The sequence below is a fragment of the Ruegeria sp. H8 genome, from assembly GCF_056532905.1.
Window position 1 is genome coordinate 1 of sequence record NZ_JBQFNY010000016.1, and the last position, 50,789, is coordinate 50,789.

Here is a 50,789-nt window from a genome sequence, read left to right on the forward strand (position 1 = left end):
CCGCAGGCGCGCTGCCGGGCCCAAAGCTGCAAGGGTGCTCGGCGCAGCCGGGCAACCGCAGGTGCGGGAGCTCCTCATCGCGCCACTTTGGATCAGGTCAGGTCTTTGTAGCTGATTTCGCGGGCATCCGCGCCCGGGCCGGTCTTTTCCCGGCGCACGATCAGGCGGTTCAGCGCGTGGATATAGGCTTTGGCCGAAGCCACGACGGTATCCGTGTTCGCCGACTGACCCGTGGCGATCATGCCATCTTCTTCCAGCCTGACCGAAACCGTGGCCTGCGCATCTGTGCCTTCGGTCACCGCATGAACCTGATACAGCTGCAAACGGGCCGTGTTGGGGTGAATCGCTCGGATCGCCTTGAAGGTCGCGTCTACCGGCCCGTCGCCATGTTCAGTTGCGATGACATCCTTGCCGTCGACTTCCAACTCGACCGTCGATTCCGCCTGCCCGCCGGTGCCGCAGGTGACTTTCATCGACACCAATTGCAGATAGTCGTCCGCCTCGTCCAACGTCATCAGCGCAATGAGATCGTCGTCGAACACTTCTTTCTTGCGATCCGCCAGATCCTTGAACCGCACGAAGATGTCTTTGAGTTGATTGTCGCCAACTTCAAAGCCCAGCGTTTCCAGTTTGTCGCGCAGAGCCGCGCGGCCCGAGTGCTTGCCCAGAGGCAGGGATGTGCCCGACAGGCCGATATCCTCGGGGCGCATGATCTCGAAATTGTCGCGGTTCTTGAGCATGCCGTCCTGATGGATGCCGCTTTCGTGGGCAAACGCGTTCTTGCCGACGATGGCCTTGTTGAACTGAACGTTGAAGCCCGACACGGTCGCGACCCGGCGCGAGATATGCATGATCTTGGTCGTGTCGATCCCGGTGTGGAAGGGCATGATGTCATTGCGCGTGCGCATGGCCATCACGACCTCTTCCAGGGCGGTGTTGCCGGCGCGTTCGCCCAGGCCGTTGATGGTGCATTCGATCTGGCGCGCGCCGCCGATGACCGCCGCCAGCGAATTCGCCGTCGCCATGCCGAGGTCGTTGTGACAATGGGTGGCGAAGATCACCTCATCTGCGCCCGGAACCGTTTCGATCAGGCGTTTAATCAGGTCTGCGGATTCCAGAGGCGCAGTATATCCCACGGTGTCGGGGATGTTGATGGTGGTTGCCCCGGCCTTGATCGCGATTTCGATGACGCGGCACAGGTAATCCCATTCGGTCCGAGTCGCGTCCATCGGCGACCACTGCACGTTTTCGCACAGGTTGCGCGCGTGACTGACCGTTTCGTGGATTTTGTCAGCCATCTCGTCCTGTGTCAGGTTCGGAATGGCGCGGTGCAGCGGAGAGGTGCCGATGAAGGTGTGAATGCGGTTCTGTTCCGCGTGTTTGACCGCCTCCCAGCAGCGGTCGATATCAGCGAAATTGGCGCGGGCCAGACCGCAGATACGGGCGTTCTTGGCGTTCTTGGCGATCTCGGACACCGCTTTGAAGTCACCTTCGGATGCGATCGGAAAACCGGCTTCGATGATGTCGACGCCCATGTCATCCAACAGTTCGGCAATCTCGAGCTTTTCGTCATGGGTCATGGTCGCGCCGGGGCTCTGCTCGCCGTCGCGCAAAGTGGTATCAAAGATCAAGACGCGGTCTTGGTCGGTCACGTTGGTCATGGGAATCTCTTTCTTGTCTGTCCTAAAGCCTGTTGGCGCGCTGGCGTCCTCCTCTGAGCGGGCGCGCCGGATGGCACGCTCAGAGGCGGATTAGGATCAGTAGGCCACGCAGAACCGCGCCGCGAAGGGCGGCTTTGGCAAAAGGGATATCTGCGCAGTTGATCATGTGTTTGAGGTTATACAGACGCCGCCGGGAATGAAAAGAACCAATTTTCGACAAGTTGCGGTGTAGGGGGTTGGAAATTCCCTGTCCCTTGATTGATCCGTCCTTGCCGCTAGCTGGTCACAGATGGATACTGCTTTGATCATTGGTGCGTCCGGCGGGATTGGTGCGGCCGTACGCGAGCAATTGGAGGCACGGGGCGTTGCGGTGACGTGCCTCTCGCGCTCTGTCGAGGGGTTCGATCTGATGGAACCAGATCGAGCAAGCCGGATGCTTGATCGCCTATCGGGCCCGTTCGATCTTGTTCTTGTCGCTTCCGGGGCGCTGGAGATTTCAGGCAATGCGCCCGAAAAGACCATTCGATCTGTTTCGGCAAGGGCAATGATGGACCAGTTTGCTCTGAATGCCGTTGGTCCGGCGTTGGTGCTAAGCCGGGCCCATCAGTTGTTGCCGCGGCAGCGGCGTTCGGTATTTGCTGTATTGTCCGCGCGGGTCGGGTCCATTGGCGACAATCGGATGGGCGGCTGGATCAGCTACCGCGCGGCCAAGGCCGCGGTCAATCAAATCGTCCACACTTCGGCAATAGAATTGGCCCGGACACACAAACAGGCGATATGTGTTGCGCTGCATCCCGGTACGGTCAAAACAGAGTTTACTCGGAAATATCTGGGACGGCATCCCGCCGTTGAACCCGGTGAAGCCGCGCGCAACCTGTTGTCCGTGATCGGCGGGTTGCGCCCGGCGGATACCGGTGGGTTCTTTGACTGGGCCGGAAAACCTGTTCCCTGGTGAGCGATCATTCGCCAGACGGATCTGGTTGTGCCGTCTCTGAATCCGGGTCTGTCTGCTGTGCCGGAGCGTCTGCGCCGCCCTGCCGGTCCGGGGTTTGATTTGGCAAAACACCGTTTTCCCAGATACCGGTTTCTTCTTGCCCGTTGGCATAGCGCATGGTTCCGCTGCCCTGCCTCTTGTTGTCGACAAAGTTGCCCTCATAGACGTCGCCGTTCGAATAGGTCGCAATGCCTTCGCCGTTGATTTTGCCCTCGGACCAGTCGCCGACATATTTGAACCCAGCAGGGGTCACGATTTCTCCTTTGCCGTGACGCTTTCCGTTCACGAAGTCCCCGGTGTATACCGTGCCGTCAGAGTATGTCGCCTTGCCTTTTCCCTGACGAACCCCGTTGACCCAGTCTCCGTCATAGATCGAACCATCCGCGCGGGTCATCACACCCTTGCCGTGGCTTTGTGCGTTTTTGAACTGACCCTTGTAGATCATGCCGGTGGCATAGGTCGCCGTACCCTGGCCTTCGATGACGCCGGCGATCCACTCACCCTCGTAAGTGGAGCCGTCGGGATAGGTGATGCGGCCGTTTCCTTCCGCCAGATCGGCCACGAAATCGCCCACGTAAACCGAACCGTCGGGATAGGTCAGCTCACCCAGGCCTTCTATCTGACCCTGGTTCCAGTCGCCGGTGTACACAAAACCATCGGTTCCGGTGAACGTGCCTGTGCCATGGCGGCGATCATCGACAAAGTCGCCCTCATAGACGTCCCCTGACGCGTGAGTTACTTTGCCTTTGCCCTGACGGCGCCCCTGCACAAGCTCGCCTTCATAAACATCGCCATTGGCATAGGTCAGGCGACCTGTCCCGGTGATCTGGTCCTGCGTCCATTCGCCTTCGTATACCATTCCGTCAGGCATTGTCTGGGTGCCCGTTCCATCGCGCAAGCCGACGTTGACATCGCCTTCGTAAACGCTGCCATCGGCATAGGTGATCGTGGCCTTGCCTTGCCGCTGACCGTCCACCCAGTCGCCATCGTATACATATCCGTCGGGAAAGGTCAGTTTGCCCTTGCCGTGCCTTTGTGCGTTCCTGAACTCACCTTCATAGCGCGAGCCATTGGCAAATTCAGCGATGCCCGTGCCGTTGATGGATCCGTTGGACCATTCACCGTCATAGCTGCTGCCATTGGCGTAAACGATCTTGCCGCGCCCGTCCGGCTGACCTTTGACGAACGCGCCTTCATAAACCGATCCATCCGGGTACTTGGTGACGCCCTGGCCCTGAATTTCGCCTTCCACCCACTGGCCGGTATATTCGAACCCGTTGGGCAGCCGATACGTACCCGTCCCGTGGCGCAGGCCATTCTCATAAGTGCCCTCGTAGACGCCGCCCACTTCGTCATCCTTGACGATAATCGTGCCGTCCTGCGCAAAAGCGGTCGCAGCTGCCAAGCTCATGGCCACAGCCCCAATTGAGTTTCGGATCACATTCATTTTGGTCCTGCCTGCCGGATCATCGTTGGTTGCATCCCTGGGCGCAAAACTAGGATACCGTCGAGGGCAGGGCAACGGGTTTTGCGGCATTGGCCTTTTACTCGCGCGATGATCTGCTAAATGGCAATAGGACTGACGAGGCAAGAGGGCAGCATGGCCGACCGTTTCCGCATCACTCTGGCGCAACTGAACCCGACCGTAGGGGATATCGACGGCAACGCGGCCAAGGTCGTTGCCGCGTGGGAACAGGGCAAGGCGGCGGGGGCCGATCTGGTGGCGTTCCCCGAGATGTTCATCACCGGATACAACACGCAGGATCTGGTGCTGAAGCCGGTGTTTCATCGCGCGGCCATGGATGCGGTCGAGACTCTGGCCGGGAAATGCGCCGATGGGCCCGCGATTGCCTTGGGTGGTCCGTGGGTCGATGATGGCAAGTTGTACAATGCCTATCTGATCCTGAAGGGGGGGAGGATCACCAGCAAGGTTCTGAAGCACCACCTGCCGAATGAGACTGTTTTCGACGAAGTGCGCCTGTATGATGCGGGTCCTCTGGGCGGTCCGTATTCGGTTGGCAACTTCCGGATCGGCAGTCCCATCTGCGAGGATGGCTGGCACCCGGATGTGGCGGAAACGCTTGAGGAAACCGGGGCCGAGTTTCTACTGATCCCCAATGGGTCGCCCTATTTCCGGAACAAATACGATGTACGTCTGAACCATATGGTCGCGCGCGTGGTCGAAACGGGCCTGCCGCTGATCTACCTGAACATGGTCGGCGGGCAGGACGATCAGGTCTTTGACGGCGCCAGCTTCGGTCTCAACCCGGGCGGAGAGCTGGCCTTCCGGATGCCGGTATTCGACGAAGTGGTTTCTCAGGTGGATCTTGAGCGCGGCGATGATGGCTGGCGCATTGTGCCGGCAGAAATCGTGCCCCAGCCGGATGTGTGGGAGCAGGATTATCGCGCGATGGTGCAGTCCCTGCGGGACTATATTGGCAAGACCGGTTTCAAAAAGGCAGTTCTGGGACTGTCCGGAGGGATCGATTCCGCCTTGGTGGCGACCATCGCGGTGGATGCCATCGGGGCCGACAATGTTCGCTGTGTGATGTTGCCGTCGGAATATACCAGCCAAGCGTCATTGGACGATGCCGAGGCCGTCGCCAAGGCGCTGGGTGTGCACTATGACCATGTGCCGATTTCGGAAAGCCGGGCTGCCGTCACCAACACGCTCGCTCCGCTATTTGCGGGGTTCGACGAAGGCTTGACCGAGGAGAACATTCAGTCGCGCCTGCGCGGGCTCTTGCTGATGGCGATCTCGAACAAATTCGGCGAAATGCTGTTGACCACCGGCAACAAGTCCGAGGTCGCGGTGGGCTATGCCACGATCTATGGCGACATGAATGGCGGCTACAACCCGATCAAGGATCTGTACAAGACCCGCGTGTTCGAAACCTGCCGCTGGCGCAACGCCAACCATCGAGACTGGATGATGGGGCCTGACGGAGAGGTCATTCGCCCGTCCGTCATCGACAAACCCCCAAGCGCCGAACTGCGCGAAGATCAGAAGGACAGTGACAGTCTGCCGGACTATCCCGTACTGGACGCGATACTTGACATTCTGGTCGATCAGGACGGCTCCATCGCGGATTGCGTCGCCGCCGGATTTGACGAGGCGGACGCGCGAAAGGTCGAGCACCTGATCTATATCAGCGAGTACAAACGGTTCCAGTCCGCTCCGGGCACGCGCTTGAGCAAGCGGGCATTCTGGCTGGACCGGCGGTACCCGATCGTAAATCGCTGGCGTGATCGTCGCTGAAATCGAAGCCAAACCCGTCAGATCGGAAACAGTGAAGTTTCTGTGTTGTGCATTGTTCCTTGATCGAGGGGCAAAGCCCGTGCAACCGTGCGAAAAAGGCCATCCCTGGCTTGCTTGGGTGACATTTTTCTGACACATTTTTGCTTGGAAGTTGCCCAATGTGGGGCGGATGCGACGCATTGCCGTTGATGGCGAAGGCTGAATGTGGCGAACGCAGCGTATCCGGGGTTGGATGTCTGAGTGAATGGTTTGGTGTTAAAATGTACGAGGATTATGAAAGATCGCTTCATGCGCCTTTGGAATGGCGCACAATGGAATCTCCGCCGCAAGTATTGGATGAAGAAAAGCTGGATGCAGCAATTGCCGATCTGTTGAATGAGCAGCGGAAGTCGGAAGATCAGAAAGCGGCCATGCTGCGGCCAGAGTTTCCGCAATTGCTTCCTCAGGAAGACGTGTCCGCGCAAGCGGCGCTGAAGGAAAACCGGTTGTCCGCGATCTTGCGCCAGAAATGGGCGGAACTGTCCGGCGCAGCGTAACCTTCGGCCCGCGCTTTTAACCTCAGGCGTCTGGGTCACAGATGCCGAAAATCGTATGTTGCGGTGGCAGTTTGTATTGCCCATGCTTTGTCTTTTGGTCTCCATAGCGGTCCAAGCGACAGAGTAAGGCCTATTGATGACCGCGCCCAAACCGACTCCTGTAGAACCTGATCTTGCCCTGCCCAAAACCATTGATGTCGTGGTCATCGGCGGCGGAATCATCGGCGTTTCAACCGCGTTGGAACTGGCAGAGCGGGGCGCTTCGGTTCTTGTGTGCGAAAAAGGGCAGATTGCAGCCGAACAAAGTTCACGCAATTGGGGTTGGGTCCGTCTTGGGATGCGGGACCCAAGAGAGATACCCCTGATGCAGGAATCGTTGCGCATCTGGCAGACGCTCGATGACCGGCTGGACCGCAAGACAGGTTACACCCGATCCGGTATCCTTTTTGGCGCATCCGGTAGGCGGGATGCCTGCAACATGGAACGTTGGCTGCACCATGTCGAAGGATTGCAGACCGGCGCGCGGATGGTTTCTGGCGGTGAGTTGGCAGACCTTTTGCACGACAACCAATCGGGCTTTGAAACCGCTTTGTACATGCCGCAGGACGGTCGTGCCGAACCGCAATGGACAGCCCCCGCCATTGCCGAAGCTGCGCGGGCTCGGGGCGCGGTGATCATGACGAATTGCGCAGTACGCAGTGTGGACATTCAGGCTGGACGTATCGTTGGCGTTTTCACCGAGCGCGGCAAAGTTGCCAGCGGCCGCGTCGTTCTGGCCGGGGGCGCGTGGTCGCGTTTGTTTGCAGGCAATGCGGGGATCGAACTGCCGCAGCTGAAGGTTCTGAATACGGTCCTGCGCACATCCCCCATCGCAGAGGGGCCCGAGACGTCGTTGTGGTCGGATGACTTTGCGATCCGAAAACGGGCCGATGGCGGTTACACAATTGCGTCTGGTTACGAAAATACTGTGGACATCGTGCCGGACAGTTTTCGATTGGCGATGCAGTTCCTGCCGGCTTTTGTGCAGGAGTGGAAATCTCTGCGCTTTCGCCTGTCCAAACGCTGGACGATCGAAGCAAAACAGGACCGGAGATGGCTGCCAACCGATGTGACGCCGTTCGAAAAGTGCCGGATCCTGGACCCTGAGCCGTCTCAAAAAACGTTGCGACGCGCCTGGGCCAGTGCATGCAAGGGATATCCCGCTGTGCAAACGGGCGAGATCGTACAAAGCTGGGCAGGTATGATCGATGTGACGCCGGATGCCATTCCCGTAATCTCGGGCGTGGATGATCTGCCGGGAATGTACATTGCCACGGGGTTTTCAGGCCATGGCTTTGGAATCGGCCCCGGGGCGGGGCGGCTGATGGCTGATCTGGTTACCGAAACAACGCCTTGCGTGGACCCGGCCGCCTTTCGCTTGTCGCGGTTCAGTGACGGTTCAAAAGTGCGGCCGGATCCGGGGTACTGAACGCTCAGCCCATCATCTGGTAGCTAACCGGGACAAAGCGAAAGCCTTCTCCACGGGTCTCAACATACCCGGCGCCGGGGAAGGGCATGTGATAGCCGACCATAGGCACCTTGTCGGCAGCCAGCATGCCAAGAACATCGCGGCGTGCGGCAGTGGCTGCGGCCTTGTCCATGTCAAACCGGACTTCCCATTCTGGATGGGCGAAAGACCAGACATAGTGGTTGGCCAGATCCGCCGTCAGCACCAGACGTTGCCCGTTGCTTTCCAAATGGTAGACCGTGTGGCCCGGTGTGTGGCCATAAGCGGCCACTGCGGTAATGCCCGAGGCAACCTCGCCCCCGTCTTCGACAAAGGTCATTTTCTCGGCCAACGGTGTGACTTTTTCAGCGACCAGATCGCCCACACGATTGCCTGCGTCCTGCGCAGCCCAGAAATCATATTCCGGAGAAGCCGTCACGTAGCGCGCATTGGCGAAGGTGGGCGCGCCTTCGGTGGTCATGCCACCGATATGGTCAGGGTGCATATGCGTTATCACGACCACATCGATCTGATCCGGGGTCACGCCCGCATCTGCCAGCGCGGCCTGTATGCCACCTTGCCCCAGACCGGTATCAAACAGAACCAGCTCTGATCCCGTGTTGACCAGTGAGGGGGTAAAGAAAAACTGTGCGACGTCTGCCGGAATGAAGTTTTCAGCCGAAACCTTGGCAAATTCTTCGTCCGTCGCTCCGCCCCCAAAAATCTCTTTGGCTCCGTCGCGTGGAAAGCTGCCATCCAGCAGGGTCGTGACCGTGAAATCGCCAATATGAAATGACCTGGCGATGGTCGAGTTTGCTTTGGTTTCCGGGCTGGCGGCCAGAACCGGTGCGGCCGCAGCTGCAAACGGCAAGGCGGCGGCACTTCCCAAAGCGGCGCGGCGTGTAAGTTTTATTGTCATCTTCGTTCTCCCTGTCAGGACATCTTTGTTGCAGTTAGGGCGTCGAGAGTCTCTTGCCAGTTTATACGCCATTCAGATGGGGTGCATGGATGAATAATACGTGTTAATTTTTGTTCATGGCGCGATCAGACAACAAGACAGTTCCGACAGATCAAAGCGTCGAGAATTTCCTGAGAACGGTTCAACCGGCGCGCCGTGCTGAAGACGCGCACCAGCTTGACAAATTGTTTCGCGCCACCACCGGGTTTAGCCCGGTCATGTGGGGCCCGTCGATCGTCGGGTATGGCCGCTACCACTATCGCTACAAATCGGGTCGTGAAGGGGTCTTTCTGGCAACCGGTTTTTCGCCGCGCAAATCAGCTTTGGTGATTTACATCATGCCGGGTTACGCAGATTTTGCGGATCTCATGGCCAGATTGGGAAAGCACAAGCTGGGCAAGTCCTGTCTTTACGTCAACAAACTGGCGGATATCGACACGGGCGTTTTGCGCGAACTCATTCGCGCCGGACTGGACGACCTCGACAGGGTGTGGCCGGTGAAACCTTTCTGAATCACCTGATGGATCAAGCGGCGGCTGGACAAAAACGCCCCCATGTGACAAGAGCCGCGCCAACAGGAGACACCCATGACAACCACCCGTTTCGCCCCGTCGCCCACCGGCTACATCCATGTGGGCAACCTGCGCACCGCCCTGATGAACTATCTGATTGCCCGCAAGGCAGGCGGTACGTTCATCCTGCGCATCGATGATACCGACCCCGAGCGGTCGAAAGAAGAGTATGTCGATGCCATCAAGCAGGACCTGGAATGGCTGGGTTTGCATTGGGACCGGGTCGAGCGTCAGTCGGACCGTCTGGACCGCTATGCCGAAGCGGCCGACAAGCTGCGCGCGATGGGTCGTTTGTACGAAGCGTTCGAAACGCCGACCGAGCTGGATCTGAAACGCAAGAAGCAACTGAACATGGGCAAGCCGCCGGTCTATGACCGCGCTGCGCTGAACCTGTCCGAGGCCGAGAAAGAGAAGCTGCGCGCCGAACGTGGCAACGGCGTCTGGCGCTTCAAGCTGGATCATGAACGTATCGAATGGAATGACGGCATTCTTGGCGACATCTCGATTGATGCGGCTTCGGTTTCCGATCCGGTTCTGATCCGTGGCGATGGCCAGGTTCTCTATACGATTGCGTCGGTTGTGGATGATACTGAAATGGGCGTGACGGATGTCGTACGGGGTTCGGACCATGTGACCAACACGGCGACGCAGATCCAGATCATCGAGGCGCTGGGCGGGCGTTGTCCGCGTTTTGCCCACCATTCTCTGCTGACTGGTCCGCAGGGTGAGGCATTGTCGAAACGGCTAGGCACGCTGGCCTTGCGCGATCTTCGCGAACAGGGTGTGCAACCGATGGCATTGCTGAGCCTTATGGCGCGTCTGGGCTCGTCTGATCCGGTTGAGCTGCGCTCGGAAATGGCCGAGCTGATCGAAGGGTTCGATGTAAACCGGTTTGGCGCCGCGCCGACCAAGTTCGATGTACAGGACCTGTTTCCGCTGACCGCCAGGCATTTGCAATCGCTGCCGCTGTCCGATGTGGCCAGTGCCGTTGCGGATGCAGGTGTTCCAGATGAATTGGCAGAACCTTTCTGGGCCATGGCCCGCGAAAACATCACCACCCTGGCCGATCTCAAGGGCTGGTGGGAGCTGTGCCGTGATGGGGCCGATCCCCTGATCGCTGATGAAGATCGGGAATTCATTGCCCAGGCGATGGCTTTGCTGCCCGAAGGTCCGTTCGATGGTGATACGTGGGGCACCTGGACCAAAGCCGTGAAAGAGGCAACCGGTCGCAAGGGCAAAGGCCTGTTCATGCCTCTGCGCAAAGCGTTGACCGGCATGGAGCGCGGCCCGGAAATGGCTGCGCTGATGCCGTTGCTACAGGTGATCCGCGCGCGCGGCTAACGTGGTGGCACACCAATTTTCTGGGCCACGTCATCGGCGTGGCCCATTTTTGTTACGCCGGCTGTACGAACCGCACCGATAAACTTGTCAGGCGGTCATCGATAAAATCACGTTCGACAGGTTTGAGTTGCTGATGGCGTGGATAACGCGGTTCGGCGCGATCATTCAGGATCGGGGCATCCCAGCCTGTTGTCGTCTCAAAGAAACGATCCGCGCCGTCTTCGCCGAACGCCCGCAAGTAACCCTGCACGACAACATCGATATAGCTGAGCAGCAACGGGTGGTGATTGCTGGGCTGGCTGTGCCGATCCTGCGGGACGGCGTAGACAGCTATTTCGACATCGTGCGTCAAGGGATGTGAAACCGACTGCGTTGCGGGAATTCGGTCATACGCCCATTCCCGTTCATCCAGCGCGGCCCAGTCATTATTGGGAACATGCGCAATCATGCCTTCGATCTCTGACTTCGGGTCGGGCACGGCAGTCAGAAACGCCACGGGTCGCAGATCGGTATGCCGCCATGCCCGCCGCCAACCCTTCAGTCGCGCGGGGCGTGGATCGGGGAAATCATGCGTCGCGAGGTTCACGAGGCTGCCATAGCCAAAGAAATATGGGTCGGCCATCCAAGAAGTGTCCTTTGGGTCGATTGATGTATGTCAAACCGCTTTTTTCCCGGACATGCAATAAGGTTGCATCTTGAATTTAGGGAGGCCCTCATGCGGATTACCAAAAGGACGAATATCGCTGTGCGCCTGTTGATGTATTGCGCAGCTCACCCGGACAGGCTGGTCACGAAATCCGAAATTGCCGAAGTGTGCAACATTTCGGAAAACCATCTGGCGCAGGTGATCAATCAGCTGAGCCAGCTGAACTATCTGAGCACGCAGCGCGGTCGTAACGGTGGCATGTCGCTGGCGCGCCCGGCGGATCAGATACGCATCGGTGCGGTGTTCCGGCATGTTGAAGGGGCTTTGCCCATTGCCGAGTGTTTCGCCGACGCTGACAACACGTGCCCTCTTACGGATGCCTGTCGGCTGAGGCTTGCGCTTCAGGACGCGGCAGAGGTGTTCTATGCGTCCCTGGACGATGTTACCCTGGATGCTTTGGTATGTGACAATGATCCGCTGCTGAGGCTCTTGCAGCCCGTGGCCTGCGTGCGCTGATTTCAATCGCTCGCGCGCAATATGCGCGCCGGACGCACCGAAAGTGGACGCAGGGCAAATGCCAGCCCAGCACATAACGTGACGCCTATCCCGGCCAGAACGATGCCGAAGGCCGATGACCAGATGACCGTGAACTCTGTGTCGAAGATGTAGGTGGCAACGGCCCAGCCGCCCAGAATGCCAACGAACAGCGCGACGCATCCCGCAGCGGCCCCAAGCAGAACAGATCGCAGGCCAAAGCTGCGCAGGATACTGCCACGATCTGCACCCAATGTCCTGAGGATCGCTGCTTCGTATCTGCGGGCAGGTTCGCCCGCCGCCGCTGCGCCGATCAGAACCAGAAATCCGGTCAGCAGCGATACTCCTGCACCGTACGAGGTCGCTGCGGCGATGCCTGCCAGCAGGCCCGAGACACGATCAATGGCGTCGCGCACCCGGATGGCCGTGATATTGGGGAACTGGCCCGCAAGATCCCGCAGGATGGCCGCCTCGGCCTGTTCTTCGGCATAGACCGTCGCGATAAAGCTGTGCGGCGCACCGGCCAGCGCAGAGGGGTTCATCGACATGACAAAGCCCATTCCCGCGGTAGAGAAATCCACCTCGCGCAGGGACGTCAGTTCTGCCGTGATGTCTCGCCCCAGGATATTGACGGTCAGTTGGTCGCCCAAGTTCAGGCCCATCTCTTCGGCTTCTTCGGCGGCAAAGCTGACCTGCGGCGCGCCTGCGTAATTTTCGTCCCACCATTCCCCTGCGGTCAAGCGTGTGTTCGGCGGCGGTTGAACCGAATAGGTCACGCCGCGATCCCCTTCCAGCACCCAGTGATCTCCGGCCACGTCCCGAGCGGGCCGGCCGTTGATCTGCGTGATGATCCCGCGCAACATTGGCGCGCTTTCAATGCGGCTGACCGCGGGGTCGCTTTGCAGGCGTTCGGTGAAGCCGGGCATTTGATCTTTCTGGATGTCCACAAAGAAGTACGACGGCGCAACATCCGGCAGGTTGCCCGAAATGGCGTTGCGCAGGGTCCCGTCGATCTGCCCGACCGCAGCCAGCACCGACAGGCCCAGCCCCAGTGACAGAACTACAGATCCTGCACCTTCGCGTGGGTCCGAGATGGCCGACAACGCCCATCTGACTATGGGCCGCCCGCGGGCCAACGAAGTCCCAGCCCGGGCCAGTTTGCGAATGGCATAAGCGGCGAGGGCCAACAGCGCCAGTGCACCGACAAGCCCGCCGCCGGTCCAGACAGTAAGCCGCGTCGAGCCGCTGAACCATGATGCCAGGGCGATCAGCAACAACAGCCCGGCACCCGTTGCCACGACGTAAATCAGACGTGGAAAGGGGCGGGCCGAGCTCAGCGCGTCGCGAAACAACGTCGCGGCGCGCACATCTTCGGTGCGGGCCAGTGGCCAAAGGGTGAACAGGAACGCTGTGAGCAGACCGTATATTGCTGCCTCGATCAGCGGCTGTGGATAAAGGGAAAACACTGCGGGAACCGGCAATTGGCTTTCCAGCAGCGGGGCCAGAACAAGCGGCGCCAATCCACCCAGCGTCAGGCCGATCGCGATCCCGAAGACGGACAGAACGCCAATTTGAATCATGTAGGTTTGAAAAATGGTGGCGCGATCGGCCCCCAAGGTGCGCAGAGTCGCAACCGTTTCCGTCTTCTGCCCCAGATAAGCACGCACGGCGGCAGAAACGCCGATGCCTCCGACGGCAAGCCCGGACAGCCCGACAAGGACAAGAAATGCACTCAGGCGATTGACGAACTCGGATATCCCGGGGGCACCGTTGCGTGCATCCGTCCAGCGCATTCCAGTGCCTTCGAATGCCGCGTCAGCCCTTGCGGATACATCCGAAAGATCTGCGTTCCGGGGCAGGATCATCCTGTACTTTGTTGAAAACAGTGTTCCGGGTTCCAGCAGACCGGACGCCTGCAACGCCTCGGTTCGTACCAGAGTACGCGGCCCAAGGCCAAACCCATCCGCCGCGCTGTCGGGCTCGTCCAGCAAGGCAGCCGTCAGGATGAACTCTTGCGTCCCAAGTGAAAACCGATCACCGACGGACAACCCAAGCCGGTCCATCAGCACAGGTTCCATCACGGCCCCGGGCAAGCCGAAACTGCCGTTCAGGGCATCTTCCAGCGGGATCTCGGGTTCCAGCCGTACCGAGCCGACAAGTGGGTACGCGTTGTCGACCGACTTGACCTGAGTCAGCGCTCGTTCCGGACCTGTCGCGCCGGGCACAACGGCCATCGAGCGGAAATCGACAACCTCGGACATCTGGACGGATGTCTGTTGCATCCAGGCGCGCTCTGCCTCATCGGCAAAACGATAGGTGAATTCAAGTTCGGCATCGCCCCCCAACAGCGAGGCCCCTTCTTGCGCAAGCCCAGCCTGTATGGCTTGCCGCACCGACCCGACGGCTGCGATGGCGGCGACCCCCAACGCCAAACAAGCCAGAAAGATCCGAAAACCACTCAGGCCTCCGCGTAGCTCGCGGCGGGCGAGCCGCCCGGCCATCCGCAGGCTCATTCCGCGGCCTCCTGCCGGGTCTCTTCGGTGATCCTGCCGTCACGCAACCGAACGACCCGATCACATCTTTCGGCCAATGAATGGCTGTGGGTCACCAGAACCAGGGTTGCATCGTATTTCCGGCGCAGACCAAACAGCAAATCAACAATTGCGGCCCCGTTGGTTTCGTCCAGGTTCCCGGTCGGTTCATCAGCCAACAGGATTTTGGGGCGCGGCGCAGATGCTCGTGCCAAGGCAACACGCTGTTGTTCTCCGCCCGACAGTTGCGCCGGGTAATGATCGCGACGGTGCGACAAGCCAACGGCGTCCAGCTCTTGCTCGGCCCGGTCGAACGCATCCTTGTGCCCTGCCAGTTCCAGTGGGGTTGCCACGTTTTCAAGCGCGGTCATTGTCGGGATCAGATGGAAGTTCTGAAACACCACCCCCATACTGTCGCGCCGAAACCGGGCCAGAGCGTCCTCATCCATGTCGGTAAGGTCTTGACCCAGCGCCATGATTTGACCGTGCGTCGCCTGCTCCAACCCCGCCATCAACATCAGCAGCGAAGACTTGCCCGAGCCAGAAGGCCCGATAAGCCCCAGCGTCTCGCCTTTGTTCACAGTCAAAGTGATGTCGTGCAGAATATCGACCCGCCCGGCATTGCCATCCAGTGACAAAGCGGCATTTTGGAGGGCGAGAACAGCAGTCGTCATGGGTCTACCCGAAAAAGGAGCGGTCTTTTGGGATATGGAGCGATCACTACGTTGCGCAAGGCTTTGATGGCAGGCCTTTTCACGTGGTGCGGTTTTGCGGCCACAGCCGAACAAGTGGTGATTGCGGCTTTGGGAGACTCGCTGACTCAGGGCTATGGGCTGGTGGAGGAGAACGGGTTTGTTCCGCAGCTTGACCGTTGGCTGCACGCGCAGGGGGTGGATGTCAGGGTAATCAACGCCGGGGTTTCGGGCGATACCACGGCGGGCGGGGCCGCGCGCGTGGATTGGACCCTGACCCCGGATGTGGACGGGATGATCGTGGCCTTGGGTGGGAACGATCTGTTGCGGGGAATCGATCCGGCCGTATCAAAGGCCAATCTGCGCAAGATCCTGGACGTGGCGCGGCGCGTGAATGTACCGGTTCTGCTGATCGGTATGCAGGCGCCGGGTAACTACGGGGCCGATTACAAGCAAGCTTTCGACGGAATGTACCCAGACTTGGCGAAGGAGTTCGAAGTCCTCTTCGCCGCCAGTTTCTTTGAAGGGCTTGCGGCCGAGGGCGACCCCGGTGCGGTATCGCAGTTCATGCAGCCGGACGGAATACATCCAAACGCGGATGGGGTGGCAAAGATCGTTGAATCACTGGGGCCGTCCGTTCTGAAGCTTGTTGATCAGGCGGGGCAAGCGGAATAGGCGCCCATCCATGGGCACTTAGACGACCGTGACAACTGTTCCGATCGGGACCCGGTTGTACAAATCGATCACATGCTCGTTCAGCATTCGTATGCACCCGTTGGACACCGCCCGGCCAATGGTCTGCGGCTGCGTCGTGCCGTGGATGCGGAAATAGGTATCGACACCGTTCTGGAACAGATACAGCGCGCGCGCGCCCAGCGGGTTATCTCCGCCACCGGGTTGGACATAGTCATTGTCCTTGAATTTAGCGTAAGCGACGGGATCACGTTCGATCATCTCATCGGTCGGGCGCCAGGTCGGCCATTCCTTTTTCACATCGATGGTGGCCGTGCCGGTAAACTCCAGCCCCGCCTTGCCGACGCCGCATCCATAGCGGATCGCCTTGCGAGATTCCGTCACGAAGTAAAGATAGAACGACCGGGGCGCGACCAGCAGCTGACCAGGTACGAACTGTTTCTTGATGCGCACGAATTGCGGTTTAGGATCATACTCGACCGCCTTTTTGGCGCTGGCGATGCCCGGCAACATGCTTGCTGCTGTTCCGGCCAGAAAAATACGGCGTGTAAACATCGAAACCCTCGTCGAATGACCAATGAAACTGAAACCAATTTCATCATGATACGATATTTGGTCAATTCTAGGGCAGACATCACGTGGACGTGATGTGACCTACCTGCCACCCGAGGTGGTGGCGGGAAAGGGGCGAGGGGGATCCCCTCACCCGATATCACGCTCAGGCCAGCTGGATGCTGTCGGCGCTTTCGCGGCCGTCACGACCGGCGCGCAGCTCGTACGTGACTTTCTGGTTGTCGGCCAGGCCGGTCAGGCCCGAACGTTCGACAGCCGAGATGTGTACGAATACATCTTTGCCGCCCTCTTCCGGTGCGATGAAGCCGAAGCCTTTGGTGGTGTTGAACCATTTTACGGTGCCTGCTGGCATATCCGTGTCTCCTGTTTGAGTGCTGCCCACGGAGTTGCGGCAGCCTGGCGTCGTCGGTCTGTATCGATAGACTGACTGCCGATGAAGGAGACAGTAGGTCGAATAGAAAAACGTAAGCTCTTTGCATATGGCATCGGGGCGGGGGTGTGACAAGGGATTTTGTTTGATTTCTACAAAGGCATGAGGGATTTCCGCCGTGTCCACAGGCCCGGGGAGGCTAGTTTTCTTTCACAGTGCCGCAGCCTTGCCCAGCATCCACGAACAAGTTGAACGGTCAATCCTAGTTATCACTGATGTCGTGCAGAGTGGTGTTCCTGTCACCAGATGGTCACCGCCTTTTTCACAGCAATGCAGGGCGCGATGCGGGTTGCGTCAATCGCGATCGCTTTCCCGTTCAGGCGTGGGCGATCTAGCCAGTCCCGATTCGGATGAAGGCACCTTAGTCGCGCCCGCGTTTGCACCGGGAGAATACCGGTTTGTGACGCGCGCATTCTTTGTCAACATCCCGCCCCAGAAAGTCGTCGCGATGGATAGAGACTGTCCCGCGCCACATGCCTGCCGTTGACACAAGGCATGCGCTGCGATTTCAGAAACGAAAGCGCCAGGCATGCCCGTTACCCATAAAGTGCGCGGGCCTCGGCGAAGGACAACAGACGACGGTTTTTCTCGTCCCACAGGTGAAGCCGCGCATTGGCGAGGCTTTCCCGGATGGTCATCCGGTTGCTGTTTGCCAGTTCTTCATGATCGCGCAGCACTTCGGTCAGGCGGTAGAACGGAATGCGGCTGTAGAGGTGGTGTACATGGTGGATGCCGATATTGGCACTGAACCACTGCAACACCGAGGGCAGGATATAGTGTGAACTGCCGTGCAGCGCCGCTTCGTGCAGTTGCCAGTCTGCATCCGCGTCCCAATGCGTGTTCTCGAACTGGTGTTGTACATAAAACAGCCAAACTCCGGCCGTTGCGGCAATCAGTGTCGACGGCAGAAAGATCAGCAACATCGGCATCAGCCCGCCAAAATAGTAGATGGCCACAAGGGCAATCAGAATGGCAAGATTGGTCGCCATCGCGCTGACCCAGAACCTGACGCTGTCCGTCAGGCCCAGCGGAAGGCGGTTTTGAAACAGGAACAGATAGCCTGGGCCAAGCACGAACAAGGTGATCGGGTTCCGGTACACGCGATACCAGAACCTGTTCAGTGGTGTTTTGGCGCGGTATTCCGCCACGGTCAGGGTGTGGACATCGCCCATCCCGCGCTTGTCCAGGTTGCCGGAACTGTTGTGATGCGTGGAATGACTGCGGCGCCAGACATCATATGGTGTCAGTGTCAGAACTCCGATGCCGCGCCCGATCCAGTCGCTGACGGCGCGGTTTTTGAAGAATGCGCCGTGCCCGCAATCATGCTGGATGGCAAACAAGCGCAACAGAAAGGCCGCATTGAGGGCGGAAATCACAAAGGCCAGCCAATAGCTGACTGAAAGTGACATCCAGGACAATGCCCACAGTCCGATAAAGGGGATAATGCTTACACCCAGCTCAAAAGCGCTGCGCATTTGGTCCGGTTCGCGATATTTGGCAAGCGTTGTTACCCAGTCACGTGCGGCGGTGGTCTCCGGCTTGTCGCGGAGCGAGAGAGAGGGTTCAGTCATACGCCTGCCAGTCAAGTGTTTGCTGGCCACCGGATAGACGACCACCCCGACATAGCAAGCGGTTTTTGCAAAAGTTGCTGCATTTCACGGTCACTTTTCGGTCAAAGGCCGGCAGAGGTGCCCTTTGCGTAACACTTGGCTCAAGACCTCATGCCGGCATCCCGGGGCGCAGGGCAATCTACAGGCTTGTCAAGTGCGGTTATCGGGCCTATACGCCTGCGGTGGCTTTCCGCCACGAGAATCAAAACCAAGAAATGCCGTGTTTGGCCCATCACGCTTCGGGGTCATATCCGGCTTAGGAGAAGCGACATGAAACTGAACGAACTGCGCGACAATCCAGGCGCCAGCCCGAAACGCACCCGCGTTGGCCGTGGTCCGGGTTCTGGCAAAGGTAAAATGGGTGGCCGTGGTATCAAAGGCCAGAAATCCCGTTCGGGCGTGGCCATCAACGGCTACGAAGGCGGCCAGATGCCATTGTACCAGCGTTTGCCCAAGCGCGGCTTCAACAAGCCGAACCGCAAGGAATTCGCCGTTATCAATCTGGGTCTGATCCAGAAATTCGTCGACGCCGGCAAGCTGGACGCTTCGGCTGCGATCACCGAAGACGCTCTGGTTGCGTCCGGTCTGGTGCGCCGCAAGCTGGACGGTATCCGCGTTCTGGCCAAAGGCGAAATCAGCGCCAAGGTGAACCTGGAAGTGACCGGTGCTTCGAAATCTGCCGTCGAGGCAGTCGAGAAAGCGGGCGGTTCACTGAAGGTCACAAAAGCTGCTGCGGCAGAGTAATCGCTTGTGAGCGGGCAAAGACCCGCTTACATAGACCTCAGAGTTTTCCAAGACGCCGTCCGAGCCGGAAAACGGTTCCGGGCGGCGTTTGCATAAGAGAGACCGATTTATGGTATCAGCAGCAGAACAAATGGCAGCCAACACAAGCTGGGCTGCTTTGGGCAAGGCCACCGATCTGCGCAACCGCATCCTGTTCACGCTGGGTTTGCTGATCGTCTATCGTCTGGGCACCTTTATTCCGGTACCGGGGATTGACGGAGCAGCTTTGCGCGAATTCATGGAGCAGGCGGGGCAGGGCATCGGCGGCATGATTTCGATGTTCACCGGCGGGGCGCTGGGGCGGATGGGTATCTTTGCCCTCGGCATCATGCCTTACATTTCGGCCTCGATCATCGTTCAGCTTCTGACATCCATGGTTCCCGCGCTCGAACAGCTCAAGAAAGAGGGCGAGCAGGGGCGCAAGAAGATCAACCAGTATACCCGGTTCGGCACCGTGGCTCTGGCCACCGTTCAGGCTTATGGTCTGGCCGTTTCGCTGGAATCGGGCGATCTGGCGACTGATCCGGGGCTCTATTTCCGCATGTCGACCATGATAACGCTGGTTGGCGGTACCATGTTCCTGATGTGGCTGGGTGAGCAGATCACTGCACGCGGGATCGGCAACGGTATCTCTTTGATCATCTTCGTCGGCATCATTGCCGAAGTTCCGGCTGCTCTGGCGCAGTTCTTTGCAAGCGGCCGCAGCGGTGCAATCAGCCCCGCCGTGATCGTTGGCGTGATCGTCATGGTCATCGCGGTCATCACCTTTGTGGTGTTCATGGAGCGCGCCCTGCGCAAGATCCACATTCAGTACCCGCGTCGTCAGGCCGGTATGAAAGTCTACGAAGGCGGCTCAAGCCACCTGCCGGTCAAGGTCAACCCTGCGGGTGTCATTCCGGCGATCTTCGCCAGCTCGCTGCTGCTGCTGCCGGTCACGATCTCGACCTTCTCGTCCGGTGCTGCCAACGGGCCGGTCATGTCGTGGCTGCTGGCCAATTTCGGCCCCGGACAGCCGCTTTACCTTCTGTTCTTTGCCTCGATGATCGTGTTCTTCGCCTATTTCTATACGTTCAACGTGTCGTTCAAACCGGACGATGTGGCGGACAACCTGAAAAAGCAGAACGGTTTTGTGCCCGGCATCCGGCCCGGCAAGAAAACCGCCGAGTATCTGGAATACGTAGTCAACCGCGTGCTGGTTCTGGGTTCGGCCTATCTGGCGGCGGTCTGTCTTCTGCCCGAAATTCTGCGGGGCCAGTTTGCCATTCCGTTCTATTTCGGTGGCACCTCGGTTCTGATTATCGTCTCTGTGACTATGGACACGATCCAGCAGGTCCAGAGCCACCTGCTGGCGCATCAATATGAAGGGCTTATCGAAAAGTCCCAGCTGCGCGGCAAAGGCAAGAAACGCGGCAGAAAGGGAGCTGCTCGTCGATGAACATCATTCTTCTGGGCCCCCCGGGGGCAGGCAAGGGAACGCAGGCGCGTCACCTGGTAGAGACCCGCGGGATGGTGCAGCTCAGCACCGGGGATATGCTGCGCGAGGCCAAGACCAGCGGAACCGAAATGGGCCAGAAGGTTGCTGCGATCATGGACGCGGGCAAGCTGGTCACCGATGAGATCGTGATCGGCCTGATTGAGGAAAAACTGACCACCGAAAAAGGCGCCGGTTTCATCTTTGACGGCTTCCCCCGCACTTTGGCGCAGGCCGACGCGCTGTCGGCTCTGCTTACCAAGCTGGGCCAGTCCCTGCACACCGTGATCGAGATGCGCGTGGATGACGATGCTCTGGTGGAGCGGATTACCGCACGGTCAACCTGCGGCGGATGCGGTGAGGTCTATAACGACAAGACCAAGCCGATCCCGGCTGACGGCAAGTGCACCAACTGCGGCAAGGAAAATGACTTCGTTCGTCGCGCCGACGATAACGAAGACAGTCTGCGCACGCGGTTGATGGAGTACTACAAGAAGACCTCTCCGCTGATCGGCTATTACTACGCCAAGGGCGATCTGCGCCCCGTGAACGGGCTGGCGGACATCAAGGAAGTCACAGCGTCGATCGAGGCCATTCTCGGCTGATTTCAATATGGGCTTGACGGCACCGCCAAAAGCCCATATCGACCCCCATCCCTAAAGGGAATCAAGACCGCGTGCGGGATTCGTCCCAACCGCCCCGACCACCTCGAATAATGCTGAACCCTCTGGCCACACTGCCACGGTAAAGCGTTGTGAAAAAAGGTTCTGGAGTTACGGAACCGCAACGAAAAGGAAAGTGACACGTGGCACGTATTGCCGGCGTAAACATCCCGACTGCAAAGCGGGTACCTATCGCCCTCACATATATCACCGGTATCGGAAACACCTCGGCCAAAGCGATCTGCGAAGCCGTGGGCATTGAAGCGCACCGTCGCGTCAACGAACTGTCCGACGCCGAAGTTCTGGCCATCCGCGAGCACATCGACGCAAATTTCACCGTTGAAGGTGACCTGCGTCGTGAAGTTCAGATGAACGTCAAGCGCCTGATGGACCTGGGCTGCTATCGCGGTCTGCGTCACCGCCGCAACCTGCCGGTTCGCGGTCAGCGTACCCACACCAACGCTCGTACCCGCAAAGGCCCCGCAAAGGCCATCGCTGGTAAGAAGAAATAAGGGAGGGTCTGACCGATGGCACGTGACAAGACTCGCGTTAAGCGCAAAGAGCGTAAGAACATCGCATCGGGCGTTGCCCATGTGAATTCGACCTTCAACAACACCAAGATCCTGATCTCGGACGTACAGGGCAACGCCATCTCGTGGTCGTCGGCCGGTACCATGGGCTTCAAGGGATCGCGGAAATCGACCCCCTACGCCGCTCAGATGGCTGCCGAAGACGCAGGCAAGAAGGCGCAGGAACATGGCGTCAAGACGCTGGAAGTCGAAGTTCAGGGCCCCGGTTCGGGCCGTGAATCGGCACTGCGCGCGCTGGCTGCCGTGGGCTTCAACATCACGTCGATCCGCGACGTGACACCGATTGCTCACAACGGCTGCCGTCCGCCGAAGCGTCGTCGCGTCTAAGCGATTTTGAATTGAGCTGGGGCTGTGTTTCTGCACGGCCCCAGCACGTCATTTTGAACCTCGGGCGTCTGCACCTTGTTGGTCATGGGGCGCGGACAGGAATGGAGGGATTACATGATCCACAAGAATTGGGCAGAATTGATCAAGCCGACCCAGCTGGAAACCAAGCCGGGCAATGATCCTGCACGTCAGGCCACCCTGGTTGCCGAACCGCTGGAGCGTGGCTTTGGTCTGACCCTGGGCAACGCCCTGCGCCGCGTCCTGATGAGCTCGCTGCAAGGTGCGGCCATCACCAGCGTCCAGATCGACAACGTCCTGCACGAGTTTTCGAGCGTGGCAGGCGTTCGTGAAGACGTCACCGACATCATCCTGAACCTCAAGCAGGTTGCCCTGCGCATGGAAGTCGAAGGCCCCAAGCGCCTGTCGATCAATGCCAAAGGCCCCGCGGTCGTCACTGCGGGTGACATCAGCGAAAGCGCCGGCATCGAGGTTCTCAACCGCGATCACGTCATCTGCCACCTCGATGATGGCGCTGACCTGTTCATGGAACTGACCGTCAACACCGGCAAGGGCTATGTCTCGGCCGAGAAGAACAAGCCCGAAGACGCACCCATCGGCCTGATCCCGATCGATGCGATCTATTCGCCGGTCAAAAAGGTCGCCTATGACGTTCAGCCGACCCGTGAAGGTCAGGTTCTGGACTATGACAAACTGACCCTGAAGATCGAAACCGACGGTTCGATCACGCCCGAGGATGCACTGGCCTTTGCCGCTCGTATCCTTCAGGATCAGCTGTCGATCTTCGTCAATTTCGACGAGCCGGAATCGGCAAGCCGTCAGGACGAGGACGATGGTCTGGAGTTCAACCCGCTGCTGCTGAAGAAGGTGGACGAGCTGGAACTGTCGGTCCGTTCGGCAAACTGCCTGAAGAACGACAACATCGTCTATATCGGCGATCTGATCCAGAAGACCGAAGCCGAGATGCTGCGCACCCCGAACTTCGGCCGCAAGTCGCTGAACGAGATCAAGGAAGTGCTGTCCGGCATGGGGCTGCACCTGGGCATGGATGTCGAGGATTGGCCGCCGGACAACATCGAAGATCTGGCGAAGAAATTCGAAGACGCGTTCTAAGCGCGTCTTCCCCAATGCCCGGCCCGAAGTGGGAATATCCGGGGACCAAATGGGCATTCCCGCCCCAAGGAGAGCCGGTGACACGCATCGCCGGCCAGACAAAGCAAAACGCGAAAGAAGGAACTGAAAAATGCGTCACGCACGTGGTTACCGCCGCCTGAACCGTACTCATGAGCACCGTAAAGCTCTGTTTGCGAACATGGCTGGCTCGCTCATCGAACATGAGCAGATCAAGACAACTCTGCCCAAGGCTAAAGAACTGCGCCCGATCATCGAAAAGCTGGTCACTCTGGGCAAGCGGGGCGACCTGCACGCCCGCCGTCAGGCTGCCTCGCAGCTGAAAGAAGACAAAGACGTCGCAAAGCTGTTCGAAATCCTGGGCCCCCGCTACGCCGAGCGTCAGGGCGGTTACGTCCGTATCCTGAAAGCAGGCTTCCGCTATGGCGACATGGCGCCGATGGCGATCATCGAGTTCGTTGATCGTGACGTCGATGCCAAGGGCGCGGCCGACAAAGCCCGCGTTGCCGCCGAAGAGGCAGCAGACGAAGAATAAGATCTGACCCAAGGTCACGGTCGAACCTCCGTTCGGGAAACCGGACGGAGGTTTTTTCGTTATGGCATGTCCGACATGTTGCGGGGCATACCCGACCGCCGACTTGCAATTCAGATTTTGTGTCAGCATATCTGGGCCAATCGCAAAAAACGGAGCCACCATGATCCGCGTAATGCTGACCCTTGTTGCCTTGACCTGCGCGACGCAAGGAATGGCCGAAACGAAAGTTCCGCAGTCACAGGCCGAGATTTCGTTGGGATTTGCCCCGGTCGTGAAACAGGCATCGCCGGCGGTTGTGAATATCTATGCCAAGATCGTCCGGCAGGGCCGGGCAAGCCCGTTTTTCTCGGACCCGTTCTTTCAGGATTTCTTTGGCCGGGGGTTTGGCGAACCACGTCAGCGGGTTCAAAACTCGTTGGGTTCCGGTGTTATCCTGACTGACGATGGGTATGTTGTTTCCAACTATCACGTGGTCGGATCCGCGACCGAGATCCGGGTCGTCACCACGGATCGGCGCGAGTTTTCGGCCGAGGTTGTGCTGGGCCATGAGGAAAGCGATATTGCGATCCTGCGGCTGAAAGAGGCCGAAGACCTGCCCTACCTGACCCTTCGCGATTCCGATCAGGTCGAGGTTGGAGAGCTGGCCCTGGCCATCGGAAACCCGTTCGGGGTGGGGCAGACGGTGTCGTCCGGCATCATCTCGGGGCTGGCGCGCACGGGCACGGCAACCGGGAATGGCCGCGGATATTTCATCCAGACGGATGCGGCAATCAATCCGGGCAACTCCGGTGGGGCGCTGATCGATGTGAATGGCCAGCTGATCGGGATCAATACCTCGATTCTGACCCGATCGGGTGGGTCAAACGGAATAGGCTTTGCCATCCCCGCCAATCTGGTGGCGCAATTCCTCAAGCAGGCGAAGCAGGGAAACGAAACCTTCGTCAGCCCGTGGGCGGGAATGTCGGGTCAACACATGAGCGCGGATATCGCGGAATCCCTTGGTCTGGCCATCCCGTTGGGCGTTGTGATCTCTGATCTGCATGAGCTCAGCCCTTTGCGCGACGCAGGGTTCAGAGTGGGCGACGTGGTAACCCATGTGGACGGGGATGAGGTCAATTCGCCTGCCGAGATGAAGTTTCGGATGTCGGTCGCCGGAGTGGGCGGAACCTCGGTTCTGACCCGTCTGCGCGGCGACCAAAGTGAAGATGTTGAGGTGGCGCTTATCAAAGCCCCCGATGTTCCGGCCGCCGAGGAAACGACGTTGAACGACAGAACCGTTCTTCCGGGGTTGGTGGTGTCCCGGGTCAACCCCGCGGTGATCACCAGGATGGGATTGTCGCTGTCGCTGACCGGTGTCGTCGTGGTGGATCCCGGCCCGTATGGCGGAAGGGCGGGTTTGCGAACCGGTGATATTCTTGAAAGCATCAATGCCGATGAGATCCAGCGCCCACAGGACGTTGAGACCGCGCTGACCGATCCGGGCCGTTACGTGCAGATAGGTCTGGTGCGCGGGGGGCGGTCCGTCTCTTTGCGGTTCCGGTTGTGACCCGTGAGTGATCTGTTCGATACCGGGGCGGCAGAACCCGCCGCTTCTCCTCATCGGCCTCTGGCTGACCGGTTGCGGCCTCGATCCCTGGCCGAGGTGATCGGGCAGGAGCAGGTGCTGGGCCCCGAGGCCCCTCTGGGTGTCATGCTGGCGGCAGGCAGTTTGTCCAGCCTGATGTTCTGGGGTCCGCCCGGAGTTGGAAAGACCACGATTGCACGGCTGTTGGCACAGGAAACCGATCTGCATTTCGTTCAGATCAGTGCGATCTTTACCGGTGTGCCGGATCTGAAGAAAGTCTTCGAGGCCGCGAAGATACGCCGCCAGAACGGACAGGGCACCTTGTTGTTCGTGGACGAGATTCACCGCTTCAACAAGGCTCAGCAAGATGGGTTTCTGCCCCATATGGAAGACGGGACAATCCTGTTGGTCGGCGCAACCACCGAGAACCCGTCATTCGAACTGAATGCCGCTGTGCTCAGCCGGTCGCAGGTGCTGGTGCTGGAACGGCTGAGCCTTGCCGATCTGGAGCGTCTGACCCAGCGAGCTGAGAAAGAGTTGGGCCACGCGTTGCCATTGACGCCTGCCGCCCGCGATGCGTTGCAAGAGATGGCCGATGGCGACGGTCGGGCTTTGCTGAACCTGATCGAACAGGTTTCGGCGTGGAAGGTGGATGCGCCGCTGGGCCCCGATGCGCTGTCTACGCGTTTGATGCGGCGGGCTGCAAAATACGACAAGTCTGGTGATGAGCATTACAACCTGATCTCGGCCCTGCACAAATCGGTGCGCGGATCTGACCCCGATGCGGCCTTGTATTGGTTCGCGCGCATGCTGACCGGGGGCGAAGATCCACGGTATCTTGCGCGCAGGATCACACGCATGGCGGTCGAGGACATAGGCCTGGCCGATCCGCAGGCGCAGGCCATTTGTTTGCAATCGTGGGAAACCTACGAACGTCTGGGTTCACCCGAGGGCGAGTTGGCGCTTGCTCAGGCGCTGGTCTATCTTGCCCTGGCGCCAAAATCCAACGGCGCCTATGTCGGCTACAAGGCGGCAATGCGGCTGGCCAAGCAATCCGGCAGCGAGCCACCGCCCAAGCATATCCTGAACGCGCCGACCTCTTTGATGAAGGATCAGGGTTACGGCGCGGGTTATGCCTATGACCACGATGCCGAGGACGGGTTTTCCGGTCAGAACTACTTCCCCGAGACGATGAAACGCCCGGTTTTGTATCAGCCGGTCGAGCGCGGTTTCGAGCGTGAGCTGAAGAAACGCCTCGATTATTTTGCCAAGCTGCGGACACAGCGGAACAGCGAGTAACGCAGGGTCAGTCGTAAAGGTTCCGCGGCGTCACAGGCGACAGGATTGAAATTGGACGCTTCCCTTGGGTCAACGCTTGCAGGGGAGGACTTGATATGCCGGTTTCAATCGAAAAATCCGAAGATGTCTGGACCGTCATTCACGACAGGCCGGATGCGCGGAACGCCGTTGATACGGAACATGCCGAGGCTCTGGTCGAGGCATTTCTGAGTTTCGAGGCCAGTTCGGCCAAGGCTGCGGTATTCTGGGGCAAAGGTGGCAATTTCTGTGCAGGGTGGGATCTGAAACTTGCCGCATCGCTGGCCGATCCCGAACGGCGCGAGGCGTATTTCGACAAACATGGCTTTCCCATCGGTTCGGCCCCGTCAACGCTGGGGCCCATGGGGCCGTCGCGGCTGGAGCTTTCGAAACCTGTCATTGGCGCGATAGAAGGCGCGGCAGTGGCCGGAGGAATGGAGCTTGCCTTGTGGTGCGATATCCGGGTCATGGCGGAAACGGCTTACTTGGGTGTGTTTTGCCGCCGCTGGGGGATTACCCTGATGGATGGTGGTTCGGTCAGGTTGCCGCGTCTGGTGGGGCAGGGCAAAGCATTGGAGATTGCTCTGACCGGTCGCAAGGTCGAGGCGGAGGAGTGTTACAGGATTGGGCTGGCGGAAAAGGTCGTTCCGCATGGCGCAGCACGAAAGGCGGCTGAAGACATGGCACATGATATCGCCCGTTTCCCGCAAGAGGCCGTTCGGGCAGACCGCCGGTCGATCATCGAAACCCGTGGAATGCCGGTTCGTGACGCGCTGAAGGTTGAATGGGCCAACGGGTTGGATGCCATTCGCCGCGAAGGAACCGCTGGTGCGGCCCGTTTTCGGGATGGAGCGGGGCGGCACGGCGACTTCTCGAACATCTGAGATCCAGAGCCTGATACCTTGACTCTTGCCGCGTTGCGCGCGACAGACGCCCATGATTTCTGGGACACGGATAAACACGCAATCCGGGCGGATCACCCGCGCGGAAAAAGGGGTAATGGCATGAGTGGCGTGCAGATGATTACAGTCGCCGAAGGGGATGGGGACCAGCGCGTGGATCGCTGGCTGCGCCGCCTGTTTCCGCATGTCAGCCAGGGGCGCATTGAAAAGATGTGCCGCAAGGGAGAATTGCGTGTTGATGGTGGCCGTGCCAAGGCCTCGACCCGGTTGGAGGCAGGGCAGGTTGTTCGCGTGCCGCCTTTGCCGGACGCTGATCACAAACCGGCTGAGGTCAAGCATCACATCTCGGATGCGGATGCCAAGATGATCCAGTCCTGCGTGATCTACCGCGACGATCACATTCTGGCGCTGAACAAGCCGCATGGTCTGCCGGTGCAGGGCGGCAGCGGGCAGACAAGGCATGTTGACAGCCTGTCCGAAGCGCTGCGGTTCGGCTATGACGAGAACCCTCGGCTGGTTCATCGATTGGACAAGGACACCTCAGGTGTTCTGCTGCTGGCCCGCACGCGTGAGGCCGCCAAGGGTCTGACGGCCGCCTTCCGTCATCGTGATACGCGCAAGATCTACTGGGCGCTGGTTGCCGGTGTTCCAACGCCGTACCTGGGTGAGATCAAGACCGGCCTTGTCAAGGCGCCCGGTCATGGCAAGCACGGCGAGGGTGAAAAGATGATCCCCGTGCATATGAACGAAATTGACAGCACTCCGGGCGCAAAACGCGCGCATACGCATTATGCAACACTCTATCGAGTTGCCGGCCGCGCCGCCTGGGTCGCGATGGAGCCGATCACCGGACGTACGCACCAATTGAGGGCGCATATGGCCGCAATCGGACATCCGATTATCGGCGACGGAAAATACGGCGGTTCGGGTCAGGAAAACCTTGGCGACGGATGGGGCGCGCAACTGGGTGGGATCATCAGCAAAAAGCTGCATCTGCACGCACGGCGACTGTCCTTCCTGCATCCGGTGACGCGGAAACCAGTGACCGTGACGGCGCCCTTGCCCGAGCATATGAAGCATAGCTGGGACACGTTCGGATGGAGCGAGGATCTGGCGGCTGACGACCCGTTTGAGGCGCTGCAATGAGCGCACCCTTGCGGCTGGTCCTGTTCGACGTCGACGGCACTCTGGTCGACAGTCAGGGCAGTATCGTTCATTGCATGACCGCCAGCTTTCAGGCCGCCTCCGTGCCGGTTCCGACGCGAAAGGCGATCCTGTCCATCGTCGGCTTGTCGCTGCCGCATGCCATCGCCCGGTTGGCGCCGGAACAGCCTCTTTCGGTACAGAACGATCTGGTCGATGGGTATAAAGAGGCCTATCACGCCCATCGTCATGAATTGGGCGCGGCAAGTTCGCCGCTGTACCCCGGTGCGCGCGAGGCGATTGAAGCGTTGCATGCCGTGCCCGAAGTGCTTCTTGGCGTGGCAACCGGCAAGTCGCAGCGCGGGTTGGACGCATTGATCGAAGCCCACGGGCTGGAACCGTATTTCGTGACCCGGCAGGTCGCGGATCACCACCCGTCAAAGCCGCATCCGTCCATGGTGCAGACCGCATTGGCGGAAACCGGGGTCGATCCGGCCTGCGCAGTGATGATCGGCGACACGAGCTTTGACATGGATATGGCCGCGGCCGCCGGTGTTCGCGGTATCGGCGTCACCTGGGGCTATCACGACCGATCGGCTCTGACCGCAGCTTCTTGCATTATCGAAACCTTTGACCAGTTGCCCAATGCGCTGGCTGGGATGTGGAATTGAAAGATGAGTGACTGGAAACCGAAACGCTTCTGGAAGGACAGCACCGTTGTCGCGGTTGATGGCGGCTTCACCGTCGAACTGGATGGCCGCAGGGTCAAAACACCCGCCAAGGCAGACCTGATCCTGCCAACCCGCCCCATGGCCGAAGCGGTGGCAGGGGAATGGGACGCGCAGGAAAAAGAAGTTGATCCTGCCGTGATGCCGTTCACCCGTTCTGCAAATGCAGCGATTGACAAAGTCCGCATCCAGCACGGGGAAGTAGCCGACATGCTGGCCGATTACGGCGATTCCGATTTGTTGTGTTATCGCGCAACCCACCCGCAGGAGTTGCAGGATCGTCAGAGCGCCGAATGGGATCCCGCCCTGGATTGGGCCGAGACCGCGCTGTCTGCCCGTCTGGTTCCGGTTGCGGGCGTCCTGCATCAACCGCAGCCGGAATCCGCCCTGGCGACATTGCGTTCTCGGGTGCACGGGCTGGATGCGTTCCAACTGGCCGCTTTTCACGATCTTGTCAGTTTGTCGGGGTCATTGATTCTTGGCTTTGCGGCCGCCATGAATTGGCGCAATCCGGACGAAATATGGCGCATTTCAAGATTGGATGAAACCTGGCAAATTGAACAATGGGGCCATGACGAAGAAGCCCATCAGGTTGCCGAGGCCAAGAAAGCAGCCTTTATGCATGCCAAACGCTTCTTTGAATTATCGGTTTGATCCTAAATTCCGGTTTTTTGAGCAAATCTGTAAACAGCTTGGGGCCTGATCCATCGATTTCGATGATCCGGCCCTTGACGTTTGTTTATGAATACGCCCAAACTCAGTGCCACTAAAGGGGAGACACCTTTGGGGTAACCTATCCGGCATCCACTTGCCGGGCAGAGCCGTCTCGGACGAGGCGGAAAATCAGGAAGAGGTAAAAATGAAAAAATCCGTAATCTTGGGCGCGGCAACGATTGCCGGTCTTGCTGCTGGCGCAGCCATGGCAGGGACCGTTGACGACGTTAAAGCACGCGGCAAGCTGAATTGTGGTGTGACCACCGGTCTGGTTGGTTTTGCTGCGCCCGACGCAAATGGCGAATGGCAAGGCTTTGACGTATCGCTGTGCCGCGCCGTTGCTGCTGCCGTTCTGGGTGACGCCAACGCCGTTGAATTCGTTCCGACCACTGGTAAGACACGTTTTACCGCTCTGGCCTCGGGCGAGATCGACATGCTGGCAAGAAACACCACCTGGACCTTCAGCCGCGACGTCGACCTGAAGTTCGAATTCACCGGTGTGAACTATTATGACGGTCAGGGCTTCATGGTTCCCAAGGCGCTGGGCGTCAGCTCGGCCAAGGAACTGGACGGCGCCCGTGTCTGCATCCAGACCGGTACCACCACCGAGCTGAACCTGGCCGATTTCTTCCGTGCCAACAACATCAGCTACGAGCCGGTTCCGATCGAAACCAACGCCGAAGCGCAGCAGCAGTACCTGGCTGGTGCATGTGACGTTTACACCACCGATGCATCGGGCCTGGCCGCAACCCGCGCCACCTTCGAAGCGCCGGACGAGCACATCCTGCTGCCCGAAATCATCTCGAAAGAGCCGCTGGGCCCGTTGGTCCGTCATGGCGACCACGAGTGGGGCGACGTTGTCCGCTGGACCCTGAACGCACTGATTTCGGCTGAAGAGCTGGGCGTGACCTCGGCAAATATCGACGAACTGAGCGCTGGCACCGACAACCCGGAAATCAACCGCCTGCTGGGTACAGAAGGCACTCTGGGTGAAATGCTGGGTCTGGACGCCGACTGGGCGGCCAAAGCGATCAAAGCTGGCGGCAACTATGGTGAAATCTTCGCCAAGAACATCGGTGAAGAAACACCGATCGGCCTGGCGCGCGGCCTGAACGCACAGTGGACCGAAGGCGGCCTGCTGTACTCGCCGCCGTTCCGTTAAGGCATCAATGGAAGAGGGCGCGGGGCAACCTGCGCCCTCTTCTACAATAAATTGCTGCGGGCAGATGCAGAGCGGGGAAAACCTCGCCGAAATGAAACAGCTCGCAAGCCACGGGGATCCCAAAATATGTCGACTATGACTGACCCACCGAAAGCTGATTTTCGGTTGTCTATGCTCATAAACGATACCCGCTATCGCTCTCTTACATTTCAGGTGATTGCGGCCATCGTCATTGCGCTTTCCATCTGGTATCTGGGCAACAACCTGATCCAGAACCTCAGGGCCGCAGGGCTCAATATTTCCTATGCTTTCCTCGGCGATTCCGCCGGGTACGACATCAACCAGCGTCTTGTTGAATATGACAGTCAGTCATCGCATGCACGCGCGGCACTTGTCGGATTGCTGAACACTTTGCTCGTGGCCTTCCTGGCCTGTATCACCGCAACGGTTTTCGGTGTGATCGCGGGTGTTCTGAGACTGTCGAACAACTGGCTCGTGTCGAAGCTGATGGCCGTGTACGTCGAGATCTTCCGGAACATCCCGGTTCTGATCTGGATCATCATCATCTTCACGATCATGACGGCCGTGCTGCCGGCGCCCAGCGCGTTCCGGGGGGAAAACCCGACGTCTTCAATGCTGTTTGGGTCCTTTGCCTTTACCAATCGAGGCATTTATTTTCCCCGTCCCGAGTTCGCCAATGGCCTGTTTGCATCGACAGCCCTGAACTGGTTGCTGGTCATCGCCGTCCTGATCGGATCGTGGTTCGTCAGTGGCGAAGTCGAAAAACGCGCGACCAAGAAGCAGGAGGAAACTGGCGAGCGCCCCGCGACGCTGTTGCCGAAACTGGCAATCTGGCTGGTGCCTTTTGTGCTGTTGATGATCATCATGGGCCTGACCTGGGATGTCCCCGAGCTGAAGCGCTTTAACTTCAGCGGTGGACTGAATGCCGGTGGTCCTCTGATTGCGCTGTGGTTTGCCCTGTCGATCTATACCGGTGCCTTTATCGCAGAAAACGTGCGTGCGGGCATTCAGGCGATCAGCAAAGGTCAGACCGAGGCGGCCGCCGCGTTGGGCCTGCGTCAGGGACGGATCATGAAACTGGTCATCCTGCCCCAGGCATTGCGGGTCATCATCCCGCCGCTGATCTCGCAGTATCTGAACATCACCAAGAACTCGTCTCTTGCGATTGCCGTTGGCTACGCGGATATCACCGCAACACTGGGTGGTATTACCCTGAACCAGACCGGCCGGGCGATTGAATGCGTTCTGCTGCTGATGTTGTTCTACCTCACGGCCTCGCTGCTGATTTCGACGGGGATGAACATCTACAACGCTTCCGTCAAGCTGAAGGAGCGCTGAGCCATGAGTGATCAAGCAACAAACCCGATCGCCTTCGTGGCCGAAGGCACCATCCCACCCTCGCCGCCGCCGGCAAATGAGACCGGCGTCGTCAAATGGCTGCGCGAGAATCTGTTTTCAGGGGTCGTCAACTCGATCCTGACAGTTCTGTCGCTGATCCTGATCTACATTCTTCTCAAGAATACCTTGCCATGGATTCTGAACGGAGTGTGGAATGCCAACTCGCTCGCGGAATGCCGCGAGATTCTGGGGGACAAGACCGGAGCCTGTTTCGCGGTTCTGACGGAACGCTGGCCGCAGCTGATCTATGGGTTCAAGTACCCCGTCGATGCCTATTGGCGGCCGAACCTGGCCTTTGTGCTGATGCTGGTGGCGATTGCGCCGGTGCTGTTCTTTGACTTGCCTCGCAAGATGCTGTTGTTCACTGCGGTCTATCCCTTCCTGGCTTTCTGGCTGATCTGGGGTGGCACGATCCTCGTGCCTCTGGTTGCGCTTGTTGGCTGCATAGCCGCTGGTGGTGTCTTCCAGAAGCTAGGCAACAACAACTTTGCCGCCGGGTTCTTCGGAGCGATTGTGACGGCACTGGTCATCTGGAACGTCGGAGGGGCCCTCATCCCCGAAGGCGCATCAGAGAATGCGTGGCTGACGGCCGTTCCCAGCCGTGACCTGGGCGGTTTCATGCTGAACATGATGCTGGGTGTAACCTGTGTGTCGCTGTCGGTACCACTTGGGATCGCACTGGCCTTGGGGCGACAGTCGAACATGCCGCTGATCAAGTGGGTCTGCGTCATCTTCATCGAGTTCATCCGCGGCGTGCCTCTGATCACGCTGCTGTTCGTGGCTTCGGTGATGCTGGCCTATTTCTTCCCGCCTGACAGCACGGTCGACCTGTTCCTGCGCGTTGTGATCATGATCACCATGTTCTCGTCCGCCTATATCGCCGAGGTGATCCGCGGCGGTCTGGCAGCGCTTCCGCGCGGGCAGTACGAGGCGGCAGACAGCTTGGGCCTTGATTATCCGCAGGCGATGCGGCTGATCATCCTGCCGCAGGCGCTGAAGATCTCGATCCCCGGGATCGTGAACGTGGCGGTGGGCCTGTTCAAGGATACGACACTGGTTTCGGTCATTTCGATGTTCGATCTGGTGGGCATGATCCGGGGACCAATCCTGGCGTCGACCGAATGGAACGGCGTCTACTGGGAGCTTCTGGGCTTTGCCGCGCTTCTGTTCTTCGTCGTCTGTTACGGCATCTCTCAATATTCTCAGTGGCTCGAGCGTCGCCTTGCCACAGATCATCGTTAAGGAGTTCAACACATGTCTGAACTTGCAATCGACCGCGAAATCGACCGCTCCAAGATGCAGGTGAGCGACGAGGTCGCCATCGAAATCAACAGCATGAACAAGTGGTACGGGTCCTTCCACGTGCTGCGCGACATCAATCTGACCGTCAATCAGGGCGAGCGGATCGTGATCGCGGGCCCGTCGGGTTCGGGCAAATCCACCCTGATCCGCTGCCTGAACGCGCTGGAAGAACACCAGCAAGGCAAGATCGTGGTGGACGGTATCGAGCTGTCGAATGACCTGAAGAACATCGACAAGATTCGCTCCGAGGTCGGAATGGTGTTCCAGCACTTCAACCTGTTCCCGCACCTGACCATTCTGGAAAACTGTACGCTGGCCCCAATCTGGGTTCGCAAGACGCCCAAGAAAGAGGCTGAAGAGCGTGCAATGCACTTCCTGGAAAAGGTCAAAATCCCGGAACAGGCTGACAAGTTTCCCGGTCAGCTTTCCGGTGGTCAGCAGCAGCGTGTGGCGATCGCCCGCTCGCTCTGCATGATGCCACGGATCATGTTGTTCGATGAACCGACATCGGCGCTGGACCCCGAGATGATCAAAGAGGTGCTCGACACCATGATCGAACTGGCCGAGGAAGGCATGACCATGCTGTGTGTGACGCACGAGATGGGCTTTGCCCGTCAGGTCGCCAACCGCGTGATCTTCATGGATGCCGGTCAGATCGTGGAACAGAACGAACCCGAAGAGTTCTTCAACAACCCGCAAAGCGAGCGGACCAAACTGTTCCTGAGCCAGATTCTGGGTCACTGACCCCTTTGATTGAGACACGGCGGGGGCCAGGTCACTAACCCGCTGCTAAATATCGAGATGAGCGAGCCGCGCCTAAATGGCGGCTCGCTTTTTTTGGGGGCCTCAGAGGTTTGGTAAACACCTGATGATTTTAGGCTGACGGAACCTCGGTGATTTGATCGGTCGTGTTGCCAGACAAAAGAGTTTTCGCTCAAACCCGATCAAGCCCAGTTTACAAAAGTTTGCCTACTTGAGCTTCCAGGTGTTTTTCATCGGTTGTCCGCCTTCGTATATTCGGAATTCGTTTGAACCGATCCGTTCAATGCTCCAACACTTCTGGCCCCAATCCCCTTGTTCACACCATTGGTCATCTTTGACGAACCAGTCTCCGGAATATTTGTCCTTTCCGTTCCAAAGGCCATTGAGTTTGCCATTCTTCTTACGTGTCGCCTTGCTGTAGGCTTGCACCCACGGGGTCTTTCCGTCGTTGTTGGAAATGCCTGACAACTGGTTGCCGGGTATTGTGGCAAGAAGCTCTTCTTGCGTCATGAATTCCTGTGCAAATGACATTGTTGGCGCCATGGCCCCAAAGGCCGCGGCAGCCACTACCCCGCATATGACAGGGCGCACATTTTTCAGCTGAAAGATACGAAACCCGTAAGACATGAAGCAAATCCTTTCCAGTAAATCTATAATCGTAGTAATAATTCCCGCAATGAAATGCTGCGAGTGCTCAACGGCCAGATAATAGCATAGAGCCTATTAATCACCAAAATCCCGACCAGAAGGCATACGGTGGACGCAATTCAGATCCCCCACAGGGAGGTTGCGCGCAGTTGTCAAAGACGGGTGATCTTGGCCGTCATTGGCACAAAAGATCGGAAATTGGTGTGAAGGCAATCGAATTCTTAGCCTGAATGTGCTGCAAAACCGAGGCCGCCGATCCGCCTTTTTCTATTCGATCAACTCACGCGGGATGGTGAACCCCAGCAACGTCCCGGTTTGCCATCGGACCTCGGCCCAGCTGTTTATGTCGAATGACATGACGGTTGTTGCACAGGTTGGATAATCGAAAAAGCGTGTATGATTTGGCGGTTGCCGCACCAGACGGTTGGCGAAATCGGCAATCCCGGGATTGTGGCCCAGCATCAATACCGCCAGTTCCGTAGCACCTGAAAGTTCCCGCAGCATGACCTTTGGATCAGCGTGGTAGAGCGCGCTGTGAAAGCTGACTTTATCGGCCTGCAAACCCATGCGATCCCATGTCTCGCGGGTGCGGGTTGATGTAGAGCTCAGGACTTCATCCGGCAACCAGCCGTGGTGACGCAACCAAGCAGCGATGGCCAGGGCCGACTTTCGTCCACGCTTGTTCAGCGGGCGGTCATGATCGCCAAGACCCGGGCTATCCCAGCTGGATTTCGCATGGCGTGTCAGGATCAGAATTCGGGTCATGACGGATGAAAGGCTTTCATGTGATGGGCTGATTGTTCCGGGTCGCGTCCTGCGCCCGCGCTCAGGGGGCAGGCAAGGCGGGCCAGACACCCGCCCACCATACAGGTTTGACCTTCAGCGGTGCCCAGATGGTCGTGGCATGCATCGACGTCATAGAACTCCTGCGCGTTCAGCGCGCTGACCGGGCAGGTCGTCGTGCAAGGTGCGGCGCAGCTTTCGCAAGGCGACACGCCGGAAGGGGCCGGGATGGCGAACTCTGCGGCAAAATGCAGTGCGCCCCGATAGGAAATCATCATCCCAACGGTATCATGCACCAATGCCCCGACCGGGCTGCTGAACGTCCGCCCTGATTTGAGCGCCCAGTCAATGAATGGCGTGTACGGACGGCCACCGAACGGGAAATACGCCTGTGCGCCCAGCCTTTCGGCCATCTGACCGACGACCCTTTGCGACCATCGGTCAACGGGGTCGGCGTGGTGCCATTCCGGTGAGGCCTTCAGTACGGGCCAGAAATCCGGCCCGGCCCCCAACAGGATCAGCGTACCGGTTTCGAGGTCTTTGGCTGCAACATGGCGAGGATGCAGCGCGCCCATGACCAACAAACCAGCATCACGGGCGGCGTTTTCAACCTGTTCATAAGGCGTCGCGTCAGGATCAGAGGAAGGCTGTGCAAGATGTGTCATGTCTCCTCCTCCTCTCTTGCGGGGATCAGTCCGGGCGTATCAGCGACCCGGCCCCATGTTCGGTGAACAGCTCCAGCAGCACGGCATTGGGTGCGCGCCCATCAAGTATGACGACGGCCCGAACGCCGCTGTGCAGGGCGTCCAGCGCGGTTTCTGTCTTGGGTATCATACCGCCTGCAATGGTGCCTTCGCGGGTCATTTCCCTTATCTGACCGGCCTTGAGTTCGGTCACGACCTCGCCCGCCGCGTTCTTGACACCGGAAACATCCGTCAGCAGCAACAGACGGTCTGCCTTGAGCGCAGAAGCGATTGCCCCGGCTGCCGTGTCGCCATTGACGTTGAATGTTTCACCGTCGCGGCCTGCACCAAGCGGGGCAATGACCGGGATTACGTCATGTGAAAACAGATCATGCAGGATCTTCGGATTCATCTCGGCCGGGGTGCCGACAAAACCCAGCGACGCATCCGTCTGATCACAGACCATCAGGCCTGCGTCCTTGCCGGACAGGCCTACGGCTGATCCGCCCTGATCATTGATCGCCTGTACGATGCGCTTGTTCACGAGCCCGGACAGAACCATTTCGACCACTTCAACCGTGGCCTTGTCGGTCACTCGCTTGCCGTTCACGAATTCGGATTGAATGTCCAACTTGCCCAGCATTGCATTGATCATCGGACCACCGCCGTGGACGACCACCGGGTTCACACCCACCTGGCGCATCAGAACCACGTCCCGGGCAAAGCTTTCCATCGCCTCGTCGCTGCCCATGGCGTGTCCGCCAAGTTTGATGACGACGATGGCTCCGTCATAGCGCTGTAGATAGGGCAGGGCGCTGTTGAGTGTGGCTGCGGTGGCGATCCAGTCCCGGTTCATATCTCGTGTCTTCATAGCTAAAGTCCTTCTGGAAAACCGTGTTAGGACCTTTGCCCCACGCTGCCAAGGGCGAAGCTATTCCAGATGCGCAATGATGGACCGCAGGGTCGCGATGCCGTCACCTTTTTCGGAAGAGGTAAGCACGATTTCCGGAAAAGCCGCGGGATGTTGGGACAGCGCGGCCCGGGTTTGTTCCAGAACCTTTTCACGATCCTTGGCTTTGACCTTGTCTGCCTTGGTCAGAACGCATTGAAATGTCACGGCGCTGGTGTCCAGCAACTTCATGATTTCGTCATCGACCGGTTTTACCCCGTGGCGCGAGTCGATCAGGACAAAGGCGCGGCGCAGTGTCTGGCGCCCGCTGAGATATTGTTTCAGCAGCTTCTGCCACTTCTCAACCACTTTTACCGGGGCGTTTGCATAGCCATAGCCCGGCAGGTCCACGAGATAGAGTTCAGGGCCTTGGGTGAAAAAGTTGATCTCTTGCGTGCGGCCAGGCGTGTTGGATGCGCGGGCCAGACCCTTCGTGCCGGTCAAGGCATTGATCAGGCTGGATTTGCCCACGTTCGAACGCCCCGCAAAACAGACTTCCAACCGGTCAGGGGCGGGAAGGCCATTCATGGCGACAACGCCTTTGACGAACTCGGACGGGCCTGCAAACAGTTTGCGGCCTCGCTCCTGGGCGAATTCATCCGGGTCTTCGGCCAGGGGGAAGGGAAGCGTGGTCATAGCACCTGCACCTCATCGTTGACGCGGATTTCGCCACCCTGGACGACCTCGGCGTAAACGCCGAAATCCTGATGGTCCCAACTGTTCAGGGCGCGCAGGGTGTCTGCGTCCCTCTCACCGGTTTCGGGATTGGCGGTGGTGGCCATACATCGCGTGATCCGTTCGCGGACGCGAAGCACGGCCTCGCCAATGCGCACGTCACGACCCAGCCAGTCAAACTCATCCCATAACGGCAGACCTTCGAACCAGATATTGCCGCGCCATCGAACAATGGACAGAGTCCGGTCCAGTTTCTGTTCGACTGCGCGATGCGATGCCATGTTGCACAGGCTGATCGATGGAAAGTCGCTGTCCGTCATACCGCGCCCCGGAACCCGAACGATCCGGGCAGATGCGGCCCGGTCCGCCGGCATAAGTGGCTTTACCCAGTCCAGAAAAGCCTCTTGTTCGGTGTCCGGCGCAAAACCGAGATCCGGTCGCTGCGGGTGGCGCAATGTAACCCGGTCGCCCTGCAATTCGGCCGAAATGGCCATCAACTGAGGCGCTTTTGAACCGCGGCTGAAATTGAAACAGGGTGCCCATTCCGAACCATCGGTTTTGGCGGCCTCATGTGCGACCGCCCAAACGCGATCCCCGGGCATGGTCTGCCCGGGGATGAGTGTGACTTGGCTCAGGGCTTCTCGCCCATGGCTTTTGATCGGGTGGCGCCAAAGGCTTGAGACCGTTCCGCTCATTTGTTGTCCGTTTTTGGCGTCCGCTTGAAACCGGACTTTATGTTTCCGAATACATCCGGCTTATAGCCCTGGCTGCGCATGATCAGATATTGCTGCGTGAACGTGATCGTGTTGTTCGCGATCCAGTACACGACCAGACCACTGGCGAAACCACCCAGCATGAACATGAAGACCCAAGGCATCCAGGCAAAGATCATGGCCTGCGTCGGATCGGTTGGCGCCGGGTTCAGTTTCTGCTGCAACCACATCGAAATACCCAGCAGCAGCGGCAGAATACCGATGAAGATCAGCGCCATCAGGCTTTCGGGTGCAGGTGCGGCCCAAGGCAGCAAGCCAAAGAAGTTGAAGATCGACGTCGGATCCGGCGCGCTCAGGTCCTGGAACGGGCCGAACCATGGGGCCTGACGCAGTTCGATCGTCACGAAAATCACCTTGTACAGCGAGAAGAAGATCGGAATCTGCAACAGAATTGGCAAGCAGCCTGCGGCAGGGTTCACCTTTTCCTTTTTGTACAGCTCCATCATACCCTGCTGCATTTTCTGGCGATCATCGCCTGCGGCTTCTTTCAGGGCTTCCATTTGCGGCTGCAATTCCTTCATCTTCGCCATCGAGACGTAGGACTTGAAGGCAAGCGGGAACAGGATGGCCTTGATGATCAGCGTCAGGCCGATGATAGACCAGCCCATGTTTCCAATCAGGGCATTGATGTTGTGCAGCAGCCAGAAGATCGGCTTGGTCAGGAAGTAGAACCAACCCCAGTCGATGCTGTCGATGAACTTCTGAACACCTTCTGCCTGATACTCCCGGATGGTTTCCCACTCCTTGGCACCGGCGAACAGTCTGGTCGTGACCTCTTCCGTCGTACCGGGCGCGACTGTCAGCGTCGGCAGAACCGTTTCCGTCTGGTAGATCTTGCGACGTGAATCGTATTTGGCAGCGGCCTTGAACGCTGCACCCTCGGCCGGGATCAGGGTGGTCATCCAGTAGTGATCCGTGAACCCGATCCAGCCGCCTTCTTTGACCTGATAGACCTCGGCCTGTGCGCGTTCATTGGGGTCGATATCGAAATCGCGCACATCGCCATAGTCGATCTCATCCAGAACGCCGTCAGCCATGACCATGACGCCTTCGTGAAGAATGAAGAAGTTCTTCAGGCCCGGCAGGTCACCGTCTTCGCCCATGCCGTTGCGGGCCAGAATGCCGTAGGGGGCCATGCCGACCTCGGCGTCCGTGGTGTTCTCGACCGACTGGGTGACCGAGAACATATAGTCTTCATCCACGGCAATGGTGCGGCGGAAGGTGAGGCCGTTTCCATTGTCCCAGGCCAGCGTGATCGGAGTGTCAACACCCAGAGTTTCGCCCTGCTCAAGCGTCCAAAGAGTGTTCGGGCCGGGAACGTCCGTGACCGACAGGCCCGCGCCGGGGGCCCAGCCATAAAGCGCATAATAGGCCGAGTCACTTCCAACCGGGGACAGAAGTTCGACGATCGGAGAATCCTCCGCCAGTGAAACCTTGTAATCCTTCAGCGACAACTCATCAATTCGGCCACCGGCAAGCGACAGGCTGCCCGTCAGGCGGGGTGTGTCGATGCTGACGCGGGGCGCCTCGGGTTCGGCTTCGGCTTCAGTGGCGCTTGCGGTTGCTTCGCCGACCGTACCGGTATCAGCGGCGCTGGGCGTCTGAACCTCATTCCCTTCGATGCTGGCGATTTCAGCCTGTTCCGTGGTTGGTGTGGGTTCCGGCGGGGGGAACAGCACGAACCAGACCAGGATCACGAGAAAGCTGAGCGCGGTTGCGAGGATGAGATTCTTGTTCTGATCGTCCATCTGGGACAGCCACCTTGAGCAGTGAAAGACACCCGCAGGGTTCAACAGAGTGCAGGCCCAAAGGTCAAGCGGAATCGCTCGTCATTTCGTCACGGATTGGTCTTCTGTGGCGCAGTTTCCGGTTCTTCAGCCGGTTTGCCGCCCGATTTTGGGCATTCCGTCGATCTTGTTGCGATGAGACGTGATCCAGCCCTTGGTTTTTTCGAAAGGCATGGGCTTGCCGATGCCAAACCCCTGTACATGGTCACATCCCAATTGCGCCATCAAGGCGTGCTCCCCGGGTGTCTCGACCCCTTCAGCAAGGGATTCCAGGTTCAGCCGTTCTGCCATGGTCAGAATTGCGCTGGCCAACTGCTGCTGGCTTGGGTCCTGATCCGCCTTTGTCACGAAAGAGCGGTCGATTTTGATCCGGGACACGTTGAACCGCTTGATTGACGCGATCGAGGCATGCCCTGTGCCGAAATCGTCCAGATCGATACAGCACCCCATCGCGGCCAAGCTCGTGACATTGCGGGTGATTACGTCATCCGGCCCTCTGGAAAACACGGTTTCCAATACTTCGACCGCCAATCTGTCCGGGGTCAGATCGTATTGATCCAATTCCCATTTCAGGCGGTCGATCAGCCCCGGGTCGCGCAACTCGTCCGACGAGAAGTTGATGCCGATGCGTGGTACGGTCAGACCGGCGCGATCCCATTCACGCATTGCGCAAAAAGCGTGATGCCGCATCGCCTGCCCCAGTTTGCCCATCAACTCGGCCTGTTCGGCAAAGGGCAGAAAGACGTTGGGGCCCAGCACTCCTTTTTTCGGGTGTTCCCAGCGGGCCAGAGCCTCGAACCCGGACACGCGTCCGGTATCCGTCGAGATCTGCGGTTGAAACCATGGTCGAATTTCACCGCTTTCCAGTGCCGCATCAAATTCCTTGCGCAGATTGGTTCTGACCTGAGCCCGGCGACGTGTTTCGGACGAAAAGGCACGAATCGTCGATGGCCCGTTTTGATGTGCTTCTTGCAGCGCGTTGTTTGCAGCGTTGCACCAGTCCGTCGCGGTGCCGTCGGGGACATTGCTGCTGAGGCAGAAACCGATGGAGCAGGACATGTAAACTCCGGTTCCGTTCAGCATGATGGGGTCTTCGACCGCGGATTGCATTCGTCCCGACATCTGAATGCAGGTTTCCAGATCAAGCTGTTGCGCCGGGTGCAGAACAACCATCATCTTGTTTCCATCGATCCGGGTCGCGGAGTCACTGGCGCGGATCATGGACATGACACGAGAGCAGAATTGCTGTGCCACATGGTTCGCTGCTGCTTGGCCATGCAGATCGAGCATTTGCATATAGTCGTCCAGGATCACAGCGAAACAGGCCGACGTTTCACCGCTGCGGCGACTATCCGAGAGCACCTCTGCCAGAACGGTTTCGAACTGGTAATTCGGCAGCAGGCCACCATGTTGCCGTTTCCTGTCTGCCGGGTTGGGGGCCATTGCGCCTATACCGGCAATCATCAGGGGCAAGCCCAGGGCCACCGCGACCAAAGCGCGTTCACCGCCAAGCCAGAACGCCCCCAGGCTTGTTGCCGGAACAAAGGCAAGAACGGCTGGGCCGTATGCCACGTTTCTCAAAGCTTCAAAAATACGGTCGACGAAAGGATGATTCCACATCGGGTCCTGACCTTGGGCATGAATGGTATGCCGAGCCTAGGAAACCAGTCTGAGTCAGTCGTTAACGCAGAAGCGGTATTTCTTCCAAATTTTCCGCTTTTTCGTCGGAGTTTACGGAAAGATTAACAAAATCAAAGAGTTTCGCATCCAGAAGGTGCGACGGGCGTGCATTTGTTAACGCGCGAAACATAACCTGACGCCGACCCGGACTGTTCGATTCCCATTGATCGAGAATCTGTTTGACCTGCTGCCGTTGCAACCCGTCCTGACTGCCGCACAAATCGCAGGGGATGATCGGATACTGCATGGCCTTGGCAAATTTCTCGCAGTCGGCTTCGGCGACGTGGGCAAGCGGGCGAAAGACAAAAAGATCTCCCTCTTCGTTCACCAGTTTCGGTGGCATGGTGGCCAGACGGCCTCCGTGGAAGAGGTTCATGAAAAACGTTTCGAGAATATCGTCGCGGTGGTGGCCCAGCACGACGGCGGAACAGCCTTCTTCCCGGGCAATGCGATACAGGTTGCCGCGGCGCAGTCGCGAGCACAGGGCGCAATATGTTCGGCCCTGCGGGACCTTGTCCATCACAACAGAGTATGTGTCCTGATACTCGATCCTGTGTGGCACGCCCATGCGGTCCAGAAACTCTGGCAGGACCGTTGCTGGAAATCCGGGTTGTCCCTGATCCAGATTGCAAGCCAGAAGATCGACAGGCAGCAATCCGCGCCATTTGAGTTCGTAGAGGACGGCCAGCAGCGTATAACTGTCCTTGCCGCCCGACAGGCAGACAAGCCAACGCGGCGGTTTGCCGTCCTTGTCATGGGCGGACGGGTCAACCATCCCGTATTGTTCGATCGCTTCGCGGGTCTGGCGCACGATGCGTTTGCGCAGTTTCTTGAACTCGGTGCTCGAGGGCGCGCCGGCAAAGAGCGGGTGGATATCGTCTGCATCATCAAACATGCGCTGCCCCTACAGCAGATGGCGCAACCGGGCAAGTGGCGGGTCAGCCAAGCCGCGCCAGCAGGGCGCCAGTATCCAACCCGGCTACTGCTCCGGGAATGTGGCCGCTGTCACCGGAAAGACGTGTGGCAACAAAGCCGTCAGCCACAGCGCCGGGCGCATGGCGCAGCAATTGCGAGGCTGTCAGCAGCAGAGCCGTACGTTCAGCGTACCAGCGCGCTTCGGCCTCGGGCGGAAGACCGGGCCAGCGGCTGCGATGCGCGGTCAGAGCTGCGTCATACTTTCTGTCCGTGCCTCTCACCGCATCCAATTCGGCCCCCAGAACCTCGGCGGCCAGCGGCTCACGCGTCAGGGTGCGCAGGGTATCGAGGCAGATCACGTTGCCTGACCCCTCCCAGATGCTGTTCAGGGGCGCTTCACGGTAGATCAGGGGCAAGGGCGTGTCTTCGACGTACCCCATGCCGCCCAGCACTTCCATCGCCTCGACGACGACGACCGGGCAGCGCTTGTTGTTCAAAAACTTGGCCAATGCGACACTGATCCGGGCAAAGGCCTTGTCTTCGGGTGTCTGGCCGTCAAATGCCTGCGCCACACGCATTCCCAGGGTCACAGCGCCTTCCCAGTCCAGAACAAGGTCGGACAGGACCGCTCGCATCAGCGGTTGATCAATCAATCGGCGCTGAAATGCGCTGCGGTGTTCCACCCAATGATGCGCTTCGCTGAGCGCGGCACGCATCAGCCCGGCCGGTGCCATGGCTGTATCAAGCCGCGTGTGGTGCACCATTTCCAGTATGGTGCGCACGCCCGCGCCTTCTTCGCCCAACTGATAGGCCAGCGCGTCATGATACTCGATTTCCGAAGATGCGTTGGATTTGTTGCCCAGCTTGTCCTTCAGACGCATCAGGTGGATCGCATTGCGTTCGCCCTCGAGCCAGCGGGGCACCAGAAAACAGGTCAACCCGCCGGGCGCCTGCGCCAGTGTCAGGAACCCATCCGACATTGGCGCGGAACAGAACCACTTGTGCCCGCGCAAGCGCCAGTGATCCCCGTCGCGTGCCGCAATGGTCGTATTGGCGCGTATGTCCGAACCGCCCTGTTTCTCGGTCATCGCCATCCCTAGCGTCGCGCTGGTCTTTTGACCGATCGGTTCCTTCGAAGGATCATAGTGGCGGGCCATGAGTTTTGGCTGCCAGAGCGAGGCAATGTGTTCATTGGCGGCCAGTGCAGGGATTGCTGCATAGGTCATGGTCATCGGGCAGCAATGCCCGGGTTCGACCTGTCCGGCCAAATAGACCATCGCCGCATGGGTCGCGTGCCCGCCGGGCTGTTCATCCCAGGCCAGTGCGGCATAGCCCGCCGATTGGCTGATCTGCATCATCTGATGATAGGCCGGGTGAAAGCGCACCTCGTCCAGGCGCCTGCCGCCTGGATCGAACAGCCGCAGCTCTGGCGGATGCCGGTTGGCTTCCCGACCCATTTCCCGCGTTTCTTCGGTTCCGAGTGTTTTGCCATATGCCGCCAGTTCCGAAGCGCGCGCGCCCGCTGTCTTTGCTGCGTCTTGCAGGACCGGATCGGACAGCCAAAGATCGGTGCCGCCGCGCGCGGGCGGTTGGTTCAGGACATCGTGGGTTGGCAGGGTATCGCGCGCTGGGGATTTCATCGGGACCTCGGGTTGTGCAGGTCCAACTGTTCAGGCGCGGCACTTGCCGGTCAAGTCTGACGGGGGGTCAGGACGAAGGGTCGTTATGCTTGTCGTCAGGTACCGGATCGTATCCGTCGCCGCCCCAAGGGTGGCAACGGCAAATCCGATGAGCGGCCAGGAAGGATCCTTTGACCGCACCGTGTTTCTCCAGCGCCTCAAGCGCATAGGCGGAGCAGGTGGGTTGGTAGCGACAGTTGAAACCGACCCATGGGCTGAAGATCAGCCGATACGCCCGAACAGGCAGGGCGACGATATGGGACAGGAAGGTCATTTTTCGGCCGCATGCACCTTGCGGAGCGCATAGCGCAGGTCGTCCAACAGTGCGTCATAGGGGCGGTTGGCGGTAATTTCGGCGCGGCCGATCAGGACGTAATCCCACCCGTCGCGGCCGGCTTCGGGCAACACGGCCCGTGCGGCTTCGCGCAGACGGCGCTTGGCGCGGTTGCGGGCCACGGCATTGCCCACTTTTTTCGAGCAGGTGAAGCCCACGCGAATCCCGTTGCCCTCGCTGGGCGCGCGCTTGCGGGCCTGAACCATCATCGAAGACGTGCCTTGTCGGCGGGCACGCGCCGCTTTCAGAAAGTCGGACCGTTTCTTGAGAACGGTCAGGGGTGCAGATGCACAAACGGACGCCGCCGGGGGCTTGTTCCCGGGGTGGTTCCTACCAACCTCAGGGGCCTCCGGCGGCGTCATGTTCATAACCTGATCGGTGAGCGGTTTACGCGCTCAGTGATTTGCGGCCGCGTGCGCGACGTGCATTCAGGATCTTGCGGCCGGCCTTTGTGGCCATGCGCGCGCGGAAACCGTGGCGGCGTTTGCGAACCAGGTTCGAAGGCTGATAGGTGCGTTTCATCGCTCCGTCTCCAATCTATGCGGTCGGGTGCGGCGCGGATTCGCCTGCCCGTGGTGTTCGAAGCCCGTCCTCTACTGCCAAGCGGGGGGTAAGTCAAACCCCAACGGCCAAGTTTTCGCAGCTTTTGCAACAATTCTGTAACCGGCAACGGCAAAAGGTTTCAAAATACCCGTTTATCGCCGAAATCCCTCACATTCGGTGCCACACAGATCAAGGCCCCGTGATCCCCCTGTTGCTGGCCCGTCAGTCAGCGCATCTTGGGCACAAGATGAAGCACAAAGAACCGGAAAATCTGATGTCCGACACAAGCCAGGCGCCGCGCAACGGTGTCGCGCGCCACATTCCGCTGCTTGTAATCCTGTGCGTTGCCGTTGTCGGCTTTTTCACGCTTGGGGATTACCTGACTTTCGAGACCTTGCGGGACAATCGCGAGGCGCTTCTGGCGTGGCGGGACGGTCACTATTGGATCATGGCTGCCGCTTTTGTCGCCATTTATATCGTCATAGTGGCCTTTTCACTGCCCGGTGCCGCAGTGGCTTCGATGACGGGCGGTTTTCTTTTCGGTCTTTTTGCGGGAACCGTTTTCAATGTCGTGTCCGCCACCATCGGTGCGTCGGCGATCTTTCTGGCGGCGCGCTGGGGCTTGGGCGAAGCCCTGACGTCGCGCCTGGAATCATCAGAAGGCACGGTCAGGAAACTGAAGGACGGTCTGCGGGAAAACGAAATCTCGGTGTTGTTTCTGCTGCGGCTGGTGCCGGTGGTGCCGTTCTTTGTTGCAAATCTGCTGCCGGCTTTGGTTGGTGTGAAGTTCCGCAATTTTCTTTTGACGACCGCGCTGGGCATCATCCCCGGAGGTATCGTGTACACTTGGATCGGGGTCGGCTTGGGTGGTGTATTCGACCGTGGGGAAACGCCTGATGTTTCGTTGCTGTGGGAACCGTTCGTGATCGGGCCGATTATCGGGTTGTGTATATTGGCCGCCTTGCCCATCGTTTTCAAAGCACTGCGCGCGAAAAGAGGCACCTGAACCATGAAAGAGTTGAAAACCGATCTCCTGGTCATTGGCGCCGGGTCCGGAGGATTGTCCGTCGCCGCGGGTGCCAGCCAGATGGGTGCGGATGTTGTCCTGCTGGAAGGGCACAAGATGGGTGGGGATTGCCTGAATTTCGGCTGTGTCCCGTCGAAGGCGCTGATCGCAAGTGGCAAAGCGGCCCACGCTCAGGCGCATTCCGTTCGTTTTGGCGTCGCTGATACAATCCCTCAGGTCGACTACGCCGCTGTAAAGGATCATGTTCATGATGTGATCGCACAGATCGAACCGATGGACAGTCAGCAGCGGTTCGAAGCCTTCGGCGTGAAGGTCATCCGCGAATACGGCACGTTCATATCCCCTGAAAAGGTGCAGGCCGGGGATCATGTCATCTGTGCACGTCGCATCGTCATCGCGACCGGTTCATCACCGCTGGTGCCGCCGATTCCGGGGTTGGACACGGTGCCCTATTATACGAACGAAACCATCTTTGACTTGAGAGAGCGGCCAGATCACCTGCTGATCATCGGGGGCGGACCGATCGGGATGGAGATGGCGCAGGCCCATATACGCCTCGGCAGCAAGGTGACGGTCGTCGAAGGGCTCAAAGCCTTGGGCAAAGACGATCCCGAGGCTGCCTCCGTGGTGCTGGATACCCTGCGCAGTGAAGGCGTGGACATCCGGGAAAACGCCATGATCGCGCAGGTGCGCGGAACAGAGGGCGCTGTGGAGGTCGTTGCCGAAAACGGTGAAACTCACCGGGGCTCTCATCTTTTGATCGCCGTCGGTCGCAAAGCCAATATCGAGCGTCTGAATCTGGAGGCAGCCGGAATTGAACGCACGAAAACCGGCATCATGACGGATGACGCGCTGCGCACGACCAATCGCCGCGTCTATGCGATCGGAGATGTGGCCGGTGGCCTGCACTTCACCCATGTTGCAGGGTATCATGCAGGTGTCATCATTCGCTCGGCCCTGTTCGGTCTGCCGTCCAGGGCGAAAACGGAACATATTCCTTGGGCCACCTATACGGACCCGGAGCTGGCCCAGATAGGACTGACCGAAGCTCAGGCCCGCGAGGTGCATGGTAAAAAGCTCGAAATCGCCCGCTTTGACTATCTCCACAATGACCGGGCGATTGCCAAGCGCAAAACCAAAGGCTTCGTCAAGGTCATGGTCGTGAAAGGCCGACCCGTCGGCGCCACAATCGTCGGGCATCAGGCGGGTGAGTTGATCAACTTGTGGTCGTTGGCTTTGGCCAATAACCTGAAGATGGGGCAGATCGCTGCCATGGTTTCACCCTATCCGACGATCGGAGAGCTTAACAAACGTGTGGCGGGTGCTTATTTCTCGCCAAGGCTGTTTGAGAATCAGACAGTTAAACGAGTGGTCAGGTTCGTCCAGCGCTGGATTCCCTGACCTGAGGAGGGGCGCAAATTGAACTCGCTGTCGGGCCGATTTCTGATCCTGACGACGGTCTTCGTCATGTTGGCCGAGGTTCTGATCTTTGTCCCGTCGATCGCCCGGTTCCGCGAGGATTTTCTGCTGAACAGGCTCGAACGCGCGCAGATTGCCTCGCTGGCTTTGCTGGCGGACGACATGCTTGCCGAAGACCTTGAGGCGGAACTGCTGGCAAACGCAGGCGTCTACAATGTCGTATTGCGACGGGATGAGGTTCGGCAACTGATGCTGTCGTCGCCGATTCCCGATCCAATCGCCGGCACGTTCGATTTGCGGGATGCAAGCCCCTGGGTTCTGATCCGGGATGCGATCAGCCGCTTTCTCAAACCTGAAAACGAAGTCATCCGGGTCATCGGAGAACCGGTCAAGGGGGCAGGCCTTCTGATCGAAGTCACCATGGACAGCATGCCGTTGCGAACGGCGATGATTGACTACGGGTTGCGTATTCTCGGTCTGTCCTTTGTGATCTCCATCATCACGGCGTTTTTTCTGTTTCTCGCCGTACGCGTCGTACTTGTGCGGCCCATCAAAAGCGTCGTCGGCTACATGCAGCGCTATGCCAGTGCGCCAGAGGACGCGCGTGGCATAATCTCGCCGAATTCGAAGGTGACGGAGCTGCGAGAGGCCGAGGAGGCACTGAAGATGCTGCAAACGGACTTGACCCAGGCGCTCAAACAGCGGGAAAGGCTGGCGCAGCTTGGGGGGGCCGTCGCCAAAGTCAGCCATGACTTGCGCAATATCCTGACGTCGGCGCAGCTGTTTACCGACCGGATCGAGGCCAGCGATGATCCGCTGGTGCGGCGGATGGCGCCGAAACTGGTGAATTCCATCACCCGGGCCGTGTCTCTTTGTGAAAGCACATTGGCCTTTGGCCGCGCGGAAGAGCCCGCGCCCACTCTGACTATGGTTCCGATCCGTGCAATCGCGGCGGATGTCGCGGCCAGCGAACAACTCGCCGTCGCCGATGCTTGCGTCGAGATCGTGAACGAAGTGCCGGACGCGCTTGTGGCCCGCGCCGACCCCGAACAATTGTACCGCGTCATCATGAACCTCGTGCGCAACGCGAGACAGGCTCTGGTTGCCTCCGGAAAACCTGGCCGGGTTACCATTGCGGGGTGTGAAAACGACGATGCTTGGTGCATCGAAATCCGCGACACGGGGCCGGGTCTTCCCCCCAAGGCGCGCGAAAACCTGTTCACGCCTTTCCAAGGTGGGGTCCGAAAGGGTGGCTCGGGTCTTGGGCTGGCAATCTCGCAGGAGCTGGTGCGCGGCCATGGCGGGGATCTGGTTTTGAAAGTGACCGGACCCGAGGGAACAGTCTTTGAAATCAGCCTTCCGCGCGGGGACATGACTTTTTGATTTTTTTTTGAAGAATCGGCTTGCACGTCTCGGGCAGCAGGTCTAAACACCGCCTCACCAACGCGGACCGATAGCTCAGCTGGATAGAGTACTTGACTACGAATCAAGGGGTCGGGGGTTCGAATCCTCCTCGGTCCGCCACTTTCCTTTGAATTCATTGGAAAAAATGGCGGTTTTTACCAGCTACCCGCCAACATACCCGCCAAAGTGGTGGCTAGTTTCGAATGGCCTGTAGACATCGACGGATTGATACCGGGAAATAACTCGTCAGTTCAAACTGACTATGAGTTACCTGATCGGGTTCAGCCAAATATTCTATCCGTTTACTGTTTTTTGCTGGGCGACAGACTTCCATACAAGTTCTAAGTTAACTCCTAGGCTCAGGATGCATTGATTTTAGCTGCGCTGCGTGACTCACGGCTCCCAGAACGGAGCGGAGACATGAGCGATCTTTATTGACGAACC

Annotated in this window: 50 protein-coding genes and 1 tRNA gene; 29 read left to right on the top strand and 22 right to left on the bottom strand. The window is 58.9% G+C overall.

Annotated elements, in window-relative coordinates:
• Window positions 1-92 precede the first annotated feature (92 nt).
• Window positions 93-1,661, bottom strand: coding sequence for a 2-isopropylmalate synthase (locus ACR0A2_RS21335; protein ID WP_171229742.1), 1,569 nt, complete (start codon window positions 1,659-1,661; stop codon window positions 93-95).
• A gap of 289 nt (window positions 1,662-1,950) precedes the next feature.
• Here ACR0A2_RS21335 and ACR0A2_RS21340 point away from each other — a divergent pair, with 289 nt between their 5' ends.
• Window positions 1,951-2,616, top strand: coding sequence for an SDR family NAD(P)-dependent oxidoreductase (locus ACR0A2_RS21340; RefSeq protein ID WP_480837172.1), 666 nt, complete (start codon window positions 1,951-1,953; stop codon window positions 2,614-2,616).
• Window positions 2,617-2,620: 4 nt separating this feature from the next.
• Here ACR0A2_RS21340 and ACR0A2_RS21345 read toward each other — a convergent pair whose 3' ends face one another.
• Window positions 2,621-4,066 (bottom strand): MORN repeat-containing protein, encoded by a 1,446-nt coding sequence (locus ACR0A2_RS21345; RefSeq protein WP_480837174.1) that lies wholly within the window; start codon window positions 4,064-4,066, stop codon window positions 2,621-2,623.
• A gap of 189 nt (window positions 4,067-4,255) precedes the next feature.
• Between ACR0A2_RS21345 and ACR0A2_RS21350 the strand changes: the two genes are divergently transcribed.
• From ACR0A2_RS21350 to ACR0A2_RS21360, 3 genes are all read left to right on the top strand, one after another.
• The gene (locus ACR0A2_RS21350) at window positions 4,256-5,914 is read left to right on the top strand and encodes an NAD+ synthase (protein WP_480837176.1); all 1,659 of its coding nucleotides are present in this window, start codon (window positions 4,256-4,258) and stop codon (window positions 5,912-5,914) included.
• A gap of 188 nt (window positions 5,915-6,102) precedes the next feature.
• The gene (locus ACR0A2_RS21355; RefSeq protein WP_480837177.1) at window positions 6,103-6,450 is read left to right on the top strand and encodes a hypothetical protein; all 348 of its coding nucleotides are present in this window, start codon (window positions 6,103-6,105) and stop codon (window positions 6,448-6,450) included.
• A gap of 136 nt (window positions 6,451-6,586) precedes the next feature.
• On the top strand, window positions 6,587-7,918 hold the full coding sequence (locus ACR0A2_RS21360) for an NAD(P)/FAD-dependent oxidoreductase (protein ID WP_480837179.1): 1,332 nt from the start codon (window positions 6,587-6,589) through the stop codon (window positions 7,916-7,918).
• A gap of 4 nt (window positions 7,919-7,922) precedes the next feature.
• Here the strand turns inward: ACR0A2_RS21360 and ACR0A2_RS21365 are convergent, their stop codons facing one another.
• Window positions 7,923-8,855, bottom strand: a complete 933-nt coding sequence (locus ACR0A2_RS21365; protein WP_171171063.1) for an MBL fold metallo-hydrolase — start codon at window positions 8,853-8,855, stop codon at window positions 7,923-7,925.
• Window positions 8,856-8,971: 116 nt separating this feature from the next.
• Between ACR0A2_RS21365 and ACR0A2_RS21370 the strand changes: the two genes are divergently transcribed.
• Window positions 8,972-9,406, top strand: coding sequence for a DUF1801 domain-containing protein (locus ACR0A2_RS21370; RefSeq protein ID WP_171206006.1), 435 nt, complete (start codon window positions 8,972-8,974; stop codon window positions 9,404-9,406).
• 75 nt (window positions 9,407-9,481) lie between these two features.
• Complete coding sequence (gltX, locus tag ACR0A2_RS21375) at window positions 9,482-10,807, top strand: glutamate--tRNA ligase (protein WP_480837181.1); 1,326 nt, start codon at window positions 9,482-9,484, stop codon at window positions 10,805-10,807.
• A gap of 52 nt (window positions 10,808-10,859) precedes the next feature.
• Here the strand turns inward: gltX and ACR0A2_RS21380 are convergent, their stop codons facing one another.
• A complete protein-coding gene (locus ACR0A2_RS21380; protein WP_171641730.1) occupies window positions 10,860-11,429 on the bottom strand; it encodes a gamma-glutamylcyclotransferase family protein in 570 nt (189 codons plus the stop codon).
• 93 nt (window positions 11,430-11,522) lie between these two features.
• On the opposite strand from ACR0A2_RS21380, the gene ACR0A2_RS21385 reads away from it, so the two are divergent.
• A complete protein-coding gene (locus ACR0A2_RS21385) occupies window positions 11,523-11,969 on the top strand; it encodes an RrF2 family transcriptional regulator (protein WP_170346430.1) in 447 nt (148 codons plus the stop codon).
• 2 nt (window positions 11,970-11,971) lie between these two features.
• Here ACR0A2_RS21385 and ACR0A2_RS21390 read toward each other — a convergent pair whose 3' ends face one another.
• Entirely contained in the window at window positions 11,972-14,500 is a 2,529-nt protein-coding gene (locus tag ACR0A2_RS21390) for an ABC transporter permease (protein ID WP_480837184.1), read from the bottom strand.
• On the bottom strand, window positions 14,497-15,192 hold the full coding sequence (locus ACR0A2_RS21395; RefSeq protein WP_480837186.1) for an ABC transporter ATP-binding protein: 696 nt from the start codon (window positions 15,190-15,192) through the stop codon (window positions 14,497-14,499). The genes ACR0A2_RS21390 and ACR0A2_RS21395 overlap by 4 nt, the downstream gene beginning before the upstream one ends.
• 66 nt (window positions 15,193-15,258) lie before the next feature.
• Between ACR0A2_RS21395 and ACR0A2_RS21400 the strand changes: the two genes are divergently transcribed.
• A complete protein-coding gene (locus ACR0A2_RS21400) occupies window positions 15,259-15,885 on the top strand; it encodes an arylesterase (protein ID WP_480837188.1) in 627 nt (208 codons plus the stop codon).
• An 18-nt stretch (window positions 15,886-15,903) separates the two neighbouring features.
• On the opposite strand, the gene ACR0A2_RS21405 is transcribed toward ACR0A2_RS21400, so the two are convergent.
• The 3 genes from ACR0A2_RS21405 to ACR0A2_RS21415 form a co-directional block, all read right to left on the bottom strand.
• Window positions 15,904-16,458, bottom strand: a complete 555-nt coding sequence (locus ACR0A2_RS21405; protein ID WP_480837190.1) for a L,D-transpeptidase — start codon at window positions 16,456-16,458, stop codon at window positions 15,904-15,906.
• A gap of 163 nt (window positions 16,459-16,621) precedes the next feature.
• Window positions 16,622-16,828, bottom strand: coding sequence for a cold-shock protein (locus ACR0A2_RS21410; protein ID WP_152456904.1), 207 nt, complete (start codon window positions 16,826-16,828; stop codon window positions 16,622-16,624).
• A 614-nt stretch (window positions 16,829-17,442) separates the two neighbouring features.
• Window positions 17,443-18,477: a fatty acid desaturase gene (locus tag ACR0A2_RS21415; protein ID WP_480837192.1), complete on the bottom strand. Its 1,035-nt coding sequence runs from the start codon at window positions 18,475-18,477 to the stop codon at window positions 17,443-17,445.
• Between the two features lie 309 nt (window positions 18,478-18,786).
• On the opposite strand from ACR0A2_RS21415, the gene rplO reads away from it, so the two are divergent.
• The 17 genes from rplO to ACR0A2_RS21500 all read left to right on the top strand — a co-directional run bounded on the left by rplO (window position 18,787) and on the right by ACR0A2_RS21500 (window position 35,028).
• Window positions 18,787-19,260, top strand: coding sequence for a 50S ribosomal protein L15 (gene rplO, locus ACR0A2_RS21420; protein ID WP_152456906.1), 474 nt, complete (start codon window positions 18,787-18,789; stop codon window positions 19,258-19,260).
• A gap of 109 nt (window positions 19,261-19,369) precedes the next feature.
• A complete protein-coding gene (gene secY / locus ACR0A2_RS21425) occupies window positions 19,370-20,734 on the top strand; it encodes a preprotein translocase subunit SecY (protein ID WP_152456907.1) in 1,365 nt (454 codons plus the stop codon).
• Window positions 20,731-21,375: an adenylate kinase gene (locus ACR0A2_RS21430; protein ID WP_152456908.1), complete on the top strand. Its 645-nt coding sequence runs from the start codon at window positions 20,731-20,733 to the stop codon at window positions 21,373-21,375. The genes secY and ACR0A2_RS21430 overlap by 4 nt, the downstream gene beginning before the upstream one ends.
• A gap of 200 nt (window positions 21,376-21,575) precedes the next feature.
• Window positions 21,576-21,944 carry a 30S ribosomal protein S13 gene (gene rpsM / locus ACR0A2_RS21435; RefSeq protein ID WP_008757392.1) on the top strand — a complete coding sequence of 123 codons (369 nt, stop codon included), beginning with the start codon at window positions 21,576-21,578 and terminating at the stop codon, window positions 21,942-21,944.
• 15 nt (window positions 21,945-21,959) lie between these two features.
• Entirely contained in the window at window positions 21,960-22,349 is a 390-nt protein-coding gene (gene rpsK / locus ACR0A2_RS21440; protein WP_008757289.1) for a 30S ribosomal protein S11, read from the top strand.
• Window positions 22,350-22,463: 114 nt separating this feature from the next.
• Complete coding sequence (locus tag ACR0A2_RS21445) at window positions 22,464-23,480, top strand: DNA-directed RNA polymerase subunit alpha (RefSeq protein ID WP_480837195.1); 1,017 nt, start codon at window positions 22,464-22,466, stop codon at window positions 23,478-23,480.
• Window positions 23,481-23,610: 130 nt separating this feature from the next.
• Window positions 23,611-24,033 carry a 50S ribosomal protein L17 gene (gene rplQ / locus ACR0A2_RS21450; protein ID WP_480619746.1) on the top strand — a complete coding sequence of 141 codons (423 nt, stop codon included), beginning with the start codon at window positions 23,611-23,613 and terminating at the stop codon, window positions 24,031-24,033.
• A gap of 160 nt (window positions 24,034-24,193) precedes the next feature.
• On the top strand, window positions 24,194-25,579 hold the full coding sequence (locus tag ACR0A2_RS21455; protein ID WP_480837197.1) for a trypsin-like peptidase domain-containing protein: 1,386 nt from the start codon (window positions 24,194-24,196) through the stop codon (window positions 25,577-25,579).
• A 3-nt stretch (window positions 25,580-25,582) separates the two neighbouring features.
• Window positions 25,583-26,896, top strand: coding sequence for a replication-associated recombination protein A (locus tag ACR0A2_RS21460; protein ID WP_480837199.1), 1,314 nt, complete (start codon window positions 25,583-25,585; stop codon window positions 26,894-26,896).
• Window positions 26,897-26,991: 95 nt separating this feature from the next.
• Window positions 26,992-27,798, top strand: coding sequence for a crotonase/enoyl-CoA hydratase family protein (locus ACR0A2_RS21465; protein ID WP_480837201.1), 807 nt, complete (start codon window positions 26,992-26,994; stop codon window positions 27,796-27,798).
• A gap of 120 nt (window positions 27,799-27,918) precedes the next feature.
• On the top strand, window positions 27,919-28,962 hold the full coding sequence (locus ACR0A2_RS21470) for an RluA family pseudouridine synthase (RefSeq protein ID WP_480837203.1): 1,044 nt from the start codon (window positions 27,919-27,921) through the stop codon (window positions 28,960-28,962).
• Window positions 28,959-29,630 (top strand): HAD-IA family hydrolase, encoded by a 672-nt coding sequence (locus tag ACR0A2_RS21475; RefSeq protein WP_480837205.1) that lies wholly within the window; start codon window positions 28,959-28,961, stop codon window positions 29,628-29,630. Before ACR0A2_RS21470 ends, ACR0A2_RS21475 begins: the two co-directional genes overlap by 4 nt.
• Window positions 29,631-29,633: 3 nt before the next feature.
• Window positions 29,634-30,341, top strand: coding sequence for an ATP12 family chaperone protein (locus tag ACR0A2_RS21480; protein ID WP_171171038.1), 708 nt, complete (start codon window positions 29,634-29,636; stop codon window positions 30,339-30,341).
• A gap of 205 nt (window positions 30,342-30,546) precedes the next feature.
• Complete coding sequence (locus ACR0A2_RS21485; RefSeq protein WP_152456916.1) at window positions 30,547-31,563, top strand: amino acid ABC transporter substrate-binding protein; 1,017 nt, start codon at window positions 30,547-30,549, stop codon at window positions 31,561-31,563.
• A 126-nt stretch (window positions 31,564-31,689) separates the two neighbouring features.
• On the top strand, window positions 31,690-32,922 hold the full coding sequence (locus ACR0A2_RS21490) for an amino acid ABC transporter permease (RefSeq protein WP_152456917.1): 1,233 nt from the start codon (window positions 31,690-31,692) through the stop codon (window positions 32,920-32,922).
• A 3-nt stretch (window positions 32,923-32,925) separates the two neighbouring features.
• On the top strand, window positions 32,926-34,224 hold the full coding sequence (locus ACR0A2_RS21495; protein ID WP_152456918.1) for an amino acid ABC transporter permease: 1,299 nt from the start codon (window positions 32,926-32,928) through the stop codon (window positions 34,222-34,224).
• A 12-nt stretch (window positions 34,225-34,236) separates the two neighbouring features.
• Window positions 34,237-35,028 carry an amino acid ABC transporter ATP-binding protein gene (locus ACR0A2_RS21500; RefSeq protein ID WP_152456919.1) on the top strand — a complete coding sequence of 264 codons (792 nt, stop codon included), beginning with the start codon at window positions 34,237-34,239 and terminating at the stop codon, window positions 35,026-35,028.
• Between the two features lie 225 nt (window positions 35,029-35,253).
• Here the strand turns inward: ACR0A2_RS21500 and ACR0A2_RS21505 are convergent, their stop codons facing one another.
• The 13 genes from ACR0A2_RS21505 to rpmH all read right to left on the bottom strand — a co-directional run bounded on the left by ACR0A2_RS21505 (window position 35,254) and on the right by rpmH (window position 46,474).
• Window positions 35,254-35,673 carry a hypothetical protein gene (locus ACR0A2_RS21505; protein ID WP_480446732.1) on the bottom strand — a complete coding sequence of 140 codons (420 nt, stop codon included), beginning with the start codon at window positions 35,671-35,673 and terminating at the stop codon, window positions 35,254-35,256.
• A 288-nt stretch (window positions 35,674-35,961) separates the two neighbouring features.
• Window positions 35,962-36,459, bottom strand: coding sequence for a SixA phosphatase family protein (locus ACR0A2_RS21510; RefSeq protein ID WP_480619761.1), 498 nt, complete (start codon window positions 36,457-36,459; stop codon window positions 35,962-35,964).
• Complete coding sequence (locus ACR0A2_RS21515) at window positions 36,456-37,142, bottom strand: ferredoxin (protein WP_480837209.1); 687 nt, start codon at window positions 37,140-37,142, stop codon at window positions 36,456-36,458. Before ACR0A2_RS21515 ends, ACR0A2_RS21510 begins: the two co-directional genes overlap by 4 nt.
• 25 nt (window positions 37,143-37,167) lie before the next feature.
• A complete protein-coding gene (gene argB, locus ACR0A2_RS21520) occupies window positions 37,168-38,031 on the bottom strand; it encodes an acetylglutamate kinase (RefSeq protein WP_480837211.1) in 864 nt (287 codons plus the stop codon).
• 60 nt (window positions 38,032-38,091) lie between these two features.
• Window positions 38,092-38,745: a ribosome biogenesis GTP-binding protein YihA/YsxC gene (yihA, locus tag ACR0A2_RS21525; RefSeq protein ID WP_480619767.1), complete on the bottom strand. Its 654-nt coding sequence runs from the start codon at window positions 38,743-38,745 to the stop codon at window positions 38,092-38,094.
• Entirely contained in the window at window positions 38,742-39,479 is a 738-nt protein-coding gene (locus ACR0A2_RS21530; protein ID WP_171363610.1) for an MOSC domain-containing protein, read from the bottom strand. Before ACR0A2_RS21530 ends, yihA begins: the two co-directional genes overlap by 4 nt.
• The gene (gene yidC / locus ACR0A2_RS21535; protein WP_480837214.1) at window positions 39,476-41,305 is read right to left on the bottom strand and encodes a membrane protein insertase YidC; all 1,830 of its coding nucleotides are present in this window, start codon (window positions 41,303-41,305) and stop codon (window positions 39,476-39,478) included. Before yidC ends, ACR0A2_RS21530 begins: the two co-directional genes overlap by 4 nt.
• Window positions 41,306-41,431: 126 nt before the next feature.
• Entirely contained in the window at window positions 41,432-42,964 is a 1,533-nt protein-coding gene (locus ACR0A2_RS21540; protein ID WP_480837216.1) for a putative bifunctional diguanylate cyclase/phosphodiesterase, read from the bottom strand.
• Between the two features lie 61 nt (window positions 42,965-43,025).
• A complete protein-coding gene (gene ttcA, locus ACR0A2_RS21545; protein WP_480837218.1) occupies window positions 43,026-43,919 on the bottom strand; it encodes a tRNA 2-thiocytidine(32) synthetase TtcA in 894 nt (297 codons plus the stop codon).
• A gap of 43 nt (window positions 43,920-43,962) precedes the next feature.
• On the bottom strand, window positions 43,963-45,579 hold the full coding sequence (locus ACR0A2_RS21550; protein WP_480837220.1) for an acyl-CoA dehydrogenase family protein: 1,617 nt from the start codon (window positions 45,577-45,579) through the stop codon (window positions 43,963-43,965).
• Between the two features lie 67 nt (window positions 45,580-45,646).
• Window positions 45,647-45,892: a membrane protein insertion efficiency factor YidD gene (yidD, locus tag ACR0A2_RS21555; RefSeq protein WP_480837222.1), complete on the bottom strand. Its 246-nt coding sequence runs from the start codon at window positions 45,890-45,892 to the stop codon at window positions 45,647-45,649.
• Complete coding sequence (gene rnpA / locus ACR0A2_RS21560) at window positions 45,889-46,314, bottom strand: ribonuclease P protein component (RefSeq protein ID WP_480837224.1); 426 nt, start codon at window positions 46,312-46,314, stop codon at window positions 45,889-45,891. Before rnpA ends, yidD begins: the two co-directional genes overlap by 4 nt.
• Before the next feature lie 25 nt (window positions 46,315-46,339).
• Window positions 46,340-46,474 carry a 50S ribosomal protein L34 gene (gene rpmH, locus ACR0A2_RS21565; RefSeq protein WP_005980833.1) on the bottom strand — a complete coding sequence of 45 codons (135 nt, stop codon included), beginning with the start codon at window positions 46,472-46,474 and terminating at the stop codon, window positions 46,340-46,342.
• A 295-nt stretch (window positions 46,475-46,769) separates the two neighbouring features.
• On the opposite strand from rpmH, the gene ACR0A2_RS21570 reads away from it, so the two are divergent.
• The 4 genes from ACR0A2_RS21570 to ACR0A2_RS21585 all read left to right on the top strand — a co-directional run bounded on the left by ACR0A2_RS21570 (window position 46,770) and on the right by ACR0A2_RS21585 (window position 50,465).
• The gene (locus ACR0A2_RS21570) at window positions 46,770-47,501 is read left to right on the top strand and encodes a TVP38/TMEM64 family protein (protein WP_480837226.1); all 732 of its coding nucleotides are present in this window, start codon (window positions 46,770-46,772) and stop codon (window positions 47,499-47,501) included.
• A 3-nt stretch (window positions 47,502-47,504) separates the two neighbouring features.
• On the top strand, window positions 47,505-48,923 hold the full coding sequence (locus tag ACR0A2_RS21575) for a dihydrolipoyl dehydrogenase family protein (RefSeq protein WP_480837228.1): 1,419 nt from the start codon (window positions 47,505-47,507) through the stop codon (window positions 48,921-48,923).
• 18 nt (window positions 48,924-48,941) lie between these two features.
• Window positions 48,942-50,324, top strand: coding sequence for a sensor histidine kinase (locus ACR0A2_RS21580; RefSeq protein ID WP_480837230.1), 1,383 nt, complete (start codon window positions 48,942-48,944; stop codon window positions 50,322-50,324).
• Window positions 50,325-50,388: 64 nt separating this feature from the next.
• A tRNA-Arg gene (locus ACR0A2_RS21585) sits at window positions 50,389-50,465 on the top strand.
• Window positions 50,466-50,789: the final 324 nt, after the last annotated feature.

What these genes read in the sequence shown, in the direction of transcription:
- ACR0A2_RS21335 (WP_171229742.1), bottom strand. Translation starts at nt 1,661, where the DNA reads ATGACCAACGTGACCGACCAAGACCGCGTCTTGATCTTTGATACCACT.
- ACR0A2_RS21340 (WP_480837172.1), top strand. Translation starts at nt 1,951, where the DNA reads ATGGATACTGCTTTGATCATTGGTGCGTCCGGCGGGATTGGTGCGGCC.
- ACR0A2_RS21345 (WP_480837174.1), bottom strand. Translation starts at nt 4,066, where the DNA reads ATGAGCTTGGCAGCTGCGACCGCTTTTGCGCAGGACGGCACGATTATC.
- ACR0A2_RS21350 (WP_480837176.1), top strand. Translation starts at nt 4,256, where the DNA reads ATGGCCGACCGTTTCCGCATCACTCTGGCGCAACTGAACCCGACCGTA.
- ACR0A2_RS21355 (WP_480837177.1), top strand. Translation starts at nt 6,103, where the DNA reads ATGGCGAAGGCTGAATGTGGCGAACGCAGCGTATCCGGGGTTGGATGT.
- ACR0A2_RS21360 (WP_480837179.1), top strand. Translation starts at nt 6,587, where the DNA reads ATGACCGCGCCCAAACCGACTCCTGTAGAACCTGATCTTGCCCTGCCC.
- ACR0A2_RS21365 (WP_171171063.1), bottom strand. Translation starts at nt 8,855, where the DNA reads ATGACAATAAAACTTACACGCCGCGCCGCTTTGGGAAGTGCCGCCGCC.
- ACR0A2_RS21370 (WP_171206006.1), top strand. Translation starts at nt 8,972, where the DNA reads ATGGCGCGATCAGACAACAAGACAGTTCCGACAGATCAAAGCGTCGAG.
- gltX (WP_480837181.1), top strand. Translation starts at nt 9,482, where the DNA reads ATGACAACCACCCGTTTCGCCCCGTCGCCCACCGGCTACATCCATGTG.
- ACR0A2_RS21380 (WP_171641730.1), bottom strand. Translation starts at nt 11,429, where the DNA reads ATGGCCGACCCATATTTCTTTGGCTATGGCAGCCTCGTGAACCTCGCG.
- ACR0A2_RS21385 (WP_170346430.1), top strand. Translation starts at nt 11,523, where the DNA reads ATGCGGATTACCAAAAGGACGAATATCGCTGTGCGCCTGTTGATGTAT.
- ACR0A2_RS21390 (WP_480837184.1), bottom strand. Translation starts at nt 14,500, where the DNA reads ATGAGCCTGCGGATGGCCGGGCGGCTCGCCCGCCGCGAGCTACGCGGA.
- ACR0A2_RS21395 (WP_480837186.1), bottom strand. Translation starts at nt 15,192, where the DNA reads ATGACGACTGCTGTTCTCGCCCTCCAAAATGCCGCTTTGTCACTGGAT.
- ACR0A2_RS21400 (WP_480837188.1), top strand. Translation starts at nt 15,259, where the DNA reads ATGGCAGGCCTTTTCACGTGGTGCGGTTTTGCGGCCACAGCCGAACAA.
- ACR0A2_RS21405 (WP_480837190.1), bottom strand. Translation starts at nt 16,458, where the DNA reads ATGTTTACACGCCGTATTTTTCTGGCCGGAACAGCAGCAAGCATGTTG.
- ACR0A2_RS21410 (WP_152456904.1), bottom strand. Translation starts at nt 16,828, where the DNA reads ATGCCAGCAGGCACCGTAAAATGGTTCAACACCACCAAAGGCTTCGGC.
- ACR0A2_RS21415 (WP_480837192.1), bottom strand. Translation starts at nt 18,477, where the DNA reads ATGACTGAACCCTCTCTCTCGCTCCGCGACAAGCCGGAGACCACCGCC.
- rplO (WP_152456906.1), top strand. Translation starts at nt 18,787, where the DNA reads ATGAAACTGAACGAACTGCGCGACAATCCAGGCGCCAGCCCGAAACGC.
- secY (WP_152456907.1), top strand. Translation starts at nt 19,370, where the DNA reads ATGGTATCAGCAGCAGAACAAATGGCAGCCAACACAAGCTGGGCTGCT.
- ACR0A2_RS21430 (WP_152456908.1), top strand. Translation starts at nt 20,731, where the DNA reads ATGAACATCATTCTTCTGGGCCCCCCGGGGGCAGGCAAGGGAACGCAG.
- rpsK (WP_008757289.1), top strand. Translation starts at nt 21,960, where the DNA reads ATGGCACGTGACAAGACTCGCGTTAAGCGCAAAGAGCGTAAGAACATC.
- ACR0A2_RS21445 (WP_480837195.1), top strand. Translation starts at nt 22,464, where the DNA reads ATGATCCACAAGAATTGGGCAGAATTGATCAAGCCGACCCAGCTGGAA.
- rplQ (WP_480619746.1), top strand. Translation starts at nt 23,611, where the DNA reads ATGCGTCACGCACGTGGTTACCGCCGCCTGAACCGTACTCATGAGCAC.
- ACR0A2_RS21455 (WP_480837197.1), top strand. Translation starts at nt 24,194, where the DNA reads ATGATCCGCGTAATGCTGACCCTTGTTGCCTTGACCTGCGCGACGCAA.
- ACR0A2_RS21465 (WP_480837201.1), top strand. Translation starts at nt 26,992, where the DNA reads ATGCCGGTTTCAATCGAAAAATCCGAAGATGTCTGGACCGTCATTCAC.
- ACR0A2_RS21470 (WP_480837203.1), top strand. Translation starts at nt 27,919, where the DNA reads ATGAGTGGCGTGCAGATGATTACAGTCGCCGAAGGGGATGGGGACCAG.
- ACR0A2_RS21475 (WP_480837205.1), top strand. Translation starts at nt 28,959, where the DNA reads ATGAGCGCACCCTTGCGGCTGGTCCTGTTCGACGTCGACGGCACTCTG.
- ACR0A2_RS21480 (WP_171171038.1), top strand. Translation starts at nt 29,634, where the DNA reads ATGAGTGACTGGAAACCGAAACGCTTCTGGAAGGACAGCACCGTTGTC.
- ACR0A2_RS21485 (WP_152456916.1), top strand. Translation starts at nt 30,547, where the DNA reads ATGAAAAAATCCGTAATCTTGGGCGCGGCAACGATTGCCGGTCTTGCT.
- ACR0A2_RS21490 (WP_152456917.1), top strand. Translation starts at nt 31,690, where the DNA reads ATGTCGACTATGACTGACCCACCGAAAGCTGATTTTCGGTTGTCTATG.
- ACR0A2_RS21495 (WP_152456918.1), top strand. Translation starts at nt 32,926, where the DNA reads ATGAGTGATCAAGCAACAAACCCGATCGCCTTCGTGGCCGAAGGCACC.
- ACR0A2_RS21500 (WP_152456919.1), top strand. Translation starts at nt 34,237, where the DNA reads ATGTCTGAACTTGCAATCGACCGCGAAATCGACCGCTCCAAGATGCAG.
- ACR0A2_RS21505 (WP_480446732.1), bottom strand. Translation starts at nt 35,673, where the DNA reads ATGTCTTACGGGTTTCGTATCTTTCAGCTGAAAAATGTGCGCCCTGTC.
- ACR0A2_RS21510 (WP_480619761.1), bottom strand. Translation starts at nt 36,459, where the DNA reads ATGACCCGAATTCTGATCCTGACACGCCATGCGAAATCCAGCTGGGAT.
- ACR0A2_RS21515 (WP_480837209.1), bottom strand. Translation starts at nt 37,142, where the DNA reads ATGACACATCTTGCACAGCCTTCCTCTGATCCTGACGCGACGCCTTAT.
- argB (WP_480837211.1), bottom strand. Translation starts at nt 38,031, where the DNA reads ATGAAGACACGAGATATGAACCGGGACTGGATCGCCACCGCAGCCACA.
- yihA (WP_480619767.1), bottom strand. Translation starts at nt 38,745, where the DNA reads ATGACCACGCTTCCCTTCCCCCTGGCCGAAGACCCGGATGAATTCGCC.
- ACR0A2_RS21530 (WP_171363610.1), bottom strand. Translation starts at nt 39,479, where the DNA reads ATGAGCGGAACGGTCTCAAGCCTTTGGCGCCACCCGATCAAAAGCCAT.
- yidC (WP_480837214.1), bottom strand. Translation starts at nt 41,305, where the DNA reads ATGGACGATCAGAACAAGAATCTCATCCTCGCAACCGCGCTCAGCTTT.
- ACR0A2_RS21540 (WP_480837216.1), bottom strand. Translation starts at nt 42,964, where the DNA reads ATGTGGAATCATCCTTTCGTCGACCGTATTTTTGAAGCTTTGAGAAAC.
- ttcA (WP_480837218.1), bottom strand. Translation starts at nt 43,919, where the DNA reads ATGTTTGATGATGCAGACGATATCCACCCGCTCTTTGCCGGCGCGCCC.
- ACR0A2_RS21550 (WP_480837220.1), bottom strand. Translation starts at nt 45,579, where the DNA reads ATGAAATCCCCAGCGCGCGATACCCTGCCAACCCACGATGTCCTGAAC.
- yidD (WP_480837222.1), bottom strand. Translation starts at nt 45,892, where the DNA reads ATGACCTTCCTGTCCCATATCGTCGCCCTGCCTGTTCGGGCGTATCGG.
- rnpA (WP_480837224.1), bottom strand. Translation starts at nt 46,314, where the DNA reads ATGACGCCGCCGGAGGCCCCTGAGGTTGGTAGGAACCACCCCGGGAAC.
- rpmH (WP_005980833.1), bottom strand. Translation starts at nt 46,474, where the DNA reads ATGAAACGCACCTATCAGCCTTCGAACCTGGTTCGCAAACGCCGCCAC.
- ACR0A2_RS21570 (WP_480837226.1), top strand. Translation starts at nt 46,770, where the DNA reads ATGTCCGACACAAGCCAGGCGCCGCGCAACGGTGTCGCGCGCCACATT.
- ACR0A2_RS21575 (WP_480837228.1), top strand. Translation starts at nt 47,505, where the DNA reads ATGAAAGAGTTGAAAACCGATCTCCTGGTCATTGGCGCCGGGTCCGGA.